The following is a 47,671-nucleotide window of genomic DNA, read 5'->3' as shown; positions in this document are numbered from 1 at the left end:
GATATTGTTGATCATCAAGCACTGACAGCATCAGTAAAATGGCATCAGCGCCTTGGTGAGCCGCTAATTTCACTTGGTAAGGGTCGACAAAGAAGTCTTTACAAATAATCGGCTGAGTCACTCTAGCGCGCACTTTAGGAATGTAGTCCATGTCACCTTGGAAAAATTCTTTGTCGGTTAACACTGAAATGCCTGCAGCATATCGAGTATAAATATCAGCGATAGCTTCTACATCAAAGTCGGCGCGGATCAGTCCTTTTGAAGGGCTGGCTTTTTTACATTCAAAAATAAACTGAGCATTCGGCGCTTTCAATGCATCAAATAAGCTACGATCTGATATTTTAGGTTGTAAGCTAGCTTCGGGGAAACGCAATTTAAGTGCGCTAATATGCGCGACTTTAGTTGCAACGATGCGGGTTAATACATTACTTTCTGGCTTACTCATGGTGTTCTCCTGCTTGGCTCACGGCAGCTAAATCGGTTAATAAGGTGAAGGCAGCGCCACTGGCAAGGGTTGCTAATGCTAGCTGTGTCCCGGCTTGAACTGAGTCGCACACACCACTGATATACAAAGCACAACCTGCGTTAATGGCCACAGCATCTCGGTGAGCAGGGAGGCCATTACCTTGTAAAATAGCTTGCGTTATGAGGGCATTGTCTGCCGGTTCGCCGCCGGTGAGTTGCTCGATACTCGCGCGCTTAACCCCTAGATCTTCAGGGCTAAGTTGGTAAGTACGCACCACACCGTCTTTTAGTTCTGCCACATAGGTATTGTCATGCAATGCCACTTCATCTAAACCACTACCATGTACCACCATGGCGCGTTTTACCCCCAAAGCATGGAGCACATGTGCGATAGGCTCGATCAGTTCAAGTGTGTAAACACCTAGAAGCATAAATTCTGGGCTTGCAGGGTTTATTAACGGTCCTAGCACATTAAAAATGGTCCGGGTTTTTAACGCTTGTCTAACCGGCACAGCATGTTTTACTCCGCCATGGTAATGCGGCGCAAATAAGAAACATAAACCCAGTTTATCTAAACACTGGCTTGCGGCATCTGGTGCCATGGTGAGTGCAATACCGAAATGGGATAATAAGTCAGATGAGCCAGACTTACTCGATACACTGCGATTACCATGTTTTGCTACTTTAGCGCCAGCTGCAGCGGCAACAAAAGCGGCTGTAGTGGAAATATTGATGGTGTTATGCCCATCACCACCGGTACCAACAATATCAACAATACCGGTTTGTTTTGAGGCATCACTGCGTGGGAAGGGTTTAGCGGCTTGCCTTAATGCATCTGCCGCTCCGGCTATTTCATCAATGGTTTCGCCACGCATTTTTAGCGCCACTAACATCCCTGCCATGGCGGCAGGTTGCATATCCCCTTGAATAATCGCGCTAAAAACTTGTGTCATTTGTTCACGAGTTAACGCAGTACCTTGATAAAGGCGGTCGAATAAAGCTTGCAGATTATCCATTATTCTCCTCCAGTAAAGGCGTGGTCTTGGGTTAAATACGCTAATGTTTGCGTCAGTAGTTGGCTACCTAAGGTGGTTAAAATCGATTCTGGATGAAACTGAAAGCCTATTGCTTGATGTTGTGGATGCAATATTGCCATCGGCATATCATCGGTAGTGGCAATGATTTCTAAGCAGTCAGGCACCTTTGTCGCCACCAAACTGTGGTAACGAGCCACTGGTAATGGTGAGGGCAAATTGGCAAATACGCCTTGACCATTATGGAGGGTGGGGCTGGCTTTACCGTGAACCACAAATGGTGCTCGTTCTACTTTACCGCCATAATATTCGACCATAGCTTGATGACCTAAACAAATGCCCAACATTGGAACTTTGCCGGCTACTTTACCAATCAGTTCCATCATGCAGCCCGCTTCATGAGGGGCCCCTGGGCCTGGTGATAATACCAAGGCTGCTTTTGAGGTTTCATTAATAAGCTTTTGTGCAACATAATCGGCGCTGACATCATTACGGTAAATGATGACTTCACAACCAAGGCTGCGGAATTGATCGACTAAGTTGTAGGTGAATGAGTCAAAGTTATCCAGTAAATAGAGTTTCATGCGGTTAGTCGCTTGGTTACTGGCTTGTGTGGTTGCAGTGCTCATAGGCCACCTCCCATCTTTATTGCTGAGATAACCGCTTGGGCTTTTTGACGAGTTTCATCGGCTTCGGCTTGTGGGTCTGAATCAAATACCACGCCAGCACCTGCTTGTATATGAGCAACCCCATTTTTAACAAAGGCTGAACGGATAACAATGCAGGTATCCATGTCGCCAAGACCATTGAGGTAACCTACAGCGCCACCATAACTGCCGCGACGAGCTTGCTCTGCTTGGCGAACTAATTGCGATGCACGTACTTTTGGCGCGCCCACTAAAGTTCCCATGTTCATGCAGGCTTGATAAGCGTGCAGGGCATCTAAATCTAAGCGTAATTGACCGGTGACGCGACTGACTAAATGCATCACGTGCGAATAACGATCAACTTTTAACAGTTCGGCCACTTTACGGCTACCGCTTTGGCTGATGCGAGCAATGTCGTTGCGGGCTAAATCGACTAGCATTAAATGTTCAGACAATTCTTTCTTATCCAAACGCAGCTCGAGCTCTATACGACTGTCTAGGTCAAAATCAATCTCACCTTGGGCATTTTTACCGCGCTTTCGGGTGCCAGCAATGGGATACACTTCGACTTGGTTACTGGCCGCATCGTATTTCAGGGCACTTTCTGGCGATGCGCCAAATAAGGTGAAATCAGGACCTCTGAAATAGAACATATACGGACTAGGATTGGTTAAGCGCAAAGCCCGATACGCCCCAAGGGTATTCGGACAAGGTAGACTGAAACAACGTGATGGCACCACTTGGAAAATATCACCGGCGACAATATGTTCTTTTAAATCAATCACGGTCTGCTTAAATTGCTCGTCGGTGATGTTAACTTCTTCGTCGGTTGTCACTGGCGTTAATTGAGCAATATCACCTAGCTCAGCGCATTGTTCGGTAACGTGTTGCAGTTGCAAGGCTAATTGCTCTGCAATGATGTTGTCTTGACCGAATTGGTGGCTGACAATCTCAGCTTGCTGAGTTTGATGGTCAATTAAAATAAGTGTCTCAGCTAGATAAAATAAATAGTCAGGGCAATCATTATGCGCATTGGGCGCAGCAGGGAGTGGCTCGACGGTATCAATTAAGTCATATGCTAATACACCACCTAAAAATAAATCTTCAAATTTAAGCGGATTATTGGTTTGAATGTGCTTAATAAACATTCTTAAGCCATCAAGAGGCGATGTTGACTTTAACCGTGCATCTTCATCTTGTAACTCGGTGGCTTTTTGCAGCGTCACGATGAGAGTATCATTATCTCGTTGTTGCTGTGCATCACTGAAGAAGTTCGCTATTGGCGCTAACAGCGCGGCACCATTTTGAGTTAATGCGCTAAAGCTAAGCTGATAACCGTCGCAACGAATCATCATTGCCGCATGGGTGAGGACGATACTTTTTAAATGGTCTTTACTTTCGACCTCCGCAGACTCTAACAGCATGGTATGCGGCGCGTTATTAGTCACTTGCTGATACAGTTTTAGCGGATCTGTATGGTAGGTTAGTGCCTGCTTTTGCGTGGTAACCTGAGCGAGTTGATTTGGTGTAGTCACTGTTGTCGTCACTATGTCGCCGCTCCTTGTATCATGTTTATTTATCATCTATTGGCCTCTAATATTGTGTAACCCGAGTGACTAATTTTGCATGGGCCAGATAACAAGAAAGCCCACATTTCTGCGGGCTTTTTGGTAAAATCTTGTCTCTTAAAAATGAGCACAACGCTTCACACCACCCGTTAATTTGGGAAGTGCCACCACCAAGTAATGTGTAATGAAGCTAAAGAGTGTGTCATTGTTAATCGCTATGTTATGTCTTTGTTTAATGCCTATAGGAAAACCCAGCTGGAGAGTAATGTCAATTGAATATTTCTCAAAAGCCATTAAAAAATGACAACCAGGATAACGAGAGGCTAATTATTGAGCGCTTTAGGTGGCTTGTGTATAAATAATTCATCAATTGCCATCATTTATTCATAAATCCAAGCAGTATTTTTATCGCTACTCTTGTACAATAAGCACATGATTACAGAGACTCTCCTGGCCGATCTTCATAGCCACACGACCGCATCAGACGGTCAATTAACACCAACCGAATTATTAACTCGCGCTATTGAAAAAGGCGTCGAGATGTTTGCTATTACTGACCACGACACAGTCGGAGGGTTAGCAGAAGCGCATCTTGCCAATCAAGCGCACGCCACACCATTAGTGTTAATTAATGGTTGTGAGATTTCAACGCGTTGGAACAGTTTTGATATTCATATTGTCGGTTTAAACTTAGATATCGGCCATATTGGATTATTAGACTTTTTAACTCACCAACGCCAATTGCGTGAAGTGCGTGCCCAAGAAATTGGCGAGCGTTTAGCTAAGGCCGGGATTGAAGGGGCTTATGACGGCGCAAAAGCAATTGCTGGCGACGCCGCACTGAGTCGTGGCCATTATGCAAGATGGTTAGCTGATAATGGTCATGCGACAGATATGCCTAGCGTGTTCAAACGTTACTTAGCGCGCGGAAAAACCGGTTATGTGCCTAATAATTGGGGCGACATGGCCAATGCGATAGACCACATTCATCAAGCGGGTGGCGTTGCAGTCTTGGCTCACCCTAGTGGTTACAAATTATCGGCCAAATGGCTTAAGCGCTTAGTACGTGAATTTGCAGAGGCCGGTGGCGATGCAATGGAAGTTATTCTAGGCCAGCAAACATTGGATGATCGTAATAATCTTATCGCATTAAGTAAGCAAAATAACCTACTTGCTTCTGTGGGGAGCGATTTCCACTTCCCCAGTAATTGGATCGAGCTAGGTAAAAACTTATTCCAACCTCAAGGTGTGGAATGGGTTTGGCAATCACAACATTGGACGGAAAGAGCATGAGTCAATTTTGGTATATTCATGATGAAAACCCACAAGCAAGGTTAATAAACCAAGCGGTGGCGATTCTTAAACAAGGTGGAGTCATTGTTTACCCAACAGACTCTGGTTATGCATTAGGCTGTATGATTGGCGAGAAAAATGCCATGACGCGCATGGCGCGTATTCGCCAGATAGAAAACGACACCAATTTTTCGTTAATGTGTCGTGACTTATCTGAACTGGCTAATTTTGCCCGGGTTGATAATCAAGCATATCGTTTATTAAAAAGCTGTATGCCTGGGCCATATACGTTTATTTTCAAAGCCACTAAAGAAGTGCCGCGCCGGTTACAATGCGATAAAAAACGCACCATAGGTATCCGCGTGCCGAATAATGTTATTGCATTGGCGTTACTTGAAGCATTGGGTGAGCCGATGATGACCACCAGTTTGGTAATGCCAAATGAGCAATTTGCTGAGTCAGACCCTGAGCATATTCGCGACATTCTCGATCACCTAGTCGAAGGTATTATTCATGGCGGCTATTTGCCTGAAAATCAAACGACTGTGATTGATATGTCTGAAGATGAGATGGTGATATTACGTCATGGTGCTGGCGATACCAGTGCATTTGAATAACCATAGGTGACCATGGTTGATGAACCGTCAAGGATAAATATGCAAGGTAGCCAGCAGAGCCTACCATTGGCTGTGGTTCGTGGCCAAGTACTTGATAGCATGCCACTAGACTTGTTTATTCCGCCTGAGGCCTTAGAAGTGTTTCTTGAAACCTTCGAGGGCCCACTGGATTTATTGCTGTATCTTATTCGCAAACAAAAATTGGATGTGGTTGATTTACCCATTCAACAAATTACCCAGCAATATTTACTCTATATTGAGATCCTGACTGAAGCGCGGATTGAGCTGGCGGCTGATTATTTAGTGATGGCCGCAACCTTAGCTGAAATTAAGTCACGTTTGCTTTTGCCTAAAATGGCCAGTGAAAATGATGAGGAAGAAGACCCTCGCGTGGTACTGATCCGGCAATTAAAAGCCTATGAAGTGATAAAGCAAGCTGCTGCAGATATCGATGCATTACCACGGATTGAGCGAGATGTATTACAAGCATCGGTGAGTGCAGCTCCAGACATTAAACCTGTCACTGTGCCACCTGAAGTGTCGCTGGTGGATATTGCCCGCGCGTTTGGTGAAGTGCTGAAACGCATTGATGCCAATGAAGATCATCATGTTAAGCGCGAACAGTTATCAACCCGCGAGCGTATGAGCCAAATTTTAGCCAGGTTATCCAGTACCGAATTCATTGGTTTTGAGTGTTTGTTTGATGTCAGTGAAGGCCGAGCCGGTGTGGTCGTGAGCTTTTTGGCACTTATGGAGCTGGTCAAAGAGTTACTGGTTGAATTAGTACAAAATGAACCTTTCTCGCCCATTTATGTAAAAGCCTATTAATCAAGCTCAACGCTGTGAGCAAAACACATGACAAGTTTGACATAACGGACTTAACATAACGCAAATATTAACGATTTATCCCTCTCTTTTATTCAAAGTTGAGGTTAACGATATTCGAAGAGATCCATGAAGCCAATTAATCCTACACAGCTAAAGCAACTTATCGAAGCCAGTTTATTTGTCTTAGCTAAGCCATTGTCAGTTAACGCTATCAAAGAAACTGTGTTGGCTGACTTTAGTGTGTCGCGCTCGCGCATTCAGGAAGTGCTTGATGAATTACAACTAGATTATCAAGAGCGTGGGGTGCAACTAGTGAAAGTTGCCAGTGGTTATCGCTTCCAAACTCAGGAAATGCTCAGTCCTTACTTGCAACCTCTGTGGCAAGAGAAATCTCCTAAGTATTCACGTGCAACCCTGGAGACCTTAGCGGTTATTGCTTATCGACAACCGGTAACACGTGGCGATATTGAATACATCAGAGGCGTGGCTATTAGCAGCCATATCATAAAAAGCTTAGTCGATCGCCAGTGGATTAAAGTAGTGGGCCATAAAGAGGTGCCTGGTAGGCCTGCGTTATTTGCCACTAGCAGTGTATTTCTCGATTACTTTAATCTTACCCAGCTAGCCGACTTACCAGCCTTAACTGATGCCGACTCTTTACATGCTTTATTTGAAAAAGCTCAACTAGGCATGGACAATCAATCTGAGCTTGAAACCGTCGTTGATCCAGATAACGATGACGTCGTTGCCCTTGATGAGGTATCTGAGCCAGATGGAGCTATTGAGTTTGATGAACAAGATGGCGCGGTTAACAATGACATTGATCCTGACAATCAAAACGATAATAATCCTTCGCATCAGCCACATGATTAATTAAGCATCTGATATAACCCTTATCGGTAACATCTTGGTGCACCCTCTAGCGCTATTCGTTTTCCTCATCAATATCTAAGAGTTGGTCCAGTCGCTTTATCACATCCACACTTTTAGATGTGTCGACGGCGATTGATAATGGCCACTTTGAGGCAGATTGGCTAACATGTAATCGATAAAGCGTTGGCTGGCAAGACTTAAAAAACGCCTCGAAGGGTAAACTAAAAAGACTACCGCCATATAAGGTGGGAGTTCATCAAACAATCGCACTAATTTGCCGTGCTTAAAATCCTCCTGACAAATTCGCAAAGGTAAATAACCTATGCCGCGGCCAGAAAGCGTTGCTTCATATGCGAGTTGGATACTATTGGTACACAAATTGCCTTTGACCGCTTGCATCGCATCATTTGCCAAAGGCACTTCGCTGAAGGTTTTACCATTAGGGAAGCGAAATAAAATCGAATTATATTGCTCTATGTCCTCTGGTGAATGCGGTGTTCCGGCGTTAGCCAGATATTGTGGACTGGCAACAAAATATAACTCTTCGCGAATAATCGGTTTTGCCACCATGTCTATTTCGCTAAACGTTTCTTGGACCATAAATGCAATATCGATATTGTGTCTGACCATATCGAGGGGTTCTGTGCTACTAATAATTTCAACTGACAGCTTTGGATTTGCGTCCATAAAATTAAAAATTTTGCTGACAATGTCCATCATCTCTGGGATAGGAAAGATTAATATCCGCAGATGGCCATTGAGTTCAGCTTTGTTATCGGTGATCTCATCTAATGTCTGTGCTAAATCAGCTAGCATAGTTAAGGTTTTTTGGTAGAAATGACTGCCTGCGGACGTGAGGGTGATGGCGCGGCTTTGACGGTGAAACAGCTTTAAATTTAATGACTCCTCTAACGATTGCAAGCGTCTACTGACGGTTGACTTAGGCAAATTCAATAAGTTAGCCGCTTCAAGAATGCTGCCGGTTTCGACGATGCGGTGGAATAATGCAATGTCTTCAGTTTTCATATTGTTTGCTCTAATAATGCTTGATAAGTCAAACTCAAATAATGGGATTGATATTCCCAAATAAACCCATTTATTGCAACTATAATTCAGCGTATTGTTCGAACCAATTGTAAATTAACTGTCATCTCAAAAAGAGATGATGATGTTGTCATTACGTCAGTTTAAATCTCTGTTACCAAGGAACATAATCGATGAAATATCGCTCAACATTGCCATTGGCATTGCTTATTTCTACTATTCTAGCTGGTTGTACGCCTGTCGAAAGCGCCGTACAAGAAGAGCTTGTACGCCCCGTTAAATTGTTTGAGGTCGCGCAATCTTCAGGCAATACTATTCGCCAATTTCCTGCCAGAGTTGAAGCCAACAGTCGAGCACAGTTATCATTTCGGATTTCAGGTCAGCTTGTCAGACTGGATCTTGTGGAAGGGCAGCAGGTTAAACAAGGTTTTTTACTGGCTCAATTAGACGATCGCGATGCGCGTAATAATTTAATGACGCGTGAAGCAGAGTACGATTTGTTGCTGGCCGATTTTAGCCGTAATCAAACGCTACTCGATCGTAAACTGATTTCCCAAGCACTATTTGACAGCAGTAAAGCCCAACTTAAGTCGGCCAAAGCCGCGCTAGCTGCAGCCAATGACCAAGTGAGTTATACCCGTTTAGAAGCACCATTCAATGGCACCATTGCTAAGCGACTAGTGGATAATCACCAAATTGTTCAGGCAAACCAAGGGGTAATGACCCTGCAAAATAATCATTTGCTTGATGTCACTATTCAAGTGCCTGAAGCTATGGCAGCAGTCTTAACTCAAGATATTGCCAATGGCTTAGCGGCAAAAGTACGTTTTAGCGCAGTAGAGGGCATGTCGTTTGATGCCAAATTTAAAGAATACTCAACCCAAGTGACGCCGGGCACCCAAGCCTATGAAGTGGTGTTTTCATTACCACAACCTGACAATGTGCAATTACTGCCAGGCATGAGTGCTGAATTAACCTTAGCTACGCTCAACGAATCACCACAAGGCTTTACTGCGATTGTGCCAATTTCTGCTGTAGACAAACAAGATCAAACAGGTGAGGTGACAGTATGGCGCTATCAGCCTGATAGCGGTGACATTAATCCGGTGAAAGTGACGCTTGGTCGCGTAAGCACAGATGGTGTTGAAGTGTTGAGTGGTTTGCAAAAAGGCGACGTTATTGTTGCTGCTGGATTGTCGCAATTATCTGCAGGCATGAAAGTGAAGCCATTACGCTGGCAACGGGGAGTGTAGTTGATGAATGTTGCTGAATATTCCATTAATCATAAAGTGATTAGCTGGATGTTTGTATTTTTACTGCTTATTGGTGGCAGTGTGGCTTTTACGGGACTAGGACAATTAGAGTTTCCAGAATTTACCATTAAACAAGCGCTAGTGATCACCGCCTATCCTGGTGCATCGCCTGAGCAAGTGGAAGAAGAAGTGACCTTGCCGCTTGAAGATGCGTTGCAGCAGCTTGATGGCATTAAACATATCACTTCTATCAACAGTGCTGGGTTATCACAAATTCAGGTTGAGATTAAAGACAATTATGACAAACATCGCTTACCTCAAGTGTGGGATGAGGTGCGTCGAAAAGTAAATGACACCACAGGGGGCTTACCACCTGGTACCGCTAAGCCACAAGTGATTGATGACTTTGGTGATGTATACGGTATTTTATTGAACTTGTCAGGCAACGATTTTAGTAACCGAGAACTGAGCAACTATTCCGACTATTTACGCCGTGAGTTGGTGCTTGTTCCCGGGGTAAAAAAAGTCTCTGTGGTAGGTGATGTGACAGAGCAAGTGGTGATTGAGATTTCACAGCAAAAACTGTCAGCGCTTGGTTTAGATCAAAGTTACATCTATGGATTAGTGAACAATCAAAATGTGGTGTCTAATGCTGGCAGCATTGTGATTGGTGATAATCGTATCCGTTTACATCCCACTGGTGAGTTTAGTTCTGTAGAGGAGTTGTCTCGTTTAGTCGTCAGTTCACCAGGCAGTACTGAACTTATTTACCTTGGAGATATTGCCAATATTGAAAAAGACTATGACGAGACCCCTAATGTGCTTTATCACAATAGTGGTGAGGCGGCATTATCGTTAGGTATTGCGTTTTCTGGCGGCGTAAACGTCGTTGATGTGGGCAAGCGTGTGAGCGAGCGTTTAGTTGAGCTTGAGTCGCAACGGCCGTTAGGGATGAGCCTTGATACGGTTTATAACCAAAGCTCTGCGGTTGATCATACCGTACAAGGTTTTTTGATTAACCTTTTAGAGTCGATTGCGATTGTCATCGCAGTATTATTATTATTTATGGGCCTGCGTTCTGGACTATTGATGGGCCTAATTCTGCTGTTAACTATTTTAGGTACTTTCATTGTAATGAAGGTATTGGACATTGAATTGCAGTTGATATCTCTGGGGGCGCTGATCATTGCCTTAGGTATGTTAGTGGACAACGCGATTGTGGTCACCGAAGGTATTTTGATTGGCTTACAGCGTGGTAAAACTCGTCTTGAAGCCGCCAAGCAAGTGGTATCGCAAACTCAGTGGCCATTATTAGGCGCAACTGTGATTGCCATTATTGCCTTTGCGCCAATTGGTTTGTCACAAAATGCGGCCGGTGAGTTTTGTCGTTCATTGTTTCAAGTGTTAATGATTTCTTTGTTTATTAGTTGGATTACAGCAATCACCTTAACGCCATTTTTCTGTAATTTGTTATTCAAAGAGACTTCACCACAAGCTGAACAGGTAGACCCTTATAAAGGCTGGTTGTTTACCACTTATCGTCGTTTTCTGTATTTTGTATTACGTTTTCGTCTAGTGACATTGTCAGTGGTGTTGGCGATGTTAGTCACCGCAGTGATAGGTTTTGGTCACATTAAGAACGTGTTTTTTCCTGCATCAAATACGCCAATATTTTTTGTTGATGTATGGATGCCAGAAGGGACAGACATTAAAGCCACGGAACGATTTACTGGCGAAATAGAGAAAAAGCTACTGCAAGAAAGTGAGCTTAATGACAGCGGGTTAGTGCACCTGACATCTGTCATCGGTCAGGGTGCCCAGCGTTTTGTGTTACCTTATCAGCCTGAAAAAGGCTATCCAGCCTTTGCTCAGCTTATCGTAGAAATGCGCGACCTAGCAGCCGTTAAGGCTTATATGCCTCAAGTTGAACAGTTGTTAAACAGCCATTTCCCCCAAGCACAATACCGTTTAAAAAATATGGAGAATGGTCCATCACCAGCGGCGAAAATTGAGGCGCGTTTCTATGGCGAAGATCCTCAAGTGCTGCGCAGTTTAGCCGCGCAAGCGGAAAGTATTTTTAGAAACGAACCGACAATGGACGGTGTTCGCCACAATTGGCGCAACCAAGTGCCACTCATCCGTCCACAATTACAAAATGCTCAAGCACGTGAAACCGGCATCAGTAAACAAGATTTAGATAATGCCTTATTGGTTAACTTTAGCGGTAAACAAATTGGCTTGTACCGTGAAACCAGCCATCTGTTACCGATTGTTGCTCGTGCACCAGCAGCAGAACGGCTTCAAGCGGATAGTTTATGGAAGATGCAAATCTGGAGTACAGAGAACAATACCTTTGTCCCAGCAACGCAAGTCGTCAGTGAGTTCAGCACTGAATGGGAAAACCCTTTGGTGATGCGCCGTGATCGTATTCGTATGTTGGCTGTCTTGGCAGATCCTAAATTGGGCTCTAACGAAACTGCAGACTCAGTGCACAAAAAAGTTAGACACAAAATAGAGGCAATTAAACTGCCTTCCGGTTATCGCTTGGAGTGGGGCGGGGAGTTTGAATCGGCAGGCGAAGCGCAAACAGCTGTTTTTAGCTCAATTCCCATGGGTTATTTAGCGATGTTTTTAATCACAGTGTTTCTGTTTAACTCTGTACGACAACCCTTGGTCATTTGGTTTACGGTACCGTTGGCGGTTATTGGGGTATCAGCGGGGTTGTTGATATTTGATGCTCCGTTTAGCTTTATGGCATTACTTGGATTGTTGAGCCTGTCTGGGATGGTGATCAAAAACGGCATAGTGTTGGTTGATCAAATCAATCTTGAACTTGAAGAGGGGAAAGAGGCTGGATTTGCACTGGTTGATTCGTGTGTGAGTCGTGTTCGCCCTGTTATGATGGCTGCGATTACCACCATGTTGGGCATGATCCCTTTAATTAGTGATGCTTTTTTTGGTTCTATGGCGATTACCATCATCTTTGGTTTAGGTTTTGCTTCACTATTAACTTTAGTGGTGTTGCCCGTTATGTATAGCCTAGTGTTTAACCTTAAAGTGACTCGCTGATCGATCAATAATGCTATTTGATTGATTAAGGCTGCTGATGCAATTGTGCCAGCAGCCTTTTTGAAGGCATTAATCTATCATTAGCGACGTTGTACAGCAGGCTGCTTAATGTATTTCTGTTATCAACAATGGCTGACTCAAAATCGGTCAGCTTTTACGCCTCCATTGGTCTTGTTCGCAAACCAATCGCCAGCTTGATATTGATGACATAGCATAGATTGATTTTGCTGCGTTTCAGTTATCTCTTATCCTTAGTTGAATGTAACTGTGGTATTTTTTGCTCACCAGCCCCATTCAGCGTATAATCTACGCACTTTTCTAATTGTATGCGCCATAGGCGGGTACAATCCTAAAAAGACAATAAAACAAGAGTAATTAACCTTTTGTTTTTTATAAAACTTCTTTAAAGAGTCCCGCTAATGAGTGAAAAATTGCAGAAAGTCTTGGCCCGTGCAGGCCATGGCTCCCGTCGTGAGATGGAGGCATGGATTGCTGCAGGCCGAGTTAGTGTTGACGGTGAAATTTCTGGTTTAGGTGATCGTGTTGAGGCAGATGCCAAAATACGTATTGATGGCCGTGCCGTTTCATTAAAATCAGCTGACGACATTATTTGTCGTGTACTGGCATACCATAAACCTGAAGGTGAAATTTGCTCGCGCAAAGATCCTGAAGGTCGTACTACCGTGTTCGAACGTTTACCTAAAGTGCGTGATGCTCGTTGGGTTGCGGTAGGGCGTTTAGATATTAATACTTCAGGGTTACTATTATTTACCTGTGATGGTGAATTAGCTAATCGTTTAATGCATCCGTCTAATGAAGTAGAGCGTGAATACGCTGTGCGTACTTTTGGTGAAGTGCCAGAGGCTGCAGTGCAGCGTTTACGTACTGGTGTGACCTTAGAAGATGGCCCAGCCCAGTTTGATACCATCAAAGCTGCGGGCGGCGAAGGCATCAATCAATGGTGGCATGTTACCCTTCGCGAAGGACGTAATCGTGAAGTGCGTCGTTTGTGGGAGTCTCAAGACGTACAAGTTAGCCGTTTAATCCGCGTGCGTTATGGTCAAGTTGAATTGCCAAAAACATTGCCTCGTGGTGGCTGGATTGAACTGCCAATTGACCAAGTGAACTACTTACGTCAACTTGCTGGTTTAGAACCTGAGACACGTTCAATTTTAGGCTCGGACAAACACAGTGTTGCCCGTTCTAAAGTGAAAAGTGCTAAAATTCGCCGTGCAGTTCATAAGCATAAAGTGGTGGGTAATCACGGCAAACCAACGCGTCAGCGTAGCTAATAAATCAGTTTTGCTTTGTTTATAGAAGGTCGCGAAAGCGGCCTTTTTTGTTATTTTTTATCGATAAAAATTATATATTGCTTGCCTACTTGTCAAAAGTTTTTTCTCAGATATGATTCTCAAAATTTACGGCCTATTGAGCTGTTATTCGACAATTTATGCGCTGCGGCGTTAATACTAATGATTAGGAATGTATGAAAAAAGTATTGGTTGGTTTATTGGTCTTGTTACTAGTAGCTTGCGCATCTGCACCGAGTTGGCAAGGTATGTCTGAGCGTGAGATCAGTCAATGGAAAGCGATAGGGTTTGATTCAACCCAAGCGCAAAATTGGCGTGTCAGAGGGTTTGGACCTGCAGAATCCGATGGTTGGATAAAAGCAAACTTCACGTTAGATACAGCAACGATTTGGGCCAAAGAAGCCTTTAATGTTGAAGAAGCTCAAGTGTGGAGTGAAGCCGGTTTTGAGATTGAAGAAGCGGTAACTAATCGCAGTAAAGGCTTAACACCAGTAAGAGCAAATTAATTATTTATTGTGCTAAGCACTTTGTTTTGTTGGATTTTACATCGGATTGACGTTTTTTAAAGCGTTCAGTTTGATGTAATGAAAATTTTAGTTGCTTGGCTCAAAAAAATCAGTAAAGTGTGCCCCAAGTTAAGCCGGACGCGAAAGCAGCTTGGTTTACCTAACGTAATAACAAATTAAGTGAGTTGATATTTTTATCAAAACACGCTCAGTTTGCCCGAGTGGTGGAATCGGTAGACACAAGGGATTTAAAATCCCTCGCTGAATAAGCGTGCCAGTTCAAGTCTGGCCTCGGGTACCATTATAATCTCTAGTAATAGAGAGTGGTGTAAAAAAGCCTCAACTTATGTTGGGGCTTTTTTACGTCTGTAATTTGGTGGTTAAGGGTAACAAACGCAAAAGAAGGTGAGGGCGATAAGAGCGAACGAGCCTAGATGCTAGGGCGGACTTCATCCTACTAGTTCGCTACGCGGCTATAAGAGCGTTTGAGGTCTGAATACTACAGAGTTATAGCCTATAGCTGCTAAACACTCTAGTACTTAGACTTTTAAGGTTTAACGCTGACTTCAGTGACATTCGCATTTAACGGCCTGCACATCACCCTTTAGCAACTGCAGTTATAGCCTCTAGTCGCGAAGCGTTCTAGCACCTCGGCTTTTAAGGTTTTAACGCTGACTTCAGTGACATTCGCATTTAACAGCCTGCATATCGCCCTTTAGCTACTTCAGCTATAGCCTCTTGCAGCGAAGCGTTCTAGTACCTCGGCTTTTAATCTCTAGTGCCTTAGCTAATCGTTGATTAACGCTTTTAATGTTGGCGACGCTTTAAAGCTGGGTTGATTAAATCCGTCAATCTCTATGGCTGCACCCGTTTGTGGATTACGGCCTACTCTAGGTAAGTAAAAACGCAATTCAAACGTGCCAAATTGTGGAATGTAGATTTTCTCACCTTCAGCTAAACCTTGATGAATAATGGCTAGGATCTGTTCAAGTTGTTGCTTTGTTTGAGCTTGAGGTTGGTCCATTTTATTGGCCATTGATTGGATGAGTTGCTTTTTATTCATGACAGTCTCTATAACTTAAGTACTTCAAAACCCTCTTATAACAATTCAATATCGACCTTCCTAGTTGTGTATTCATAAATTAATGTTAAGTGGTTACTTTTTATATTTACGATTAACTTTTATACAAAGAGGTAATATTTTAGTATTCACTTTTGTTGCTTAAATGTTTCGTTCATTCAAAGCGCGTTATTATTTGCCATAATGACTATACCCATTTCACTTATGTCATAAACATGACAGTATCGTGGGGTGTCGCTAATGGGGAAGAGTATGTTCAGTAAACATAAACTGTCTATAAATGTGAGCATAGTAGCCATATTGCTTTGGAGTATATCGTCATTTGTTTTGGCCGATACTGATGATATATATCCTAACTTAACTCAAAATCTGCAATTACAGTATTTGGCTGAACCTAATGCGCAGCGAGCACACTATTTAGCAATATTACAAACAGGCTCAGCTGCAAAGTCATTAGAATATATCGATCTCATTCAGCAAAGTGTTGCCACTTTTTGGCGTAATAAAAAGGTGCCTATCGCATTTGATGCGATCGAAAGTTCGGCCTCGTTGCTTGAAAAAAATATCGCACTGGAACCTGCCGTCGATGATTACCTGAGTGTCATAAACGCGCTACGCAAGTTAATGTGGTTATCGCAAACTCAAGATTGGCAGGCTATCACAGTTGATGCCTTGCTTCGCCCTGGCGATAGCGACCCCAATATTAAGTTAATCAACCAACGTTTGTGGCTATTAGGTGATGCCAGCGAATTACTTGCTGATGAAGTTGTGTATCAACCCGCTTCAGCGGAAAGTGTTAAACGTTTTCAGTCTCGCCATGGGCTAAAACCTGACGCCGTTATTGGTCCAAAGACCTTATTTTGGTTAAATCAAACTCCGCTTCAACTGGCTTCTTTATTAGCAAAGAGCTTTGTTGAAAAAACAGCATATTTAAGTCAATTGCCTCAACCTTATTTGTTAATTAATATTCCTGCTTTTCAAATGGTATTGGTGGATGATAATCAGGTCGTATTGTCATCGAAAGTTATCGTGGGTAAACCGTACCGGCCGACTCCGCTGATGACAGGGCAAATTTCAAATATCATCATCAATCCTACTTGGACGGTACCTCGACAGATTTTACGCCAAGATATTTTGCCGCAAATAAGGCGCTATGGTGACTATTTTGCCGACAAGCATTTTGATGTGTTTGATTATGAAGGCAATCGAGTTAATAAAACTGCGGAGCAATGGCAGCAAGCAGCAATAGGGCGCTTTCCTTATCGAGTCGTGCAGCGTCCTGGAGGTGATAATGCTTTAGGCCGATATAAATTCCATTTCAATAATGATCAAAGTATCTATTTGCATGACACCCCTAATCGAACGCTATTTTCAAAATCACAAAGAGATTTATCATCAGGTTGTGTCCGCATTGAAAAGGTACAGCAATTAGCCGACTGGTTTGTCAACCATTTGGTTATCGATAAACGAACCTGGAATCGCTTACAGTCTAATTATACTCAAACTCAATGGTTTGCCTTATCTGCATCTTTACCCGTGCACATGGTCTATTGGCGTGCTTGGGTGGATGAGCAATATGTTATTCAGTATCGTGATGACATTTATCAGTTAACTCCAAAAGCAGCGGTCAATTTCTTAAGCCATCAAGGCGCCAGCAAAGATATTGTGCAGGCATTATCAGTTAATTAAGTAAAGTTAATGGCTGCTCACTTTGCTCCTAAGCACTTGAGCAATATCACACTCTCATATTAGCGTGCGTGTTTTTAATCTCACACAACAGCGCCAGACTTGCATTTATGAGCATTAATGGTTAATTTATTCGCCAGCTGGATAAAAAAGCAACAACTAGTTCGATCGTGTTGTGAAGATTAAATCATGCCTCAAAGGCTGATAAGTCCTGAATTTAGATAATTAAAGTGGTGTATAAATGACAATTGAGTGCCTAACTCGTCGGCAGGTATTATTAGGCTTAAGCGGTGCCGCAGTGGTGACTCTGTTACCTAATACCGCCCAAGCAAGTCGTGCAACTATTGGGGTTAAAGATTTACGTTTTTATAATCTACATACCGGTGAAAGAAGTCAGGGAAGCTTTTGGGTTGATGGTCAATATCAATCAGCGACACTGACTGAGTTTGATCATGTATTACGTGATCATCGTCAAAATGTAGCCGCACCAATTGATAAACGATTATTTGAATATTTGTATAAATTGCAGGCTACGTTAGATAATCAAGATGAAATCCATGTTATCTCCGCTTATCGTTCACCGAAAACGAACCAAATGCTCGCATCTCGAAGTAATGGCGTAGCGAAGAAAAGTTATCACATGAAAGGCATGGCAATGGATATTGCTTTACCTGGGGTAAAAACCAAACATTTGCGTGATGCAGCCGAGTCTCTTAAGTTGGGCGGTGTTGGGTTTTATCCTCGCGATGGCTTTGTACACATTGATTGTGGTCCAGTGAGACGTTGGGGTTAATAAGACAAATCTCATTAAATATCTGGTCAGTTCAGAGTCTCTCAGGTTTCAAAGTCCTTTAGGCATCTTTAGACGCTTTAAAAATAAGACATTCCCACCATCCATTGCGGTCAGATACTGGAGGGTGGATTACGCAGGAGCTTGTTACCGAGAGTCACTGTTTGTTTCAATCATCTGTCTTGCCTATAGCACTTTGAACTCTCGCTGAAAGATCACATATTTAATAGGATTAGTATATCTTCTTGTGGGTTGATAATGGCTGTGGTAATATCCGCGCGCTTTATTTGAGTCATCGTTGGTCGAGAATGATGACGCCTTCATACTTTATTAATTATTAAGTGAGTGACTAATGTCTTACACAATCAACGCAGTAACCCGCACAGAAATCGGGAAAGGTTCGAGCCGCCGCCTACGTCATGCCGGTAAAGTTCCTGCAGTAATTTATGGTCCAGGTAAAGAGCCTGTATCAATCACGTTCGAACACAAAGACATCATTAACATCCAGTTAAATGAAAACTTTTACACAACTGATTTAACTATCGTTGTCGATGGTAAAGAAGTTAAAGTTCGTGCAAAGGCTATCCAACGTCACGCATTCAAGCAATTAGTTGAACATATTGACTTCATGTTTGTCTAACTTTTGCTTTGAAAAAAGCGCCTAAGGGCGCTTTTTTTGTGTCTGTTTTTTACAACCCTAAAGTTTAATCAATTTCGAAGCTATAGTAGATATCCAGTGATTGACTTAAGGTACTCGATACACTTTCTAAATATAATTGTGAAAATAAGTAATAGCGCACGGTCATTTCATACCCTGGGTTAAACACGCCCACACCATATTTAATCATTAAGTCTTCGCCAATATAGCCACTCACAGCTACTTTTCCATCATCATTGGTATCAAGTTGTACATTAGAAAAACCAAATTTTTCAATGAGTCCTGTCGCTGTACTGCCAATACTATTCATTGCGCCACCATCAAGTTGTGAGCCTAAACTCAGCGCTGCCCCCATCATTAATGAGTTGCTTTGTTGGTTACTTGAACTGGTAAAGCCTTTACCCGTTAAAATGTACGATAATATCTCAGCTTGTTCTTTTGCCGGATTAGAAAATAAGGTTACAACAGGGCGCATTGGTGTCCCCGTAACTCTGACACCTGCGGTTATATCGCTTTCCTTAATCTCTCTGGTTGCCTCTATATTAAGATTTGGTGATGCAGTTGGTCCAATAAATTGCACTTCACCGGTATTGATCGTTAGGGTCTGCCCCATAAACTTATAGGTACCTTTATTGACTCTAATATCGCCAAACAACATCGGTGGTTTAAATGCTTGTTGCTGAAGTACAAGGTCACCTTCTAGCTTACCCTTGAGGCCCATGCCATCAATAGTGAGGTTTTTACCTACATTGATATTTAAGTCGGCTGTGATGGCGTAAGGGCTGGTTTTAACCGTTTGTTGAGACACTGAATCATTGAATACCACATCATTTGATACGGCTATGCCTCCTTCAGCCAATGGGGTGATTTTTATTTGTCCTGAGGGAACATTCACTTTGCCTTTTATTGCGAACAGTTGGTCATCAAAGGTCATATTAATATCTGGAGAGACATTTAAGATTGCCATTGGCGGTTGAATAACCGCTAAGTTACTGCCTTTAATGTCAATATCACCACTAAATTTACCTTGTGGCCACGCTAGGGTACCTTGGGTGGTGACTTGGCCATCTCCCATATGCCACTGGCCATTGAGCTGCCCTTGCTGACCTTCAAGTGAGAGTGATAAATAGAGTTTATCAATTAATGTAGGGTTAGTTGATAAGGCCAATGCTGCATCATTGAGTTTAATATTACCTGATAGACTAGGGTCCATAAGGGTACCGGATAACATTAATCGGCTCGATAGCATGCCTTCTAAGGTTTCAAGTCTTGGGAAAAATTCTCCAAAGGGAGCGAGATTGAGCTCATTCACATTAATCGTTCCTTGTAAGGTACGATCGGGAGTGATATTAACACTTAGCTGACTTTGCCAACTGGCGATTCCGGATGAATCGAAACTTAATGAACTGGTCACTTTTTTCTCATCAAGTGACGCTTGTAATAGCAGCTGCTGATAGTCGATGCTAATGGTGTTGTTTTTAGTACGGCTTAGCTTAATATTACCGGGTAGGAGTGTAAATTGAAGATTGGCCGTAGGCTTTTTAGCTTTAGCCCAATTAACTTGACTGGTTAACGCTGCTTCACCGCTCCAGTTGATTTTTTTAGATAAAATGGGCTCCAAGGTTTTACCTGGGTTACCCGTAAGCGTGATATTGGCTTGGCCAGTGTGGCCCAAATTAACATCATTGATCAAACATAGTTTATTGTGTGGGTGCACTAAACAGAAGCTGCTGATGCTACCTCTATGGTTAAGTTGATCCCAGTTTGCTGTAATGGGTTTATCTTGTTGCCATTGTCCAAGGACATTACTGATACTGAACTCGGTTAAGGTGGCATTAAATTGTTGTTTATCAATATTGCTACTACTGCTAATTTGAGTATTGACGACCAAATCACCTTGAGTATTCAGTTTACTTTGCTGTTTGCTTTGGTTGCCTTCACTGATAAAAGAAATATCTGTCAGTTTATAGCTACTCCATACAAGATTGTTATTATGCAGTTCTATTCGATATTGGTGTTGTAAATAAGGACGATAGTTAGCGAGTAAATTGAGGTTATCAATTTTACTACCTTGGTAGCTCAACTTGTTAATTTGTGCGTTCACATCAACGATAGGGTCTGCACTATTGCCGCTGACATCTACTTTAGCGAAGATACTACCGCGAGCGCCTGTTAGCCACTGGCTGACATCTGGCACACTCAGTTCAGCATTGATGTCCCAGATTTGATCCGCTTGACCGTTGACGATTAACTGAGCACCAAGAGCATTGGCTTGTAAGTTCGACGCGTTAACTGCAAAATCTTGATTTAATGAAATATCGCCCTGTAAATTCAATGGATAACCATTTAAACGTCCTGTTAAATTAGCCTGTTCAATTGCCACTTGCCATTGTTTATCCGCAAGGCTGCCCGAACTATTAAAATGGCCGCTGAATTTACTTTTGACTGGATTTTGCTGATTAATATAATCAATGTATTGCAACTGGATATTGTCGCTAAGCACCTTAGCTTGCCATGTTATGTTATCTTGATATGACAGCTCTCCCGTTAGCTCCACATTGCCAGCCAGCGACTGTACCTCCAGCTTATTAACCGTCAGTTTTTGCTTAACGTTAACAATATCAGCACTTACCGTTAAAGGTGGATGGTAAGGCGTGGTGATTTGCCCTTCAAACTGTGCCAATTGATCTTTACTATCACCTTTGCTGGTAAAACGGCTAATGTTGCTGGTGTACAAGGGGTTACTCAGTGGCCACTGTAAAGCTGCGTCGGTCAGTGTTACTTGGTAGTCAAGCGCAGGAGACGTGAGATCAACCTTAGCAGTAAGGTTAAAATGGCTATCACCCTTAGCAATGGCGTTGATGTGTAACTGGCTTAAGTCTTCGCTAAGTTCAAGGCTAAGTTGTTGCTGTTTAAGCCCCGGTAATTCAGGCAGATTATCGACATTTGCTGTTAGTGTTAATGCGAGCGGATAGCGGTCATGCAAAGCAATGTCACCACTAACACTGACATTACCATCATCATGCTGAATGTCGAGTTGGCTTATTCCAAGTTCAAATTGACGAAAACTGGCCGCTAATGCGATATGGCTAAAATGATCAGTTCGTTCACCCAATTTGAGCTGACTGTCTGTTGCATTAAATTGCCTAATATCAATAGGAAAAGGCATAAACACTTGTGGTAAATTCGCCAGTGGCCATGCTGCCGCTTTTGCATCAACCGTTTGTGAAGTTTGTTTACTCTCCACTGGAACATTGATTGGCTTGGTTGATGCTGGTGCAGAAGGGATATCAACTATCAGGCCTTGGCTGGTAAATGATTCAACCATCAGGCCTGCGCTGTTCCAAATAGCTTGAGTCGACAGCTCATCGGCATGAAATGTCATGCTATTGACCGCAATATCAACCTGGGTTAATTTTGCTTGGCTGAGGCTAATGTTTATCGGTAATTCAAACTCAGTAAAAGGGGCTGGTAACTCAGTGGATTTATCCGCATCTTTTGCAGCAGGAATATTATCACTGACAATGTTCACTCCTATGCTCGAAGCCATTAGGTTTGTCACACACAACTGTTTATTCATCAGGCAGGTTGGCACCCATTCCAATGTTACATTTTGAGCATTAACGCTAATGTCAGGCATTGACCATGAGATGCTATGAAGGGTGAGATCGCCATTTAAGGTGCCAGAAGCGTATTCAACTTCAACATCACTGACCAATTGGTTAACCAAGAACACCGCTGTTTTGCTGCCAAATGGCGTGCCTATGAGGACGGCAAACAACATCAATAATGCTAAAGGTACATAAATTAAGATCCGAGTATAAAACTTAATTTGGCGCCAAATGCGTGCAGGTAAGCTAGTTGCACGGTTAGTTTTGGTATTATTATTGGCAGCGGTCGCTTGTGGCTGCTGACCTTGCTCAGAATGCTCATCTGTCATAAATCAGTCCCCATGGTTAAATGGAAACGAAACGAGCGTGCAACAGTCTCAGTTTCTTTTAAGCCAAACCCTAAGTCCATTCGGATTGGACCAATCGGTGATATCCAGTGTAAACCTCCACCAACCGATACCACAGGTTCAAACTTCTGTGTATCAAAGGCATTACCCGCATCGACAAAGGTAGCAACGCGCCAAGTAGGGGTGAGATAGTACTGATATTCTACGCTGCCGACGGCCAAGAAACGGCCACCAACCACTTGTCTCGATAAGCCGCCTTCACTGTTGGTGTAGTCAATATAGGGCCCTAATTCTTGGTAACTGTAACCCCGTATACTTTGGTCGCCACCAGCAAAATAACGCAGTGATGGGGGAATGTTGGCAATATCGTTATCATTTGCAATATTGGCACCTAAGTCAACGCGAGCAACAAATCGATGCTTATCAAATAAGGTTTCTATCCATTTAAATCGTGCTTGTAAGCGAGTGAGACGAATAGTCGATCCTACAGATGGATCTGCATATTCAATGCTGTATGTTTGACGATAGCCAGATTTAGGATCGAGGGTATTGTCACCTCGAACCGTTTTGGTGAGGTTGTAACCTAATAAATAAAATCGCGGATCGTAATCTGTATCGAGTTGATTATAAAACTCTCTTGTGGATTCAAGGGAATAACCATGCAGCCAATTACTTTTGGACCGTCGTTGACGCGTTAAGCCAATAATGTATTTTTCAGACTCTAACTGGCCAGTATTATTAAATTGACGGTTATCTGGATCATAATCTTGAGTGACACCATAGGTGTCGCGTAATAATCCTAGTTTTATTTTTAGTTGATCATCTAAAGGATGCGTTAATGGAATCGTATAGGTAGTTAAAATTTTCGGCCGTTCAGGCGACCACTCCATACTGGTTTCTTGATAATGCCCATAGCGGTTTATTTGTGGGGTACGCCAAGTCACTCGCACGCGAGGATCGATACTTTTTTCGGTACTATTACCAATATCAGCACCTAAACCGACCTCAATAAGATGGCTAGGACGAGGACTTAGTTCAACTTTAATTGGCACAACACCAGTTTCAATCTTGTCTAATTGAGGCAATACTTTGATATTACTAAAGTAACCAGTATCTAACAAATTACGATTAAACTCAGTCAAAAGTTGCGTGGCATAAGGCGCATCAGCACCAAAAGGGATTAATGCTTCGACAATATCGTCATTAAGCGTTGAACCTTCAAAGTCAACATCACCAAATAAATATCGCTTACCTGAATCAAATTCGAGGTTAATTTGGGCGCTATTTAAGTCACGATTAATGCTGATTTCTGATTTTGTGTATTGACCATCAAAATATCCTCTTGCCATTGCCAGAGTGACTAATTGTGATTTAATTGAATCGTAAACCCCGTGGTTTAAGGTGTCACCAGGTTTGATTTTTAGGCTATTAAGCCATAGCGAAAAAGTATTGTCTTCAAGCATCTCTCCCTGAAAATGAATATCAACCCACTGAATAATCACTGGTTCCCCAAGGGTGATATCGAGCTTTAGCTCCCAAGGCCCATTATCTTTTTCGTTAACGTCAATATCTAAAATAGCGTGATAGTAGCCCATAGATTCAAGCGCATCATGGGTGTTATCGTCAACTGTGAATAAAAAAGCTCGGCGTTGAACATCATTATCTGGCAAGGTACCTAAGTGAGCTGAAATATTATTTTCAATTTGTTTGTTAACGCCATTAACGTTAATCGTTAGCCAATTATTATCAGCCAGCACAAAGCCTGACATCAATAAGGTCAACGAAAGTAATAGAAACTGACTAAATTTAAGGCGTTTTGTCGGCAAATTAAGCTAATTTTTCCAAAAGTGATCATGATGACTATTGTCGCTACAAAGTCTAAAAGTCGCAAGGATATGATTGAAATTACAACCACAAATGGTTACAAAGATAAACCACTTTCAAGGACTTGCCTAACATGAATAAATTATATTTAACGATTGCAGTGTGTTTATGCTTAACCGCAAATATCTGTGCAGCCACAGATGATAAGCCTTTTTCAATTGCCATCCATGGCGGCGCGGGAACCATTTCTGCTGCCAGTTTAAGTCCTCAACAAGAAAAAGCTATTCGCGATAAACTCAAACAGGCTGTTGATACAGGCTATAAGGTGCTAGATAAAGGCGGTAATAGTCTTGATGCGGTTCAAGCGGCAATTAATGTGTTAGAAAATAGTCCATTTTTTAATGCTGGTGTTGGCGCGGTTTATACTTTTGACGGCGGCCATGAGCTAGATGCCTCGGTAATGGATGGTAACACAATGAATGCTGGAGCCGTTGCGGGGATTAAACACATTAAAAACCCAATTGATTTAGCTCGAAAAGTGATGGAGAAATCACCTCATGTGATGCTATATGGCCAAGGAGCAGAGGAGTTTGCATTAACGCAACAATTTAGGTTGGTGTCTAATAGCCATTTCGACACGCCTCATCGTTATGCACAATTGCTGGATGCCAAAGCGAGCATCATTGAAGCTGAGCGCGTAAATGGTGGTGATCACCAGGCGTCAGTTGCCCAGTTACCTGCCAACTACAAATACGGCACAGTCGGCGCAGTGGCGCTTGATAAACAAGGCAACCTTGCCGCCGGAACATCAACTGGAGGCATGACGGCAAAACGTTTTGGCCGCATTGGTGACTCACCGGTTATTGGTGCTGGAACCTATGCTGAAAATGGTGTTTGCGCCATATCAGCGACGGGTCATGGCGAATATTTTATTCGCTATCAAGTGGCAGGCGACATATGCGCTAAAGTCAAATACCAACAGAAATCGATTATTCAAGCGGCCGATGAGGTCATCAATCAACGCTTGCTCTCGGCAGGGGGAACTGGAGGAGTGATAGCGATTGATCAACGTGGCAATATCGCGACACCATTTAATACCGAAGGGATGTATCGCGCCACACGAAGTAAAGGCCAAGTTGCAACCGTTATGATTTGGCGTGACAAGTAAGTATTACTGCGCTGAATAGACTTAGGTTTATCAAATAGATTCATCAAGTCAGTTCATGACGTGGTTAATGCAGTGGGCTAATACCATTGATTAGTAAACCGATTAGTGCAATCGGTTATATTTTCTATCTCCTGAGCCATTATTGACTAAACTTAATCAAGTTAGTACCCGAGAGTTGATTCCTTATGAATTGCTTGACGGGGTTTATTAAACACGTAGCCAATTAGCGTGTAATAGGGGGCAATATGGATTCAATAAAAATTAAAGATTATATGGATAAGCATCCAGTATTATTAACTGCAGATATGTCACTGGCTATTGCGGTTGAAAAACTACTCGCCAGTAATAAAAATGGTGCTCCGGTTGTTGATCATATCGGTCAATTAGTGGGCTTTCTATCTCAACAAGATTGTTTATCTGTGATGCTAAAAAGCAGTTACCATTGCGATATGACCAGTACAGTAAAAGATTGCATGAAAAGCCCTGTATTGTCGGTGACGCCCGATGAAAGTATATTGGAATTAGCGGATCAAATGTTAGGCGCTAAACCGAAGATTTATCCTGTAGTGAGTGCAGGAAAAGTCATTGGAACGATTAATCGGACGAATGTACTTAAGGCGATGAATATTTATATGCAACAGTGTTACTTATCTCCAATATAACAATCGTTGAAATCAATACCATTCTGCTGTTTTCCTTGCTAGGATCGCTTTTTTTGATGTAAGCAAGGGAATCAGATTTGAATTCGGACCTTCACCCGCTATCTAAGGCGTATCTCAATCTTTGTTATCAAACCGATGCCGCTAAAATTCGACGTCGTTTGTATCGTGTCAATAAAGAAGCCGAGTCTGAAAAAAAATCCCAAACGTTAGCGCAGTTAACTGAAGCTGCGCAGCAAGCCTATGCCAAAGCGCAGTTGCGCTTACAGTCTCGACCGGTTATTCATTACCCAGACGAACTGCCTGTGTCACAAAAACGTGATGATATCGCTTCTGCCATTGCCAATAACCAAGTGGTCATTGTCGCGGGTGAGACGGGATCGGGTAAAACGACTCAGTTACCTAAAATTTGTCTTGAACTTGGCTTAGGCACTCGTGGCTTAATTGGCCATACTCAACCTCGTCGTCTAGCCGCCCGTAGTGTTGCCAACCGTATTGCTGATGAACTTAATAGCCCTTTAGGTGATATTGTTGGTTTTAAAGTTCGCTTTGCAGATGCTCTGAGCGACAACAGTTATATCAAACTGATGACCGATGGTATTTTGTTAGCGGAACTCACTTCTGACCGATTTTTAAACCAGTACGATGCGATTATTATCGATGAAGCGCATGAACGCAGTTTAAACATTGATTTTATTTTAGGGTACCTAAAGCAAGTATTAAAAAAACGTCCTGATTTAAAAGTCATTATTACTTCCGCAACCATCGATGTAGACCGTTTCTCAAAACATTTCAATAATGCGCCAGTTATTGAAGTATCAGGGCGCACCTTTGACGTTGAAACGCGTTACCGTCCTTTAGTTCGCGATAGCGATGAAGATTTAGATGTCAGCGATGGTATTTTTGCTGCTGTTGAAGAGCTCATGGCGGCAGGGCCCGGCGACATTTTAATTTTTATGAATGGTGAGCGCGAGATCCGTGATACAGCTGATTTACTCAATAAACAGCAATATCGCGATACTGAAGTGTTACCACTATATGCGCGCCTTTCTTACGGTGAGCAATCTAAAGTGTTTAAAAGTCACATTGGTAGGCGCATTGTACTGGCCACTAACGTTGCTGAAACCTCATTAACTGTTCCAGGGATCCGTTATGTTATCGATCCCGGAACCGCCCGTATAAGCCGATATAGTTACCGGACTAAAGTACAACGTTTGCCGATAGAACCTATTTCCCAAGCCAGTGCCAATCAACGTCAAGGCCGTTGCGGTCGCGTAGGCCCTGGTATTTGTATTCGACTTTACGATGAAATGGATTTTATTCAGCGCCCGGAATTTACCGATCCTGAAATTTTGCGGACTAATCTTGCCTCGGTGATTTTACACATGTTGGCGATTGGTTTGGGTGACATTGGCGGATTTCCATTTATTCAGCCACCGGATCAAAAACATATTCGTGATGGTTTTTTATTGCTTGAAGAGTTACAAGCAGTGAAGAAATCAGGTAATGATTTAGTGTTAACCCCGTTGGGCAAAGATTTAGCTAAAATTCCACTTGATCCTCGTTTAGCTCGAATGGTTATTGAAGCGAACAAATTAGGCTGTTTGCATGAAGCATTAGTGATTACCTCTGGTTTATCTATCCAAGATCCGCGTGAACGTCCTGTGGATAAAAAACAAGCCGCTGATGAATGTCATCGTCGCTATGCCGATAAAGACTCTGATTTTGCCAGTTGGGTTAAGTTATGGGACCACGTTAAAGATCAAAAGCATGAGTTGTCAGCCAGTCAGTTTAGAAAACAATGTCGCGATGAATATCTCGCCTATTTACGCGTGCGTGAATGGCAAGATTTATATACTCAAGTGAAACAAGCTGTTCATGAATTGAAATGGCGTATTAATGACAGTGCAGCCAGTTATGAGCAGTTACATCGAGCATTATTATCAGGCTTGTTAAGTCATGTTGGTTTTAAAGGCGAGAACAACGAGTATCTAGGGGCACGTAACCGTAAGTTCTTTGTTTTTCCGGGTTCACCTTTAGCCAAAAAAGGTCCTAAGTGGATTATGGCCGCAGAGTTGACTGAAACGTCACGATTGTTTGCCCGTTGTTGCGCAAAAATTGATCCTGAATGGTTGGAATCGCTTGCGAGCCATTTAGTGAAAAAGAATTATCTTGAACCGCATTTTGAAGCTAAAGCAGCAAGTGTTATCGCACTTGAGAACCAAGTGCTTTATGGCTTAACTATCGTTAATCGCCGTCGAGTGCAATATGGGCCTATTGAGCCTATTGAAGCTCGAGAGATTTTTATTCGTAGCGCCTTAGCAGAAGGGCAGTTACAGACTAAAGAGGCTTTTTTTGTAAATAACCAGCAGCTACTCAATGACATTGAAACACTAGAGCACAAGTCTCGTCGTCGAGATATTTTAGTCGATGAGCAAGTGCTGGTGGATTTTTATGAACCCTTGATCCCTGCAGGTATTTTTAACGGGCCGTTGTTTTTTGCGTGGTGGAAAAAAGCTCGCCAACAAACCCCTGATTTACTTGATTACAGCCAAGCCTTGTTAATGCAGCGAAGTGCCGAGCATATATCGGCGCTTGATTTCCCTGATATATGGCACAAAGGGAATTTAGCCTTAACTGTGAGCTATCATTTTGAACCTGCTAGCGCTGATGACGGAGTCTCTGTACATATTCCTGTTGCACTGATCAACCAAATTGACGACAGTGATTTTGATTGGCTTGTACCGGGATTACGACAAGAGAAACTCATTGCGTTGATCAAGTCACTGCCGAAAAATTTACGCCGTAATTTTGTGCCTGCTCCAGACTATGCCCGAGCATGTTATCAAGCGATGAAACCGTTTGAGTTATCGATGCTCGATTCTATGTGTAAACAGTTACTGCGCATGAGTGGCGTGCGCATATCGGCTGATGATTTTGATTTAACGCAACTAACAGAACATCTTAAGATGAACTTTAAGATTGAAGATGATCAAAGTCGTTTAGTCGCCCAAGGCCGTGATTTAGAAGCGTTAAAAGGTCAGTTACAAGGGGTAGTAGCCAAAGCCATTCGTAAAGTGGCTGATAAAGGCATTGAACAACAAGCTTTAACTAGCTGGTCGTTTGGTGATTTACCGGTTCAATATCAGCAGCGTAAAGGCAATTACGAAGTAAAAGCGTATCCTGCCTTAATAGACAATAAAACGGATGTGGCGATCAAGCTATTTGATGATGAACACGAAGCTAAGCGCCATCATCGAGTAGGCCTGCGTCGGTTGTTATTGATTAATATCCCTTCGCCAGTGAAGCACTTACAGCAAGCATTACCTAATAAAGCTAAGCTTGCAATGTACTTTAATCCCTTCGGCCAAGTGCAGATATTAATTGAAGATATTATTAATGCCGCGGTGCAGCAGTTATTGGATAAAAAGCAACTCGATATTCGCAATGAACAGCAGTTCGAGCAAGCAAAAGATTGGGTTCGCCAAGAGCTTAACCCAACTGCTGAGCAAATAGCATTAAATGTTGAGCAAATATTAACTATTTATCAACGTGTTAAGAAGCGTTTAAAAGGTAAAATTAGCCTGGATATTGCCTTTGCGATGAGTGATATTCAAACTCAGCTTGATAGTCTGGTTTATAAAGGCTTTGTTGAGGATTGTGGTTGGCAACGCTTAACCGATGTGAGCCGTTATCTCAGAGCCATTGAAAATAGACTCAATAAGCTACCTGTTGACCCAACACGCGATCGATTACACATGCATAGCATTGCTAAAGTACAAGAGGCGTTAACGGCGCAATTAGCTAAAGTGCCACGTTCACAAGCAATACCTGAAGCATTGATTGAAGCTCGCTGGATGATTGAGGAGTATCGAGTATCATGTTTTGCCCAAGTGCTAGGCACTGCTTATCCTATTTCAGAAAAGCGAGTATTGAACCATATTAGCCAAATATAATTGTTGAGAATAATATTATCGCCGATGCCATGCATCGGCTTTTTTATGTAAAACTGAAAGTGTTTCATTTATTTTTGCTAAAAATGGGGTTTTTATAGGTTACATCAATAAAAAAACCTACAAAACTGAAAGTTTTTCGTAATTTTGGTTTGATTGTGATCTGACTATTGTTATACTCCACGGCATGAAGAATGTGATTGTCAGTCTTCTCTCTGTAAGGCAAATGTCATCCCCTCAGCATTAACAAGATGTTGTCTATATTAAAGATTTATCATCTTGTTGCTGTAAATAAAAAGACAGGCCTACACCTACAAAACGACCTAAAAGATTGGAGTTATTATGGAAGTTCATGAATACGAAAATGCTTACTATCAAGTGAAAGATGACGTGTTAGAGTCTTTACCTTCTGACGAAGAATAAGACGATTGAACGAGCATATTGATGTACTGACACTTGGTTCACTACATTAAAAAAACTCCGACACTAAAAACAAAAATAGCAGCCTAGGCTGCTATTTTTATTACTGATTACACTACTTTAATATGGCTAAGCATTTATTGAATGACAATTTAATAGCTATTCTATCCAATAGTGCAATGAAGCGAAGACAATACTTAAGCCTATTCAATATCAACCTTCAATACGACCTTTTTCAGTTAATATTTCAACAATAACCCAAGTATTACCTATTTTATGCAGACGAATAGTTCGATCGTCAATCCAATCTCTGCCACCTTTCAATCCTTGCATTTTAACCACTACTGTTACGTCATCGGTGAATTTACGGAAGAAATCGATATCAATCTCATCGATAGACATAGTTACTTGCTTCATGGATAAGCCTAAGACATGTCGTTGTACCGCAGATGCAATATGGTAGTGATCCATGATCTCTTGGATATCAGCAGAGACAAACTTCTTTGCTTTATCTACATCACGATCAACGTAAATTGCTTCGAAGAAGCCCAAGGATACTTGTTCTGGCGTGAGTTGGGCTTCGCCAAACTCATCTGATTGACCACAGGCACTGAGAATGAGTAGCAGGAAAAAAGGTAAAATTCTTATCAAATTCATATTTAACATCATATTCTAATACAGTTGTTTTTATAATTTTAACCAGTATCTCGATTTATGTCATGGCTTACAAGGATAGGAGTGATATAAACCATCCTTTTATAGATCGCCATCATGTTAACCATTGCTTACCGGGACGAATAAGTGAGATTTTGTATATTGGAAATATAGAAGCAGATAATAAATGAGTGGATAAACTATTATTTGTTCAATTGACAACATAAGAGAGTATTTTTGATCTTAATGGCTTGACGCGCTCTATATGACATGTCATAAATCAATATAGTAACGTTACGCGAGTTATATACACCCAGCTATGCCGTATCAGCGTACAGATGAATTATTACTTATTAATGCAGTAATAATAACGGATTTAAATGTTATCCACAGAATCTGTGGACAACTTTGTTGACGAATGTTGTTTATATCACTAAGCCTTTGTATTAAGTGATGTTTTGTGTGTGGTTAAAAAGTAACGACGACTTTACTTAAAATCAATTTCGCCTATAAAAAAAGCCTCATAACGAGGCTTTTTTTATAGCAAAATTAAAGCAAGACCATCACCATTTCTTTTTCGGTTGAAATAGCATATCAAGATCATCACCTTCTTTTTTCTGTTTTGGTGCACTTGGTTCACTATGCTTTTGAGCACCCATTATTTCATCGAGTAGTTGCTTGGCTTCATCGACTTTACGAGCAATAAAAGGATCATTCGGAGTTTGTCCCTTGATCGTGTGCAAAGTGTTTAAAGCTTTAGTGACCATCTGTTTACTTGAACCGTACTGTTTCATAAAGCAAGCGGCACGTGCTCGAGTAATCATAGATTCAACATTAATTCTTAATTGAAGGTTATCAATACGCATTTCTTCTTGACTAAAAATAGACGGATCAACTTTTCCCTTGTTATGTTCGGCTCGTAAAATCGCTTTAAGCTTTTTGAGTGTTTTGACTAACTCTAAAACTTGTCTGTCATTATCAGGTAGGCGGAAGCCCTCAATCGCAGGGACTTGGCTTGCTGAGCTAGATACACTAGATACTTGTGCTTTTATGTCGTTTAAGCGACGTTCGTAATCAGATTTTAATTGCCCTGATGCATGTAATAATGACTGTTCTAAAGCATCTTGAATGCGGCGATAAAGGATTAACATGATATGGCTAGAAGATGGTGTCATACCTGTGTTAGATAAGACGGCATCGGTTTCATCTATGATGGCGCGCTGACGAGCAATTTCTATGCGACGCTCGGCTTCTGCACGCTCTTTTTGTTGTTGGACAATACTAAAGCCAATAATTAGCAGTAACAGTGCACCAATAAGAATTAATACCAAAATTAAGGACATAAAGGTTCCATTTTATCTTTCATATCACATGGTAAGTATAGCCAAACAACGATGGCTAGAAGTAAATTTGATGTTGGAATAAGCTGTGCTAATAAAATTTCATCAAAAAGATTCTATATCTTAGCGTATGTTATCGCGGCTGTCGTTGAATAATAAGTCGTTTTGTTGATAAATCATTAAACAGACTAACCAAGATGTTTATAAAAAGCTAAGTCGATTCAATAACCGCTATTTTTACTTGCTCGTTATTCCTATTTATATTACATTTCAAGTGTCATATAACGTTTTATTATAGTTGAACAATTGTTCTTGTTATGTAAAACAACGACCGATTTTTTCTTATTTGCATATTTGCTGATGAGTGCCGGTTAAATCAAGGATAAAACCATGAAGCTGCAACAACTTAGATATATTGCAGAGGTTGTTAAACACAACCTAAATGTGTCATCAACGGCTGAGAATCTCTATACTTCACAACCCGGTATTAGTAAGCAAGTTAGAATGCTAGAAGATGAATTAGGCATTCAAATATTTGGTCGAAGTGGTAAACATTTGACTCACGTGACCCCTGCAGGTCAGCAAGTTATTGATATTGCAAATGATATACTTGGCAAAGTCGATAGTATTAAGAAGGTGTCTGAAGAATATACCAAGCCCAATCAGGGGGAATTGAATATTGCTACGACAGATACACAAGCTCGCTATGCTCTGCCACAAATAATTCGTGAGTTCATTAAACGATATCCAAAAGTTAATTTACATATGCATCAGGGCACGCCTTCGCAAATTAGTGAGCAAGCAGTCAGAGGCGATGCGGACTTTGCCATCGCGACAGAAGCGATGCATCTATATACCGATCTCATTATGTTGCCTTGTTACCATTGGAATCGTTCAATTGTCGTCACACGGGATCACCCGCTAGCTTCTCAATCGGCAAAAATCAGTATCGAAGACTTAGCGACGTTTCCATTGGTCACTTATGTGTTTGGTTTTGATAAAGCATCTGAAATTGAAAAGTCGTTTAAGCGTGCAGATCTTGATCCGCGCGTGGTGTTTAGTGCAACCAGTGCTGACGTCCTTAAGACTTATGTTCGTTTGGGGCTTGGTGTAGGGGTGATTGCTTCAATGGCAATTGATCCAGCGGTTGATAAAGATTTAGTGGCAATTGATGCAAGTCATCTGTTTGCCCATAGTACAACCAAAATAGGCTTTAGACGTGGTAGCTTTTTACGAAGCTATATGTATGATTTTATGCGTCATTTTGCACCGCATTTAACCCGAGATGTTGTTGAAAAAGCCGTGGCTCTTCGTGACCAACAATTGATTGATGAAATGTTTTCTAATATTGACCTACCAGTACGTTAGTACTTAATATCATTTTTGTTTGTTACATAAAAAACCTCGCATGTCAGCGAGGTTTTTTTATGAGCAGCATGTTAAAAGCTGAGTGACAGATTAGTCCGGCGCATACCCTGATTCACCGATTAATAGGCCATCTAAATAAGCTTTACCATCAGTCATAGTCAAACGACCCAGACTGAACCATTTTACCACCAGTGGATAAATAGCATGTTCTTGTTCGTGAACACGCTCTGCTAATGTTTCAGCATCATCTTCTGGGTAAATCGGCACTTTAGCTTGCAATATAGCAGGTCCAGCATCGAGTTCTGGTATCACAAAATGTACACTGGCGCCGTGTTCGGTATCGCCAGCATCAATGGCACGCTGATGCGTGTGTAATCCTGGATATTTAGGCAATAACGATGGATGGATGTTAATCATCTTTCCAAGGAAATGGCTAACAAAATCATCAGTTAAAATACGCATAAATCCGGCTAGAACGATCAGGTCTGGCTGATACTTTTCTATTGCCTTTAATAAACGCGCATCATATTCACTGCGTATTTCATTGGCATAAGGAATAACACAACTGGTATCAATTTCGCTTTGATGGGCGCGTATTAATCCATAAGCATCCGGCTTGTTACTGATCACTCCAACAATGTTAGCTTTTAAATTATCATCACAACCATCAATGATAGCTTGAAGATTACTGCCATTACCGGAAATCAGTACCACAACACGACAGCTTTGGCTCATTAGATGATCTCCACTTGCTCTTCGTCACCTTGACGAGAAGCAATTTCACCTATTAACCAAGCATTTTCGCCTTCGGCGGTTAATAATGCTAATGCGGCATCGACTTTATCTGCTGGTAGTGCAATCACCATACCGACACCACAGTTAAATGTTAGGAACATTTCGTGTTGTGCAATATTGCCGTTTGTCATTAGCCAATCAAACACCACTGGCCACTGCCAAGAGTCACCTTTGACGACAGCTTTGCAATCATCAGGCAGCACGCGTGGGATATTTTCCCAGAATCCACCACCGGTAATGTGTGCCATTGCATGAATGTCTGATTGTTCAATCAGCTTCAATAAAGGCTTAACATAAATTCTTGTTGGTTCAAGTAAATGGTCTATTAATGGCTTACCAGCAAGATCTTGCTGCGGGTCTGCTTGACTCACTTCTAATACTTTGCGGATTAACGAGTAACCATTTGAATGAGGACCACTAGAACCTAGAGCGATAAGTGAGTCACCCGCTTTGACTTTGGTACCATCAATGATGTCTGCTTTTTCAACAACACCAACACAAAATCCAGCTAGATCGTAATCTTCGCCTTCATACATGCCTGGCATTTCAGCAGTTTCGCCACCAATTAAAGCACAACCTGATTGGAAACAACCTTCAGCGATACCTGTAACAACAGAGGTAGCTGTTTCAACGTCAAGCTTACCTGTTGCATAATAATCGAGGAAGAAAAGTGGCTCAGCACCAGAAACAATCAGATCGTTGACACACATGGCAACTAAATCAACACCCACGGTGTCATGCTTTTTGTAATCAATAGCTAATCTTAATTTAGTGCCAACACCATCTGTGCCGGAAACCAGTACAGGGTGTTTATATTTAGTTGGTAATTCGCATAATGCGCCAAAACCACCTAAATTGCCCATAACTTCTGGACGGCGAGTGCGTTTTACCGCAGATTTAATGTTGTTTACTAACGCATTACCTGCATCGATATCAACGCCGGCGTCTTTGTAACTTAGGGGGGTTGGAGTGGTCACGGAGGATCCTCTAGGGTACATCGTTTTATGGAATTTTATGCGCCGATATTCTACCAGTTTGTCGTGCGAGTCGGAAGCCATCTTTTTACTTTATCCTATAAAGAAAACGATGATTTGCCTATTTTTTATTGGTTTAGCTCACGATTTACAGCAATTTTGAAACTTTATGTTTTATAGAGAGGATAAATCGTCTAACATTTATCAAATTTGCCTGAAATAGTCAGAAATCTAGGAGAAATAAATGAAAGTCGTTGAAGTAAAGCATCCTCTGGTTCGTCATAAAGTCGGTTTGATGCGTGAAGCAGATATCAGCACCAAACGATTTCGCGAACTTGCCACTGAAGTTGGCAGTTTATTAACCTATGAAGCAACAGCTGATTTTGAAACTGAAACGGTTACCATAGAGGGGTGGAATGGCCCTGTTACTATTGATCAACTTAAAGGTAAGAAAGTCACTGTCGTGCCTATTTTACGTGCGGGTTTAGGAATGATGGATGGTGTGCTTGAGCATCTACCTAGTGCTCGTATTTCTGTTGTCGGTATTTATCGTGATGAAGAAACATTACAGCCCGTGCCTTACTTTGAAAAAATAGTCAGTAATGTTGAAGAACGCATCGCATTAGTGGTTGACCCTATGTTAGCCACCGGTGGTTCGATGATTGCGACTATCGATTTACTGAAAAAACGTGGCTGTACTTCGATCAAAGCACTGGTTTTGGTTGCCGCGCCAGAAGGTATCAAAGCGCTTGAACTTGCGCATCCTGATATTGAACTTTATACCGCAGCAATTGATGATTGTTTAAACGAACAAGGTTATATTTTGCCTGGTTTAGGTGATGCTGGTGACAAGATATTCGGTACTAAGTAATATTAACTGAGTGATTTTTGTGCTCAATGTTAAAGCCCATTGTTAGATGGCTTGATGCTTTAATACCAGACAATAAAAAACGGGAGCCTTAGTTAGGCTCCCGTTTTTTACTATATCAAGACAGCTCGTCAGTATTTAGCCTATTTTACAATACCATCGCTGCAATCCAGCCAAATATCAGTAATGGGATATTGTAATGAATAAACGTTGGGATAACGCTGTCTCGAATATGGTCATGTTGCCCATCGGCATTGAGACCAGCAGTGGGGCCCAGAGTGGAATCCGATGCTGGTGATCCTGCGTCACCAAGTGCGGCCGCTGTGCCGACGAGTGCAATGGTTGCCGCAATCGAGAAACCAAAACTGAGAGCTAATGGCACATAAATGGTGGCGATAATAGGAATCGTTGAGAATGAAGAGCCAATTCCCATTGTAATTAACAGTCCAACAATCAGCATCAATAGCGCAGCTAATGCCTTGTTGTCACCAATGATGTCACCTAAAGAGGTTACCAGTGTGCTAACTTCACCAGTTGATTTAACTACTGCTGCAAAGCCTGCAGCTGCAATCATAATAAAGCCAATATTAGCCATCATGTGCACACCCTGATTAAACAAGTCTTTGCTGACTTCGTGCTTGATTATTCCTGAAAACCGAAAAATGATAAATCCACTTAATGCGCCAAATATCATCGAGTCAGTTTGTAATTGAACAATTAGCGTCGCCAAAATGGCAGAGAGTGAGACCAACAAACTTTTTCGACTAATGGTGGTTGAAATACTGTCACTGATCACAGGTTGTTCAATCATGTATTCTCTAGGTTTGCGATAACTAATAAATATCGCCGTAAGCAGACCAACAACCATACCTATTGCTGGCAGTAACATTGCCTTAGGTATTTGTTCAGCTACTGCATTTAAGCCATTAGTGTTTAAATTTGCTAACAGGATGTCATTGAGGAAAATGCCACCAAAACCGATAGGTAATATCATATAAGTGGTGACCAAACCGAATGTCAGAATACAGGCAATAAGACGTCGGTCGATATGGAGCTTAGAAATCACATGCAATAGTGGCGGAATAAGGATAGGAATAAAGGCGATATGAATAGGCAAAATATTTTGCGATGATATTGCCATTAACAGTATCGTGATCAATAACAACCACCGTACAACTTGGGTATTACCACTATTAGGTTCTTTACCCAGTTTTTTTATAATTGAATGAGAAATTAACGTTGTTAAGCCTGAATGCGATAATGCTGCGGCGAAGGCACCGAGTAATGCATAACTTAATGCGATTTGAGCGCCGCCGCCTAAGCCGTCATTAAATGCTGCTATTGTTTGATGAATATCTAATCCACCAACGATACCTGCGACAACAGCACTAATGGTCAATGACACCACAACGTTAATTCGAATAAAGCTTAAAAACAACATTAAGCAAACCGCGATGACAACCGCATTCATAATCATTTTTCTTAAAAGTAAGTGAGGCGGCTATTCTTGACTGCCAATAGTCTATTTGTCCAGCGTATATCGCTTTTTTGCTTGTTTATGCTGATTTTTTAGCAATATTGACTTACGTTCATCAGTTGCTGCAAGTAAGGCACCAGTGAAATCTTCTCAACAAATCATCTTGTCATATTGGAAAGATATTATTCAAAGCGTCATGATGTTTTATTTTTCAGCAGGTAAACCAATTTTCATCTGAAATAACTTATAAGTCCGTTGAATTAGATGTATGGTATACAACTGATATATGTCCCAACGTTATAGTTAATTGTTTGCTAGATCACTATTTAGTAAGAACCTTATAACGTTGTCGAGTGTTTAAGCCATTAAATGGAGATAGATAATGAGCGTATTAGTAGGCCGTCCAGCCCCAGATTTTACAGCAGCAGCCGTTCTTGGTTCTGGTGAGATTGTTGACACATTTAACCTCACTACCGCAATTAAAGGTAAGCCTGCGGTTATTTTCTTCTACCCACTTGATTTCACTTTTGTGTGTCCATCTGAGCTAATTGCTTTTGATCACCGCATGGAAGAGTTCACCAAGCGTGGTGTTGAAGTGATTGGTGTTTCTATTGACTCACAGTTCACTCATAACGCATGGCGTAACACTCCAGTAGACAAGGGTGGTATTGGCCAAGTTAAATACACTCTAGTTGCTGACGTTAAGCACGAAATTTGTAAAGCATACGATGTTGAACATCCTGAAGCGGGTGTGGCTTTCCGTGGTTCATTCTTAGTAGATAAAGAAGGCCAGGTTCGTCATCAAGTGGTTAACGATTTACCACTAGGTCGTAACGTTGATGAAATGATCCGTATGATTGACGCACTTCAGTTCCATGAAGAGCACGGTGAAGTTTGTCCTGCGGGCTGGTCAAAAGGCGAAAAAGGTATGACTGCAAGCACTGAAGGTGTAGCTGCATACTTAAAAGACAACTCTGATAAGCTATAATTTAGCGTATTAGAGACAATAAAAAAGCTGCTTCGGCAGCTTTTTTATTGGATCAAACTCATGGTTTAGTATTGAGTTTGTCGATGTAAATAAATAGTTGGCCATTAATAGCCGGCGAAAAGTGATAAAAATACTGAGCTTAACTATTCGTTTGCTAGATCCTTGCTATCATCTTGGTCCACTAACGGCCAACCGCCCAGCGCCTTCCAACGGTTAACGATTAGGCAAAATAATTCGGCCGTGCGTTCAGTATCGTATAAAGCTGAATGCGCCTCGTTATTATCGAAAGCTATTCCAGCCATTTTACATGCTTTAGCTAACACTGTATGGCCAATCGCAAGACCTGCTAGTGTTGCAGTATCAAAACTTGCGAAAGGATGAAATGGAGAACGCTTTAAGCCGTTTCGTTCAATCGCTTGGTTAACAAAACCTAAGTCAAAAGCGGCATTATGAGCAACAATAATACTGCGATGGCAATCTGCTGCTTTTTGAGCCTTTTTGACTTCTTTGAATATTTCTAAAAAAGCGACTTTTTCGTCAATGGCTCCACGAAGTGGGTTGGTGGGGTCAATACCATTAAACGCCAGTGCTGCAGGTTCTAAGTTTGCGCCTTCGAAAGGTTCAATATGAAAGTGAAGCGTTTTATCAAGTTCAATAATCCCATCGCTATTCATTTTTAATAAGCTGACTGCAATTTCGAGCAACGCATCGGTATTGGCATTAAACCCTGCTGTTTCGACATCGATAACCACAGGGAAATAGCCACGAAAGCGGTGTTTAAACTTGTTAGCGTCGCAAATATCAGTCATTACAGTCTTTATCCTCAATAGCTATCATTTATCGGTGCAAATGATGTAGGCCGAGTATTATGCGCAAACTCAAGCGCAGTGTCATGTTTGATTGTGGTTTTTATCATCGATTAACCATGATTGTTTTCTAAAGGAACAGACTTTGGGGCCGATAGTAAGAATGTAACTAGGTATAAAGGGTGTTTTTATGTGGCGAAAACTGATCGTTCTCACAAGTTTGTGTCTTTGCTCAACAGCCCATGCTGATTTGAGGCACTACGTTGCATCACTTGAAAACTCAGCATGGCGTGTTGGCGAGAATAATCCAATAGAGTGTCGCTTGGAGCATGATATTCCTGATTATGGCCGTGCAATATTTACCAGTAGAGCCGGTAAAAGTTTAAATTTAAGTTTCACCTTAGATATGTGGCTCAAGCCTGATGCTGTGACTAAAGCAACGTTAATTAGCCGAGCTCCTAGCTGGCGTCCAGGGCATAATGCTAAAGAAATTACTGAGTTAACTTACAGTAAGCAGTTTAATGGTGAAGTGCCTAAAAAAGCCGCCTGGTCAATGTTAAATGAGTTGAGTCAGGGGATGGAGCCGACGTTTTATTATGCTGATTGGTACAATAACGATACTAAAATTGCAGTTGGCATCTCTTCAGCTAATTTCGGTGGAAAATATCGTGAGTTTCGCGCGTGTTTAGCTAATTTACTGCCTTATAGTTTTGATGATATCGCTTTTACAGTATTAAATTATCAAGAAGGTGGGGTAGAGCTGACGCGTTTTTCTACCCAGCAGTTACAAAAAATACAGCGTTACTTGTCTTTTGATCCAGACGTTGAGCTGATTTTAGTTGATGCATACACAGACAGTTACGGTGGACGCTCTATTAATCAGAGGGTGTCAGATAAACGAGCTGCCTCAGTAAAAGATATTTTAATTGCTAGCGGTATCCCTAAAGATCGTATTCATACATCCGGTCATGGTGAAAAACGCCATGTTGCAGGCAATGATCTTGCCGAAGAACGTAAGCTAAATCGCCGAGTTGTAATTAAAATAACCAAGCCTATCTAATCCTCTCATTTATTTTTTAGCTGCGCTACTTAGCGCAGTTAAACTCAGTTGTTTATTTATCACTATCTCTTTGGCCTTGAGCTAAAATAAATACCTTTTGATTGAATGCCGAAGTGTAAAAAGCTTACTAACTTTTTATTAACGGGTTCGATGCTGAAGGTTGAATACCAAGATGTATACTCATATGAGATTAATGTTGATTGCTGCGGAAAAAAAAGACAAAAAAAACCCACTTAATCCAAGTGGGCTAAATAATTTGCAATCAACAAATCTAAGGAAGGAAGTCAAACATAAGAACTAGAGAAAACTGAGGTATTGGGTTACATCAGTTTGGAGTTCTTGATTTTCAATATCTGAATCACAAGTCTTGAAAACAGGATCATAATAGAATTAATACACTAAACTGACAAACTAGAAAAATTACTCTTTACGATTAGTAAAACTAATCCTTTTTAATGGTCTTATATTTTTATATCTGCCCTAATCGTCTTATATAGCGGTTTTGTAAGTTGTTATTTACATTTTTTGCATAAGTATTCGGATTAGATAATTGTGTGATAATATTATTTAACAAATAGAACATATTTGCGTAAATCATGAAGCCTAATAATGTTCCACAATGTGATTAATATTGCTCTTAATCGTTATTGATAGCATTAATAGACTTCAGTTACTGCGATGAAAAATACTTCAGGTCAGTTTCTTTTGATCCTGTCCCCGAATAGTGTGATAAATAAGCCGCACTTTACCTCGCTCAAAACCATATTTAAGTGGAGTGTATTTTTAGCTTAACTTTTATTAACGTTTACGTTTATGTGGACGTGCGATAATGGGACTGCAGCGATTATTTTATATTCATTTGTGGTTACATTTTTTACTTTCGCAAGGGCTAATTGTCGGCTGTCAGCGCCAAGTAATATACTATCTTGATGGCATACTTTAGTTAACCGCTTGTTAATTATTAGGTGGAATACATTAATAAAGCTTCATCTCTTGCTGTTCCTGAGGTTTTTCGAGTGTTTCAGTTCATTTTGAGCAAAATAAAGTCTGTTTTTACCTTGGTACATTATTCACAAGCGTGTTGGTACTCGGTATAGTAAGCCAACTTTTACAACCTAAAAATTGATGTTCAAATTATGTTTGTTTGGCCCATTTCTGTCTATTACGAAGATACCGATGCTGGCGGTGTTGTGTACCATTCGAATTACCTAAAATTTTTCGAACGAGCTCGTACTCAGTGGTTAAAAGCGATGGGTGTTAGTCAAGCGGAACTGTTGACAGAAGACATTGCTTTTGTCGTTAAACATGCTGCATTAGATTTTTGTAAAGCAGCGAAGTTTGAACAGGATTTAGTCGTTGAATCCAAGGTTATAGAATTAAAAAAAGTGTCGTTGGTGTTTCACCAGCGCCTAGTTGATCATCAGGGTGATTGCTATTGTGAAGCGACAGTGGTTGTCGCGTGTATATCTTTATCACGTATGCGTCCCCGCGCTATTCCCCTAAATATTGTTCAGGAGTTTGACAGTGCACGCTGAAATTTCATTTATTGGTTTGTTTTTAGAAGCCAGTGTGTTGGTAAAGTTAGTTATGCTGACCTTGTTGGCATTATCGATTGCCTCATGGGCTGTGATCCTTCAACGCAACAAATTATTAAGCTCAGCAAGAGTCAAGTCATTACGTTTTGAAGATACTTTCTGGTCTGGAGTGGACTTAAATCGACTTTATAAAGAACTGATAGCCAGAGGAAGTGCGATTTCTGGCTTAGAATCGATGTTTGTTGCTGGTTTTAAAGAATATACCCGTTTGAGTAAAGTAAACAGTAAAGCACCTGAAGCGGTTATGGATGGCACCTCTCGAGCAATGCGAGTGAGTTTGTCACGTGAAATGGAAAAACTTGAAAACCATTTACCGTTATTGGCAACCATTGGTTCAACGAGCCCATACATTGGTTTGTTCGGAACTGTTTGGGGGATTATGAATTCCTTTATTGCGCTAGGTGCGGTAGAAAACGCAACTCTTGCAATGGTTGCTCCAGGTATTGCAGAGGCATTGATTGCCACGGCAATGGGTCTGTTTGCCGCTATCCCTGCTGTTATTGGTTATAACCGTTTTACAACGCAAGTTGATAAAATTGAAATGACTTATGCTAACTTTATGGAAGAATTCTCCAACATATTGCAACGTCAAGCATATAGCGAGAAGGAAGCTGTTTAATGTATCAGCGTAAACGTCGTCGCCCAGTTGCAGAAATCAACGTTGTGCCTTACATCGACGTTATGTTGGTGTTGTTGATTATTTTTATGGTGACAGCGCCTATTGTATCCCAAGGGGTCAAAGTAGAATTACCGCAAGGTAATGCGGAATCTTTACCTCCGGACAGTAAGCCTCCTATCGTTGCTTCAATTGACGCTGATGGGCAATATTTCTTGAATACAGGTAGTAGCTCAAATTCTCAGGCAATGGACTTAGAGCAGGTATCAACTGAAGTTGGCGCGTTAATCCTACTTGAACCGTTAAGGCCTGTAGTCGTAAAGGCCGATCGTGCAATACCTTACGAAAGTGTTATTCAATTAATGATTAGCTTGCAAGGCGCTGGTGTACCAGCAGTAGGGTTAATGACCGATTCACCAAAGGAGAAATAGGTGGCTGGCAAATCAGATTTAACTGTACCGATGTCTATTTCTGCTGGTATTCACATTGGGTTTATCATCATCTTGGCTTTAGGCATTAGTTTTGACGATAAGCCGAAGGTAATGCAAACGGCTGCTGCAAGTGCGCCAGCTTTGAAAGCGATCGTGATTGATCAACAGAAAGTGAATGATAGAGTTGAGCAGTTAAAGAAGCAAAAACAAGATGTGGCTCAGCAAGAAAAGGCTCGTCAAGCAGAATTAGAACGTAAAGCATTAGAAGCCCGTCGCGAGCGTGAACGCGAGCAGGAAAAAATTAAAACCTTAGAGATCCAGCGTAAACAAAAAGAGCAGGAAACTCAAAAGGCCAATGATGCCGCTAAAGCTGCTCAAGCAAAGCAGGTACTAGAAAAAGAGCGCGCAGATAAAGCTGAAGTGGTTCGCAAACAGAAAGAACAGGAACAAAAAGCTGCAGAAGATGCTGCTAAGAAAGCAGCTGAAAAGCGTAAGCAAGAAGAAGCTGCTGCGAAAAAAGCTCAAGAAGAACGTCAACGTGCTGAAGATGAACGTAAACGGAAGGAAGATGCTGAGCGTAAACGTAAAGCTGAAGCTGATAATAAAGCGCGTCAAGAGCGTGAAATGGCTGAAGCTATGGCTGCAGAGCAAGACTCACTTTCTAAAACGCGCAATAAGCAGGTGTTGTCAGAGGTTGATAAATATAAGGCTATGATTATTGCCACTATTCAACGAAATCTAGTGGTTGATGAGTCAATGCGTGGTAAAAGCTGTCGGGTATTTATTCGTCTAGCTGCAGATGGTTTTGTAACAACAAGCCAAACGTTAGACGGTGATCAGGTTGTTTGTCGAGCAGCGAAAGCCTCAATAAATAAAGCAGGGCGGTTACCTGTGTCACCTGAACCGGCTGTTTATCAGCAATTAAAAGAAATTAATTTAACCGTTTCACCGGAATTTAATTAATATTAATCGTATTTAATGATGGAATTGAGTTAAAAGGAGTCGCATGAAAAATTTGGCTAAATGGCTAACGCTGGTATTGATAGTGTTAACTACACCCGCTCGCGCAGCGTTAGATATTGTGATTACAGAAGGGGTTGATGCAGCAAGACCTATCGCTGTGGTGCCTTTTGTATGGCAAGGGCAAGGTCCTGCTCCAGCATCTATTTCTGATGTTGTGGTATCTGATTTGGCTCGTAGCGGTACCTTTAAAACTCTCGATGTACGTGCATTACCCCAGTCATCTATTGCGTCAGTGAATGATTTTACTGCTCAGAATTGGACTAATGTTGAAGCTGAAGCACTTGTTGTTGGCTCGATTAAGCCCTATGGCGCCGATCAGTATTTAGTGAGTTTTGAACTCATTGATTTAGTTAAAGCACAGCTTCAAGCTGGCAAAGGACCTCAGAATAACAGTGAGTTATTGCTTGAAAGCCGTGAAACCGTTATCAGTGCAAACCAATTTAGACAATATGGTCACCGGATCAGTGATATTGTTTATGAAAAGCTGACAGGAATTCGTGGTGCATTTTTAACCCGTATTGCATATGTTGTGGTAAAACAAGGTCAAAAAGCACCTTACCATCTAATGATTGCTGACTATGATGGCTATAATGAGCAAATGTTATTGCGCTCACCTGAGCCATTGATGTCACCGACTTGGTCTCCTGATGGTCGTCGTTTAGCGTATGTGAGTTTTGAAAATAGAAAAGCCGAAATTTTTGTGCAAGACATTTATAGTCAAACACGCACTTTAGTGAGTAGTTTTGATGGCATAAATGGTGCGCCAGCATTTTCACCAGATGGTAAAAAACTCGCTGTCACTTTGTCAAAAGACGGTCAACCAGATATTTATATAATTGATATAACAACTAAAGCTGCTCGACGTATCACAGACCATTACGCAATTGATACCGAGCCTTCTTGGTTCCCTGATGGTAAGTCTATTTTGTTTACGTCTGAACGAGGTGGCAAGCCACAGTTATATCTAGTAAATTTAGATACAAATAAAGTCTCGCGCATGACTTTTGAAGGAGAATGGAACCTCGGTGGTTCAATTACCCCAGACGGTCGTAGTATGATTTTTGTAAACCGTACTAACGGTAAGTACCATATTGCTAGAATGGATCTTGCAACACGTTTTATGCAGGTGCTTTCATCAACTCAACTTGATGAATCGCCAAGTGTTGCCCCTAATGGCACTATGGTTATCTACGGTACAACCCATCAAGGTAAGCAAGTATTAGCTGCTGTTTCTATGGATGGCAGATTTAAAGCAAGATTGCCTGTCGGCCAAGGCGAGGTGAAATCACCAGCATGGTCTCCGTTTCTCTAAATAGATATTGATAAGGATTTAAAATGGATCTGAATAAGTTGTTTAAAGCTATGTTGGTTGCAGTTCCGCTTATGGCACTGAGTGCCTGTAGCTCAACTTCAGACTCTGAAACTGACGCTAACGGTTCTATGAGTGGTACAGGTAGTGAATATGGTGTTGGTGGTATTGAAACAGGTGGTGTCGCTCCTGTGTTAAGCCCAACAGAGCAGCAACGTTTAAAAGAACAGGAATTACGTCGTCAAAATATCATTTATTTTGATTTTGACCGTAGTGAAGTTCAAAGCGAAAATGCTGAAATACTTCAAGCTCATGGTAACTATTTAGTTGAGCATCCAAATGTTCGCGTATTGATTGAAGGTCATGCTGACGAACGTGGTACTCCTGAATACAACATTGCACTAGGTGAGCGTCGTGCTAAAGCGATTGCTAAGTATTTACAAGGTATGGGCGTTCAGGCTGGCCAAATGAGCATAGTCAGTTATGGCGAAGAAAAGCCATTGGATTTTTCTCGTAACGATACTGGTTTTGCTAAAAACCGTCGTGGTGTGTTAGTTTACTAAGTAAAAGAAGTACAAGGCCAACCTTTATCGGTTGGCCTTTTTTTAGGAGATAAAAATGAAACAAGCCATATTAGTTGCGGCAATGTTTTTCACAACGGCTTCAGCTTTTGCTGCTCCAGCCCCTGTTGAAGATGTTGCAGGTGGTTCTAATAATGACAGAGTGTCAAGATTAGAACGCATCATTAAAGCAAAGCAGCAAGGCGAGTTTGATATGCAGCGTCGTATGGACTCGTTGCAAAATGAAGTGTTAGAGTTAAGAGGTATTACTGAGCAACAAAATTATCAAATGAATCAGATATTGCAGCGTCAACGACAGCTGTATGAAGAAATTGCTAATCTTACTGCTAAGTCATCAACTCCAGCAGTGCCAGCTCAAGCTGACGCGACAACAGTGGCGGCTGCCAGTTCAACGTTGGATGAAACCGGAAGCTATGAGGCTGCAGTGAATTTAGTCCTCAAAGAACGTAAATACGATGAAGCAATTCCTGCTTTTCGTACCTTCATATCAACATACCCTGAATCTAATTATGCCGCTAATGCAAACTATTGGTTAGGCCAGTTATTGTATAATAAAAGTGAATACAATGACGCGAAACAAGCTTTTAGTACCGTTGTCAGTAAGTTTGCTGATTCAAATAAGCGTGCTGACAGTTTAGTTAAACTGGGCATGATTGCCGAAAAAGAAAATGATTCAGCCGGCGCCAGATCGCTTTATAATAAAGTATTAAAAGAGTATGCAGATAGTGCATCTGCACGCCTTGCACAGCAGCAATTATCGGCATTGAAAGGCTAATCAAGACAAAAAACAGCCTCTTAGTCTGTTTTTCATGCAAACAACAAGAAATTATAAATTTGCGCTTGCATGAGAAATTGAAAAAGGTATTATAGGCGCCCTCAGAACGGCATAGCCTTCTGGGGGTGTTAAGAGCTATAACTTATTCTATCGTTACTGTCTAAGTTAGTGTTTCTTAGTTACCAAGATGGGTCGTTAGCTTAGTTGGTCTTGAAACAGAGACAGTTGGCTTTTTCCCAGTAAGAATAGATATTCTTGCAAAACCAAGATGGGTCGTTAGCTCAGTTGGTAGAGCAGTTGGCTTTTA

At 41.6% G+C, this 47,671-nt stretch carries 37 protein-coding genes, 1 tRNA gene and 2 pseudogenes; 26 read left to right on the top strand and 14 right to left on the bottom strand.

What is annotated here, in order from left to right:
• From ACED29_RS06270 to ACED29_RS06255, 4 genes and pseudogenes are all read right to left on the bottom strand, one after another.
• Positions 1-445: pseudogene (locus ACED29_RS06270) on the bottom strand (bifunctional indole-3-glycerol phosphate synthase/phosphoribosylanthranilate isomerase); the annotation flags it as partial.
• Entirely contained in the window at positions 438-1,481 is a 1,044-nt protein-coding gene (trpD, locus tag ACED29_RS06265; protein WP_371697280.1) for an anthranilate phosphoribosyltransferase, read from the bottom strand. The pseudogene ACED29_RS06270 and the gene trpD, both read right to left, overlap by 8 nt.
• Positions 1,481-2,083, bottom strand: coding sequence for an aminodeoxychorismate/anthranilate synthase component II (locus tag ACED29_RS06260; RefSeq protein WP_182722295.1), 603 nt, complete (start codon positions 2,081-2,083; stop codon positions 1,481-1,483). Before ACED29_RS06260 ends, trpD begins: the two co-directional genes overlap by 1 nt.
• Positions 2,084-2,124: 41 nt before the next feature.
• Positions 2,125-3,696, bottom strand: a complete 1,572-nt coding sequence (locus ACED29_RS06255; RefSeq protein WP_371697283.1) for an anthranilate synthase component 1 — start codon at positions 3,694-3,696, stop codon at positions 2,125-2,127.
• 450 nt (positions 3,697-4,146) lie between these two features.
• Here ACED29_RS06255 and ACED29_RS06250 point away from each other — a divergent pair, with 450 nt between their 5' ends.
• From ACED29_RS06250 to scpB, 4 genes and pseudogenes are all read left to right on the top strand, one after another.
• Positions 4,147-5,007 carry a PHP domain-containing protein gene (locus ACED29_RS06250; RefSeq protein ID WP_182741248.1) on the top strand — a complete coding sequence of 287 codons (861 nt, stop codon included), beginning with the start codon at positions 4,147-4,149 and terminating at the stop codon, positions 5,005-5,007.
• Entirely contained in the window at positions 5,004-5,624 is a 621-nt protein-coding gene (locus ACED29_RS06245) for an L-threonylcarbamoyladenylate synthase (RefSeq protein WP_124016493.1), read from the top strand. The genes ACED29_RS06250 and ACED29_RS06245 overlap by 4 nt, the downstream gene beginning before the upstream one ends.
• Before the next feature lie 39 nt (positions 5,625-5,663).
• Positions 5,664-6,452, top strand: coding sequence for a ScpA family protein (locus ACED29_RS06240; RefSeq protein WP_124016494.1), 789 nt, complete (start codon positions 5,664-5,666; stop codon positions 6,450-6,452).
• A 126-nt stretch (positions 6,453-6,578) separates the two neighbouring features.
• Positions 6,579-7,169: pseudogene (gene scpB / locus ACED29_RS06235) on the top strand (SMC-Scp complex subunit ScpB); the annotation flags it as partial.
• Between the two features lie 255 nt (positions 7,170-7,424).
• Here the strand turns inward: scpB and ACED29_RS06230 are convergent.
• Complete coding sequence (locus tag ACED29_RS06230) at positions 7,425-8,351, bottom strand: LysR family transcriptional regulator (protein WP_371697279.1); 927 nt, start codon at positions 8,349-8,351, stop codon at positions 7,425-7,427.
• A gap of 191 nt (positions 8,352-8,542) precedes the next feature.
• On the opposite strand from ACED29_RS06230, the gene ACED29_RS06225 reads away from it, so the two are divergent.
• The 5 genes from ACED29_RS06225 to ACED29_RS06205 all read left to right on the top strand — a co-directional run bounded on the left by ACED29_RS06225 (position 8,543) and on the right by ACED29_RS06205 (position 14,808).
• The gene (locus ACED29_RS06225; protein ID WP_182741245.1) at positions 8,543-9,622 is read left to right on the top strand and encodes an efflux RND transporter periplasmic adaptor subunit; all 1,080 of its coding nucleotides are present in this window, start codon (positions 8,543-8,545) and stop codon (positions 9,620-9,622) included.
• Between the two features lie 3 nt (positions 9,623-9,625).
• Positions 9,626-12,691 (top strand): efflux RND transporter permease subunit, encoded by a 3,066-nt coding sequence (locus ACED29_RS06220; protein ID WP_124016498.1) that lies wholly within the window; start codon positions 9,626-9,628, stop codon positions 12,689-12,691.
• Between the two features lie 419 nt (positions 12,692-13,110).
• Positions 13,111-13,983, top strand: a complete 873-nt coding sequence (rluB, locus tag ACED29_RS06215; RefSeq protein ID WP_124016499.1) for a 23S rRNA pseudouridine(2605) synthase RluB — start codon at positions 13,111-13,113, stop codon at positions 13,981-13,983.
• 194 nt (positions 13,984-14,177) lie between these two features.
• Entirely contained in the window at positions 14,178-14,507 is a 330-nt protein-coding gene (locus tag ACED29_RS06210) for a hypothetical protein (RefSeq protein WP_124016500.1), read from the top strand.
• Positions 14,508-14,722: 215 nt separating this feature from the next.
• A tRNA-Leu gene (locus ACED29_RS06205) sits at positions 14,723-14,808 on the top strand.
• Between the two features lie 486 nt (positions 14,809-15,294).
• Here the strand turns inward: ACED29_RS06205 and ACED29_RS06200 are convergent.
• Complete coding sequence (locus ACED29_RS06200; protein ID WP_124016501.1) at positions 15,295-15,570, bottom strand: HU family DNA-binding protein; 276 nt, start codon at positions 15,568-15,570, stop codon at positions 15,295-15,297.
• A 270-nt stretch (positions 15,571-15,840) separates the two neighbouring features.
• On the opposite strand from ACED29_RS06200, the gene ACED29_RS06195 reads away from it, so the two are divergent.
• The 3 genes from ACED29_RS06195 to rplY all read left to right on the top strand — a co-directional run bounded on the left by ACED29_RS06195 (position 15,841) and on the right by rplY (position 18,704).
• Entirely contained in the window at positions 15,841-17,277 is a 1,437-nt protein-coding gene (locus tag ACED29_RS06195) for a murein L,D-transpeptidase (RefSeq protein WP_371697278.1), read from the top strand.
• Between the two features lie 238 nt (positions 17,278-17,515).
• The gene (locus tag ACED29_RS06190; protein ID WP_124016503.1) at positions 17,516-18,067 is read left to right on the top strand and encodes a DUF882 domain-containing protein; all 552 of its coding nucleotides are present in this window, start codon (positions 17,516-17,518) and stop codon (positions 18,065-18,067) included.
• Positions 18,068-18,416: 349 nt separating this feature from the next.
• The gene (rplY, locus tag ACED29_RS06185) at positions 18,417-18,704 is read left to right on the top strand and encodes a 50S ribosomal protein L25 (RefSeq protein ID WP_124016504.1); all 288 of its coding nucleotides are present in this window, start codon (positions 18,417-18,419) and stop codon (positions 18,702-18,704) included.
• Positions 18,705-18,768: 64 nt separating this feature from the next.
• Here the strand turns inward: rplY and ACED29_RS06180 are convergent, their stop codons facing one another.
• Together ACED29_RS06180 and ACED29_RS06175 are read right to left on the bottom strand one after the other, a co-directional pair.
• Positions 18,769-22,662 (bottom strand): translocation/assembly module TamB domain-containing protein, encoded by a 3,894-nt coding sequence (locus ACED29_RS06180; RefSeq protein ID WP_371697277.1) that lies wholly within the window; start codon positions 22,660-22,662, stop codon positions 18,769-18,771.
• The gene (locus ACED29_RS06175) at positions 22,659-24,449 is read right to left on the bottom strand and encodes an autotransporter assembly complex family protein (RefSeq protein WP_124016536.1); all 1,791 of its coding nucleotides are present in this window, start codon (positions 24,447-24,449) and stop codon (positions 22,659-22,661) included. The genes ACED29_RS06180 and ACED29_RS06175 overlap by 4 nt, the downstream gene beginning before the upstream one ends.
• 188 nt (positions 24,450-24,637) lie before the next feature.
• Here ACED29_RS06175 and ACED29_RS06170 point away from each other — a divergent pair, with 188 nt between their 5' ends.
• The 3 genes from ACED29_RS06170 to hrpA all read left to right on the top strand — a co-directional run bounded on the left by ACED29_RS06170 (position 24,638) and on the right by hrpA (position 30,287).
• Positions 24,638-25,672 (top strand): isoaspartyl peptidase/L-asparaginase family protein, encoded by a 1,035-nt coding sequence (locus ACED29_RS06170; RefSeq protein WP_371697276.1) that lies wholly within the window; start codon positions 24,638-24,640, stop codon positions 25,670-25,672.
• Positions 25,673-25,917: 245 nt separating this feature from the next.
• On the top strand, positions 25,918-26,334 hold the full coding sequence (locus tag ACED29_RS06165) for a CBS domain-containing protein (protein ID WP_124016507.1): 417 nt from the start codon (positions 25,918-25,920) through the stop codon (positions 26,332-26,334).
• 77 nt (positions 26,335-26,411) lie between these two features.
• Positions 26,412-30,287 carry an ATP-dependent RNA helicase HrpA gene (gene hrpA, locus ACED29_RS06160; protein ID WP_371697275.1) on the top strand — a complete coding sequence of 1,292 codons (3,876 nt, stop codon included), beginning with the start codon at positions 26,412-26,414 and terminating at the stop codon, positions 30,285-30,287.
• A 630-nt stretch (positions 30,288-30,917) separates the two neighbouring features.
• On the opposite strand, the gene ACED29_RS06155 is transcribed toward hrpA, so the two are convergent.
• Both ACED29_RS06155 and ACED29_RS06150 read right to left on the bottom strand, forming a co-directional pair.
• Positions 30,918-31,352, bottom strand: coding sequence for a DUF4878 domain-containing protein (locus tag ACED29_RS06155; RefSeq protein ID WP_165870096.1), 435 nt, complete (start codon positions 31,350-31,352; stop codon positions 30,918-30,920).
• Positions 31,353-31,921: 569 nt separating this feature from the next.
• Entirely contained in the window at positions 31,922-32,701 is a 780-nt protein-coding gene (locus ACED29_RS06150; protein WP_182696963.1) for a hypothetical protein, read from the bottom strand.
• Positions 32,702-33,088: 387 nt separating this feature from the next.
• Between ACED29_RS06150 and cysB the strand changes: the two genes are divergently transcribed.
• On the top strand, positions 33,089-34,066 hold the full coding sequence (gene cysB / locus ACED29_RS06145; RefSeq protein WP_124016511.1) for an HTH-type transcriptional regulator CysB: 978 nt from the start codon (positions 33,089-33,091) through the stop codon (positions 34,064-34,066).
• Positions 34,067-34,156: 90 nt separating this feature from the next.
• On the opposite strand, the gene purN is transcribed toward cysB, so the two are convergent.
• Both purN and purM read right to left on the bottom strand, forming a co-directional pair.
• Complete coding sequence (purN, locus tag ACED29_RS06140; protein WP_124016512.1) at positions 34,157-34,801, bottom strand: phosphoribosylglycinamide formyltransferase; 645 nt, start codon at positions 34,799-34,801, stop codon at positions 34,157-34,159.
• Complete coding sequence (gene purM / locus ACED29_RS06135) at positions 34,801-35,838, bottom strand: phosphoribosylformylglycinamidine cyclo-ligase (protein ID WP_182722236.1); 1,038 nt, start codon at positions 35,836-35,838, stop codon at positions 34,801-34,803. The genes purN and purM overlap by 1 nt, the downstream gene beginning before the upstream one ends.
• A gap of 241 nt (positions 35,839-36,079) precedes the next feature.
• Between purM and upp the strand changes: the two genes are divergently transcribed.
• Positions 36,080-36,706 (top strand): uracil phosphoribosyltransferase, encoded by a 627-nt coding sequence (gene upp, locus ACED29_RS06130; RefSeq protein ID WP_124016514.1) that lies wholly within the window; start codon positions 36,080-36,082, stop codon positions 36,704-36,706.
• A 145-nt stretch (positions 36,707-36,851) separates the two neighbouring features.
• Here the strand turns inward: upp and ACED29_RS06125 are convergent, their stop codons facing one another.
• The gene (locus tag ACED29_RS06125) at positions 36,852-38,174 is read right to left on the bottom strand and encodes a Na+/H+ antiporter family protein (protein WP_124016515.1); all 1,323 of its coding nucleotides are present in this window, start codon (positions 38,172-38,174) and stop codon (positions 36,852-36,854) included.
• Between the two features lie 388 nt (positions 38,175-38,562).
• On the opposite strand from ACED29_RS06125, the gene ACED29_RS06120 reads away from it, so the two are divergent.
• The gene (locus ACED29_RS06120) at positions 38,563-39,168 is read left to right on the top strand and encodes a peroxiredoxin (protein WP_124016516.1); all 606 of its coding nucleotides are present in this window, start codon (positions 38,563-38,565) and stop codon (positions 39,166-39,168) included.
• Between the two features lie 143 nt (positions 39,169-39,311).
• Here the strand turns inward: ACED29_RS06120 and rnt are convergent, their stop codons facing one another.
• A complete protein-coding gene (gene rnt / locus ACED29_RS06115; RefSeq protein ID WP_371697274.1) occupies positions 39,312-39,977 on the bottom strand; it encodes a ribonuclease T in 666 nt (221 codons plus the stop codon).
• A gap of 187 nt (positions 39,978-40,164) precedes the next feature.
• On the opposite strand from rnt, the gene ACED29_RS06110 reads away from it, so the two are divergent.
• The 8 genes from ACED29_RS06110 to ybgF all read left to right on the top strand — a co-directional run bounded on the left by ACED29_RS06110 (position 40,165) and on the right by ybgF (position 47,364).
• On the top strand, positions 40,165-41,034 hold the full coding sequence (locus tag ACED29_RS06110) for an OmpA family protein (RefSeq protein ID WP_124016518.1): 870 nt from the start codon (positions 40,165-40,167) through the stop codon (positions 41,032-41,034).
• Positions 41,035-42,167: 1,133 nt separating this feature from the next.
• Positions 42,168-42,569, top strand: a complete 402-nt coding sequence (ybgC, locus tag ACED29_RS06105) for a tol-pal system-associated acyl-CoA thioesterase (RefSeq protein WP_124016519.1) — start codon at positions 42,168-42,170, stop codon at positions 42,567-42,569.
• Positions 42,559-43,248, top strand: a complete 690-nt coding sequence (gene tolQ, locus ACED29_RS06100; RefSeq protein ID WP_124016520.1) for a protein TolQ — start codon at positions 42,559-42,561, stop codon at positions 43,246-43,248. The genes ybgC and tolQ overlap by 11 nt, the downstream gene beginning before the upstream one ends.
• Positions 43,248-43,676: a protein TolR gene (tolR, locus tag ACED29_RS06095; protein ID WP_124016521.1), complete on the top strand. Its 429-nt coding sequence runs from the start codon at positions 43,248-43,250 to the stop codon at positions 43,674-43,676. The genes tolQ and tolR overlap by 1 nt, the downstream gene beginning before the upstream one ends.
• Positions 43,677-44,639, top strand: coding sequence for a cell envelope integrity protein TolA (gene tolA / locus ACED29_RS06090; protein WP_182722238.1), 963 nt, complete (start codon positions 43,677-43,679; stop codon positions 44,637-44,639).
• A 43-nt stretch (positions 44,640-44,682) separates the two neighbouring features.
• Complete coding sequence (gene tolB / locus ACED29_RS06085; RefSeq protein ID WP_371697273.1) at positions 44,683-46,011, top strand: Tol-Pal system beta propeller repeat protein TolB; 1,329 nt, start codon at positions 44,683-44,685, stop codon at positions 46,009-46,011.
• A 23-nt stretch (positions 46,012-46,034) separates the two neighbouring features.
• Entirely contained in the window at positions 46,035-46,571 is a 537-nt protein-coding gene (gene pal / locus ACED29_RS06080) for a peptidoglycan-associated lipoprotein Pal (RefSeq protein ID WP_124016524.1), read from the top strand.
• Positions 46,572-46,626: 55 nt separating this feature from the next.
• Entirely contained in the window at positions 46,627-47,364 is a 738-nt protein-coding gene (gene ybgF / locus ACED29_RS06075) for a tol-pal system protein YbgF (RefSeq protein ID WP_124016525.1), read from the top strand.
• The last annotated feature ends 307 nt before the right edge of the window (positions 47,365-47,671 follow it).

It is taken from the genome of Shewanella sp. 5S214 (genome assembly GCF_041439795.1).
GTDB classification, from domain to species: Bacteria; Pseudomonadota; Gammaproteobacteria; order Enterobacterales; family Shewanellaceae; genus Shewanella; species Shewanella vesiculosa.
Note: the sequence above shows the minus strand (reverse complement) of the source record. Positions and strands in the feature narration are given on the sequence as shown.

Coding starts and splice junctions, on each gene's coding strand:
- trpD (WP_371697280.1), bottom strand. CDS start 1,481: ATGGATAATCTGCAAGCTTTATTCGACCGCCTTTATCAAGGTACTGCG.
- ACED29_RS06260 (WP_182722295.1), bottom strand. CDS start 2,083: ATGAAACTCTATTTACTGGATAACTTTGACTCATTCACCTACAACTTA.
- ACED29_RS06250 (WP_182741248.1), top strand. CDS start 4,147: ATGATTACAGAGACTCTCCTGGCCGATCTTCATAGCCACACGACCGCA.
- ACED29_RS06245 (WP_124016493.1), top strand. CDS start 5,004: ATGAGTCAATTTTGGTATATTCATGATGAAAACCCACAAGCAAGGTTA.
- ACED29_RS06240 (WP_124016494.1), top strand. CDS start 5,664: ATGCAAGGTAGCCAGCAGAGCCTACCATTGGCTGTGGTTCGTGGCCAA.
- ACED29_RS06230 (WP_371697279.1), bottom strand. CDS start 8,351: ATGAAAACTGAAGACATTGCATTATTCCACCGCATCGTCGAAACCGGC.
- ACED29_RS06225 (WP_182741245.1), top strand. CDS start 8,543: ATGAAATATCGCTCAACATTGCCATTGGCATTGCTTATTTCTACTATT.
- ACED29_RS06220 (WP_124016498.1), top strand. CDS start 9,626: ATGAATGTTGCTGAATATTCCATTAATCATAAAGTGATTAGCTGGATG.
- rluB (WP_124016499.1), top strand. CDS start 13,111: ATGAGTGAAAAATTGCAGAAAGTCTTGGCCCGTGCAGGCCATGGCTCC.
- ACED29_RS06210 (WP_124016500.1), top strand. CDS start 14,178: ATGAAAAAAGTATTGGTTGGTTTATTGGTCTTGTTACTAGTAGCTTGC.
- ACED29_RS06200 (WP_124016501.1), bottom strand. CDS start 15,570: ATGAATAAAAAGCAACTCATCCAATCAATGGCCAATAAAATGGACCAA.
- ACED29_RS06195 (WP_371697278.1), top strand. CDS start 15,841: ATGTTCAGTAAACATAAACTGTCTATAAATGTGAGCATAGTAGCCATA.
- ACED29_RS06190 (WP_124016503.1), top strand. CDS start 17,516: ATGACAATTGAGTGCCTAACTCGTCGGCAGGTATTATTAGGCTTAAGC.
- rplY (WP_124016504.1), top strand. CDS start 18,417: ATGTCTTACACAATCAACGCAGTAACCCGCACAGAAATCGGGAAAGGT.
- ACED29_RS06180 (WP_371697277.1), bottom strand. CDS start 22,662: ATGACAGATGAGCATTCTGAGCAAGGTCAGCAGCCACAAGCGACCGCT.
- ACED29_RS06175 (WP_124016536.1), bottom strand. CDS start 24,449: ATGTCAGGCTTTGTGCTGGCTGATAATAATTGGCTAACGATTAACGTT.
- ACED29_RS06170 (WP_371697276.1), top strand. CDS start 24,638: ATGAATAAATTATATTTAACGATTGCAGTGTGTTTATGCTTAACCGCA.
- ACED29_RS06165 (WP_124016507.1), top strand. CDS start 25,918: ATGGATTCAATAAAAATTAAAGATTATATGGATAAGCATCCAGTATTA.
- ACED29_RS06150 (WP_182696963.1), bottom strand. CDS start 32,701: ATGTCCTTAATTTTGGTATTAATTCTTATTGGTGCACTGTTACTGCTA.
- cysB (WP_124016511.1), top strand. CDS start 33,089: ATGAAGCTGCAACAACTTAGATATATTGCAGAGGTTGTTAAACACAAC.
- purN (WP_124016512.1), bottom strand. CDS start 34,801: ATGAGCCAAAGCTGTCGTGTTGTGGTACTGATTTCCGGTAATGGCAGT.
- upp (WP_124016514.1), top strand. CDS start 36,080: ATGAAAGTCGTTGAAGTAAAGCATCCTCTGGTTCGTCATAAAGTCGGT.
- ACED29_RS06125 (WP_124016515.1), bottom strand. CDS start 38,174: ATGAATGCGGTTGTCATCGCGGTTTGCTTAATGTTGTTTTTAAGCTTT.
- ACED29_RS06120 (WP_124016516.1), top strand. CDS start 38,563: ATGAGCGTATTAGTAGGCCGTCCAGCCCCAGATTTTACAGCAGCAGCC.
- rnt (WP_371697274.1), bottom strand. CDS start 39,977: ATGACTGATATTTGCGACGCTAACAAGTTTAAACACCGCTTTCGTGGC.
- ACED29_RS06110 (WP_124016518.1), top strand. CDS start 40,165: ATGTGGCGAAAACTGATCGTTCTCACAAGTTTGTGTCTTTGCTCAACA.
- tolR (WP_124016521.1), top strand. CDS start 43,248: ATGTATCAGCGTAAACGTCGTCGCCCAGTTGCAGAAATCAACGTTGTG.
- tolB (WP_371697273.1), top strand. CDS start 44,683: ATGAAAAATTTGGCTAAATGGCTAACGCTGGTATTGATAGTGTTAACT.
- pal (WP_124016524.1), top strand. CDS start 46,035: ATGGATCTGAATAAGTTGTTTAAAGCTATGTTGGTTGCAGTTCCGCTT.
- ybgF (WP_124016525.1), top strand. CDS start 46,627: ATGAAACAAGCCATATTAGTTGCGGCAATGTTTTTCACAACGGCTTCA.